At 70.5% G+C, this 57,671-nt stretch carries 45 protein-coding genes and 2 tRNA genes (1 of these 47 running past the window's edge); 18 read left to right on the top strand and 29 right to left on the bottom strand.

All coding sequences use genetic code 11. The annotated features are described in order from the left end of the window. The 3 genes from SMA5143A_RS18750 to SMA5143A_RS18740 all read right to left on the bottom strand — a co-directional run. A protein-coding gene (locus tag SMA5143A_RS18750) for a TIGR03936 family radical SAM-associated protein (RefSeq protein WP_107464062.1) crosses the window boundary here: on the bottom strand, nucleotides 1–695 show its 5' portion. 103 nt of this gene lie to the left of the window's left edge; only the first 695 of its 798 coding nucleotides appear in the window; the start codon lies at nucleotides 693–695; the stop codon falls past the left edge of the window. Nucleotides 696–743: 48 nt separating this feature from the next. Beyond that, nucleotides 744–1,970: a hypothetical protein gene (locus SMA5143A_RS18745; protein WP_107464061.1), complete on the bottom strand. Its 1,227-nt coding sequence runs from the start codon at nucleotides 1,968–1,970 to the stop codon at nucleotides 744–746. A gap of 98 nt (nucleotides 1,971–2,068) precedes the next feature. After that, nucleotides 2,069–3,274: a glycosyltransferase gene (locus SMA5143A_RS18740; protein ID WP_375136509.1), complete on the bottom strand. Its 1,206-nt coding sequence runs from the start codon at nucleotides 3,272–3,274 to the stop codon at nucleotides 2,069–2,071. A gap of 195 nt (nucleotides 3,275–3,469) precedes the next feature. Between SMA5143A_RS18740 and SMA5143A_RS18735 the strand changes: the two genes are divergently transcribed. Next, nucleotides 3,470–4,246 carry a hypothetical protein gene (locus SMA5143A_RS18735; RefSeq protein ID WP_107464060.1) on the top strand — a complete coding sequence of 259 codons (777 nt, stop codon included), beginning with the start codon at nucleotides 3,470–3,472 and terminating at the stop codon, nucleotides 4,244–4,246. A gap of 271 nt (nucleotides 4,247–4,517) precedes the next feature. On the opposite strand, the gene SMA5143A_RS18730 is transcribed toward SMA5143A_RS18735, so the two are convergent. The 11 genes from SMA5143A_RS18730 to SMA5143A_RS18680 all read right to left on the bottom strand — a co-directional run bounded on the left by SMA5143A_RS18730 (nucleotide 4,518) and on the right by SMA5143A_RS18680 (nucleotide 20,380). Next, complete coding sequence (locus SMA5143A_RS18730) at nucleotides 4,518–6,473, bottom strand: TIGR03960 family B12-binding radical SAM protein (RefSeq protein ID WP_099964517.1); 1,956 nt, start codon at nucleotides 6,471–6,473, stop codon at nucleotides 4,518–4,520. Nucleotides 6,474–6,569: 96 nt separating this feature from the next. Next, nucleotides 6,570–8,150: a CYTH and CHAD domain-containing protein gene (locus SMA5143A_RS18725; protein WP_107464059.1), complete on the bottom strand. Its 1,581-nt coding sequence runs from the start codon at nucleotides 8,148–8,150 to the stop codon at nucleotides 6,570–6,572. A 99-nt stretch (nucleotides 8,151–8,249) separates the two neighbouring features. Further along, entirely contained in the window at nucleotides 8,250–9,446 is a 1,197-nt protein-coding gene (gene rodA / locus SMA5143A_RS18720) for a rod shape-determining protein RodA (RefSeq protein WP_055712848.1), read from the bottom strand. Further along, nucleotides 9,443–11,848, bottom strand: a complete 2,406-nt coding sequence (gene mrdA / locus SMA5143A_RS18715) for a penicillin-binding protein 2 (protein WP_107464058.1) — start codon at nucleotides 11,846–11,848, stop codon at nucleotides 9,443–9,445. Before mrdA ends, rodA begins: the two co-directional genes overlap by 4 nt. A gap of 137 nt (nucleotides 11,849–11,985) precedes the next feature. Next, nucleotides 11,986–12,657, bottom strand: a complete 672-nt coding sequence (gene mreD, locus SMA5143A_RS18710; protein ID WP_107464057.1) for a rod shape-determining protein MreD — start codon at nucleotides 12,655–12,657, stop codon at nucleotides 11,986–11,988. A gap of 28 nt (nucleotides 12,658–12,685) precedes the next feature. Beyond that, entirely contained in the window at nucleotides 12,686–13,636 is a 951-nt protein-coding gene (mreC, locus tag SMA5143A_RS18705) for a rod shape-determining protein MreC (protein WP_055712845.1), read from the bottom strand. 174 nt (nucleotides 13,637–13,810) lie between these two features. Continuing rightward, complete coding sequence (locus tag SMA5143A_RS18700) at nucleotides 13,811–14,830, bottom strand: rod shape-determining protein (protein ID WP_004931372.1); 1,020 nt, start codon at nucleotides 14,828–14,830, stop codon at nucleotides 13,811–13,813. A gap of 372 nt (nucleotides 14,831–15,202) precedes the next feature. Next, nucleotides 15,203–15,616, bottom strand: coding sequence for a nucleoside-diphosphate kinase (gene ndk, locus SMA5143A_RS18695; protein ID WP_107464056.1), 414 nt, complete (start codon nucleotides 15,614–15,616; stop codon nucleotides 15,203–15,205). Nucleotides 15,617–15,692: 76 nt separating this feature from the next. After that, on the bottom strand, nucleotides 15,693–16,055 hold the full coding sequence (locus SMA5143A_RS18690) for a DUF4233 domain-containing protein (protein ID WP_107464055.1): 363 nt from the start codon (nucleotides 16,053–16,055) through the stop codon (nucleotides 15,693–15,695). Between the two features lie 8 nt (nucleotides 16,056–16,063). Next, nucleotides 16,064–17,572 carry a bifunctional tetrahydrofolate synthase/dihydrofolate synthase gene (gene folC, locus SMA5143A_RS18685; protein WP_107464054.1) on the bottom strand — a complete coding sequence of 503 codons (1,509 nt, stop codon included), beginning with the start codon at nucleotides 17,570–17,572 and terminating at the stop codon, nucleotides 16,064–16,066. Nucleotides 17,573–17,755: 183 nt separating this feature from the next. Then, nucleotides 17,756–20,380, bottom strand: coding sequence for a valine--tRNA ligase (locus tag SMA5143A_RS18680; RefSeq protein ID WP_107464053.1), 2,625 nt, complete (start codon nucleotides 20,378–20,380; stop codon nucleotides 17,756–17,758). Nucleotides 20,381–20,517: 137 nt separating this feature from the next. Between SMA5143A_RS18680 and SMA5143A_RS18675 the strand changes: the two genes are divergently transcribed. Continuing rightward, the gene (locus SMA5143A_RS18675; protein WP_107464052.1) at nucleotides 20,518–21,465 is read left to right on the top strand and encodes a hypothetical protein; all 948 of its coding nucleotides are present in this window, start codon (nucleotides 20,518–20,520) and stop codon (nucleotides 21,463–21,465) included. A gap of 157 nt (nucleotides 21,466–21,622) precedes the next feature. Here SMA5143A_RS18675 and clpX read toward each other — a convergent pair whose 3' ends face one another. The 5 genes from clpX to SMA5143A_RS18650 all read right to left on the bottom strand — a co-directional run bounded on the left by clpX (nucleotide 21,623) and on the right by SMA5143A_RS18650 (nucleotide 26,824). After that, the gene (clpX, locus tag SMA5143A_RS18670) at nucleotides 21,623–22,909 is read right to left on the bottom strand and encodes an ATP-dependent Clp protease ATP-binding subunit ClpX (RefSeq protein ID WP_107464051.1); all 1,287 of its coding nucleotides are present in this window, start codon (nucleotides 22,907–22,909) and stop codon (nucleotides 21,623–21,625) included. A 203-nt stretch (nucleotides 22,910–23,112) separates the two neighbouring features. Continuing rightward, nucleotides 23,113–23,793, bottom strand: a complete 681-nt coding sequence (locus tag SMA5143A_RS18665) for an ATP-dependent Clp protease proteolytic subunit (RefSeq protein WP_107464050.1) — start codon at nucleotides 23,791–23,793, stop codon at nucleotides 23,113–23,115. Nucleotides 23,794–24,032: 239 nt separating this feature from the next. Beyond that, a complete protein-coding gene (locus SMA5143A_RS18660; protein WP_055519442.1) occupies nucleotides 24,033–24,647 on the bottom strand; it encodes an ATP-dependent Clp protease proteolytic subunit in 615 nt (204 codons plus the stop codon). Between the two features lie 463 nt (nucleotides 24,648–25,110). Then, a complete protein-coding gene (tig, locus tag SMA5143A_RS18655; RefSeq protein ID WP_107464049.1) occupies nucleotides 25,111–26,511 on the bottom strand; it encodes a trigger factor in 1,401 nt (466 codons plus the stop codon). Nucleotides 26,512–26,747: 236 nt separating this feature from the next. Then, nucleotides 26,748–26,824, bottom strand: a tRNA-Pro gene (locus SMA5143A_RS18650). 165 nt (nucleotides 26,825–26,989) lie between these two features. Between SMA5143A_RS18650 and SMA5143A_RS18645 the strand changes: the two genes are divergently transcribed. After that, nucleotides 26,990–27,063 (top strand) — tRNA-Gly (locus SMA5143A_RS18645). Nucleotides 27,064–27,506: 443 nt separating this feature from the next. On the opposite strand, the gene SMA5143A_RS18640 is transcribed toward SMA5143A_RS18645, so the two are convergent. Continuing rightward, nucleotides 27,507–27,701, bottom strand: a complete 195-nt coding sequence (locus SMA5143A_RS18640) for a hypothetical protein (RefSeq protein WP_055517972.1) — start codon at nucleotides 27,699–27,701, stop codon at nucleotides 27,507–27,509. Nucleotides 27,702–28,280: 579 nt separating this feature from the next. On the opposite strand from SMA5143A_RS18640, the gene SMA5143A_RS18635 reads away from it, so the two are divergent. Beyond that, a complete protein-coding gene (locus tag SMA5143A_RS18635) occupies nucleotides 28,281–29,474 on the top strand; it encodes an acyltransferase family protein (protein ID WP_107464048.1) in 1,194 nt (397 codons plus the stop codon). Between the two features lie 3 nt (nucleotides 29,475–29,477). Here the strand turns inward: SMA5143A_RS18635 and SMA5143A_RS18630 are convergent, their stop codons facing one another. Both SMA5143A_RS18630 and SMA5143A_RS18625 read right to left on the bottom strand, forming a co-directional pair. Beyond that, nucleotides 29,478–29,960 carry an HD domain-containing protein gene (locus tag SMA5143A_RS18630; RefSeq protein ID WP_107464047.1) on the bottom strand — a complete coding sequence of 161 codons (483 nt, stop codon included), beginning with the start codon at nucleotides 29,958–29,960 and terminating at the stop codon, nucleotides 29,478–29,480. A gap of 247 nt (nucleotides 29,961–30,207) precedes the next feature. Then, complete coding sequence (locus SMA5143A_RS18625) at nucleotides 30,208–31,380, bottom strand: PP2C family protein-serine/threonine phosphatase (protein ID WP_107464046.1); 1,173 nt, start codon at nucleotides 31,378–31,380, stop codon at nucleotides 30,208–30,210. A gap of 213 nt (nucleotides 31,381–31,593) precedes the next feature. Here SMA5143A_RS18625 and SMA5143A_RS18620 point away from each other — a divergent pair, with 213 nt between their 5' ends. Then, nucleotides 31,594–32,832, top strand: coding sequence for a GNAT family N-acetyltransferase (locus tag SMA5143A_RS18620; RefSeq protein WP_107464045.1), 1,239 nt, complete (start codon nucleotides 31,594–31,596; stop codon nucleotides 32,830–32,832). Between the two features lie 22 nt (nucleotides 32,833–32,854). On the opposite strand, the gene SMA5143A_RS18615 is transcribed toward SMA5143A_RS18620, so the two are convergent. Continuing rightward, nucleotides 32,855–33,676 carry an Fpg/Nei family DNA glycosylase gene (locus tag SMA5143A_RS18615; RefSeq protein WP_107464044.1) on the bottom strand — a complete coding sequence of 274 codons (822 nt, stop codon included), beginning with the start codon at nucleotides 33,674–33,676 and terminating at the stop codon, nucleotides 32,855–32,857. 250 nt (nucleotides 33,677–33,926) lie between these two features. After that, entirely contained in the window at nucleotides 33,927–34,412 is a 486-nt protein-coding gene (locus tag SMA5143A_RS18610) for a ribose-5-phosphate isomerase (RefSeq protein WP_107464043.1), read from the bottom strand. 273 nt (nucleotides 34,413–34,685) lie between these two features. Here SMA5143A_RS18610 and SMA5143A_RS18605 point away from each other — a divergent pair, with 273 nt between their 5' ends. Beyond that, nucleotides 34,686–36,146, top strand: a complete 1,461-nt coding sequence (locus tag SMA5143A_RS18605; RefSeq protein ID WP_107464042.1) for an amino acid permease — start codon at nucleotides 34,686–34,688, stop codon at nucleotides 36,144–36,146. 62 nt (nucleotides 36,147–36,208) lie between these two features. Here the strand turns inward: SMA5143A_RS18605 and SMA5143A_RS18600 are convergent, their stop codons facing one another. Next, the gene (locus SMA5143A_RS18600; protein ID WP_375136508.1) at nucleotides 36,209–38,290 is read right to left on the bottom strand and encodes a serine/threonine-protein kinase; all 2,082 of its coding nucleotides are present in this window, start codon (nucleotides 38,288–38,290) and stop codon (nucleotides 36,209–36,211) included. A 226-nt stretch (nucleotides 38,291–38,516) separates the two neighbouring features. On the opposite strand from SMA5143A_RS18600, the gene SMA5143A_RS18595 reads away from it, so the two are divergent. Beyond that, nucleotides 38,517–39,293, top strand: a complete 777-nt coding sequence (locus tag SMA5143A_RS18595) for a cell wall protein (protein WP_107464040.1) — start codon at nucleotides 38,517–38,519, stop codon at nucleotides 39,291–39,293. A 49-nt stretch (nucleotides 39,294–39,342) separates the two neighbouring features. On the opposite strand, the gene SMA5143A_RS18590 is transcribed toward SMA5143A_RS18595, so the two are convergent. Beyond that, nucleotides 39,343–39,918, bottom strand: a complete 576-nt coding sequence (locus SMA5143A_RS18590) for a biotin transporter BioY (RefSeq protein ID WP_055715689.1) — start codon at nucleotides 39,916–39,918, stop codon at nucleotides 39,343–39,345. A 471-nt stretch (nucleotides 39,919–40,389) separates the two neighbouring features. Here SMA5143A_RS18590 and SMA5143A_RS18585 point away from each other — a divergent pair, with 471 nt between their 5' ends. The 9 genes from SMA5143A_RS18585 (at nucleotide 40,390) to SMA5143A_RS18545 (ending at nucleotide 49,450) form a co-directional block, all read left to right on the top strand. After that, nucleotides 40,390–41,628 (top strand): ROK family transcriptional regulator, encoded by a 1,239-nt coding sequence (locus tag SMA5143A_RS18585; protein WP_107464096.1) that lies wholly within the window; start codon nucleotides 40,390–40,392, stop codon nucleotides 41,626–41,628. A 263-nt stretch (nucleotides 41,629–41,891) separates the two neighbouring features. Further along, nucleotides 41,892–42,956 (top strand): ABC transporter substrate-binding protein, encoded by a 1,065-nt coding sequence (locus tag SMA5143A_RS18580; RefSeq protein ID WP_107464039.1) that lies wholly within the window; start codon nucleotides 41,892–41,894, stop codon nucleotides 42,954–42,956. Nucleotides 42,957–42,961: 5 nt separating this feature from the next. Then, nucleotides 42,962–43,903 carry an ABC transporter permease gene (locus SMA5143A_RS18575; RefSeq protein ID WP_375136507.1) on the top strand — a complete coding sequence of 314 codons (942 nt, stop codon included), beginning with the start codon at nucleotides 42,962–42,964 and terminating at the stop codon, nucleotides 43,901–43,903. After that, nucleotides 43,879–44,742 (top strand): ABC transporter ATP-binding protein, encoded by an 864-nt coding sequence (locus SMA5143A_RS18570; protein WP_258193602.1) that lies wholly within the window; start codon nucleotides 43,879–43,881, stop codon nucleotides 44,740–44,742. Before SMA5143A_RS18575 ends, SMA5143A_RS18570 begins: the two co-directional genes overlap by 25 nt. Beyond that, entirely contained in the window at nucleotides 44,739–46,088 is a 1,350-nt protein-coding gene (locus SMA5143A_RS18565) for an LLM class flavin-dependent oxidoreductase (RefSeq protein ID WP_107464038.1), read from the top strand. Before SMA5143A_RS18570 ends, SMA5143A_RS18565 begins: the two co-directional genes overlap by 4 nt. A 12-nt stretch (nucleotides 46,089–46,100) precedes the next feature. Further along, the gene (locus tag SMA5143A_RS18560; RefSeq protein ID WP_107464037.1) at nucleotides 46,101–47,009 is read left to right on the top strand and encodes a TauD/TfdA dioxygenase family protein; all 909 of its coding nucleotides are present in this window, start codon (nucleotides 46,101–46,103) and stop codon (nucleotides 47,007–47,009) included. A gap of 112 nt (nucleotides 47,010–47,121) precedes the next feature. After that, nucleotides 47,122–48,507: an amino acid permease gene (locus SMA5143A_RS18555; protein WP_107464036.1), complete on the top strand. Its 1,386-nt coding sequence runs from the start codon at nucleotides 47,122–47,124 to the stop codon at nucleotides 48,505–48,507. A gap of 103 nt (nucleotides 48,508–48,610) precedes the next feature. Beyond that, entirely contained in the window at nucleotides 48,611–48,844 is a 234-nt protein-coding gene (locus SMA5143A_RS18550; RefSeq protein WP_099964542.1) for a hypothetical protein, read from the top strand. 48 nt (nucleotides 48,845–48,892) lie between these two features. After that, nucleotides 48,893–49,450 carry a DUF4240 domain-containing protein gene (locus SMA5143A_RS18545; RefSeq protein ID WP_107464035.1) on the top strand — a complete coding sequence of 186 codons (558 nt, stop codon included), beginning with the start codon at nucleotides 48,893–48,895 and terminating at the stop codon, nucleotides 49,448–49,450. 46 nt (nucleotides 49,451–49,496) lie between these two features. Here SMA5143A_RS18545 and SMA5143A_RS18540 read toward each other — a convergent pair whose 3' ends face one another. Further along, nucleotides 49,497–50,150, bottom strand: coding sequence for a mycothiol-dependent nitroreductase Rv2466c family protein (locus SMA5143A_RS18540; protein ID WP_055519542.1), 654 nt, complete (start codon nucleotides 50,148–50,150; stop codon nucleotides 49,497–49,499). Nucleotides 50,151–50,312: 162 nt separating this feature from the next. Between SMA5143A_RS18540 and pepN the strand changes: the two genes are divergently transcribed. Together pepN and SMA5143A_RS18530 are read left to right on the top strand one after the other, a co-directional pair. Then, nucleotides 50,313–52,889: an aminopeptidase N gene (gene pepN, locus SMA5143A_RS18535; protein ID WP_107464034.1), complete on the top strand. Its 2,577-nt coding sequence runs from the start codon at nucleotides 50,313–50,315 to the stop codon at nucleotides 52,887–52,889. A gap of 314 nt (nucleotides 52,890–53,203) precedes the next feature. Beyond that, nucleotides 53,204–54,253, top strand: coding sequence for a hypothetical protein (locus SMA5143A_RS18530; protein WP_107464033.1), 1,050 nt, complete (start codon nucleotides 53,204–53,206; stop codon nucleotides 54,251–54,253). Nucleotides 54,254–54,349: 96 nt separating this feature from the next. Here the strand turns inward: SMA5143A_RS18530 and SMA5143A_RS18525 are convergent, their stop codons facing one another. Together SMA5143A_RS18525 and SMA5143A_RS18520 are read right to left on the bottom strand one after the other, a co-directional pair. Continuing rightward, nucleotides 54,350–55,489, bottom strand: coding sequence for a serine hydrolase domain-containing protein (locus SMA5143A_RS18525; RefSeq protein ID WP_181361919.1), 1,140 nt, complete (start codon nucleotides 55,487–55,489; stop codon nucleotides 54,350–54,352). Nucleotides 55,490–55,582: 93 nt separating this feature from the next. Continuing rightward, a complete protein-coding gene (locus SMA5143A_RS18520) occupies nucleotides 55,583–57,352 on the bottom strand; it encodes a TIGR03767 family metallophosphoesterase (protein WP_107464031.1) in 1,770 nt (589 codons plus the stop codon). Nucleotides 57,353–57,671 lie beyond the last annotated feature (319 nt).

Below are 57,671 nucleotides of genomic sequence, written 5' to 3'. Positions count from 1 at the left end.
GTGCCGGTCTCTTCATCGAACAGCCCCTGCGCCAGCCTGGTCACCGCTGCGGGGACCGGCGGCGCCAGGTCGGCCACGGCGCGGAGACCGGACAGGACGTCGTCGGGTCGTACGGCAGGCGTCACGTGCCGAACAACCAGCCGCAGTATCGCACAGGCCTGGTCGGTCGGCCTATCAGCCTCGGGACTCGGCGCCTCGGCGCCGTCGACCCGGTCGAGTTCGACCACGGCGGCACGGGCGTCGAACGTCCGTACGCCGTTCTTGGTCATGCGCTGGACCTCGACGGCGTCGGCCGCGTTGAAGGCCGCTACCGCGCGGGCGGCGTCCGCCGGGTCCACGCCGTCCAGCCGCAGCTCCCAGACGGAGGCCGTGAGCCGGTCGGCGAGGCCGGAGGTGCGGGCCTCGACCGCGTCGACGATGTCGAGCCCGGTGGGCAGCGACTCGTCGAGGAGGATCCGGAGCTTCTCCGGGTCGCGCGCGTCGGTGAGCGCGATCTCGAGGTACTCCGCCTCGCTGCCCGTGCCGGTGGGTGCGGCATTGGCGTACGACACCTTCGGATGCGGCGTGAACCCCGCCGAGTACGCCATGGGCACCTCGGCGCGGCGCAGCGCACGCTCGAAGGCGCGCTGGAAGTCACGGTGGCTGGTGAACCGGAGGCGGCCGCGCTTGGTGTAGCGCAGTCGGATGCGCTGCACCGCGGGTGCGGGCGGCGGGCCTTCGGGCTGTCGCTTGCCCAGTGTCGTTCATTCCTTCGTGAGAGCGGTCGTACTGCTACCAAGAGTACGTGCCTCGGCGGCTCGCGGTTCCCGCCGGGCGACCGGCATCGGTTCCGCCGGACGCCCGAGGAGTGCCTGGCGCACCGTGGCGCGGGCCTGCCGGAGGGAGGCGCGGGCGGTGTCCAGGGTCTGGCGGGCGGTGCGGCCGACGGCGCGGGCGACCGCGGCGGCGGGCTTCCAGATCATGTCCCGTACGACATGGCCGACGGGGGTAAGGACGGTCCGGTACACCCAGCGCGCCGGCTCGACGACGAGCCGGCGGAACAGCGTGGCCAGGGCCCGTCCGACAGCGAGGGAGAGGCGTCCGGCGATCCGCCAGGCATGGCCGAGCGCGCCCAGGACCTCGCGTCCGACGACGGCGAGGGCGCGCCCGACCGGGGCGAGCACCCACCGCCACAGCGCGAGCGCGGGCAGCACGAGCAGGACGCGCAGCGTCCAGTAGAGGCCGAGCCCGAGCCCGGTGAAGATCATCCGTATGAGCCACAGGGCTCCCCCGGCCGTCCGGGCGAGGGCGTGGCCCATGGGCGTCAGCACCCACCGATACAGCCACCCGGCCGGTACGACGACGAGGTACCGCACCAGCCAGGCCACGACCGCGGACACCCCGAGCCCGAGGGCGGCGATCCCGCGCCAGAGCCCTCCGGCCAGCCAGGCGAGGCCCCGCCCCAGCGGCGCCAGCGTCCACCCGTACAGCCACACGAGCCCGGCCCAGAGGCCGGTGGCGACCCACACCACCCCGGCCCACGTGCCGTTGGCGGCCCACACCACCCCGGTCCAGACACCGAACGCCGCCCACGCGACAGCGCGGCCGCTCGGAGACAGGACGTACCGATAGAGCCAGACCAGGGGAAGGACGAGCAGCCAGTAACCGAGCCGGCCGAGCCCCTTGGCGGCCGGTACGACGACATGGCGCCACAGCGCCACCCACGGCCACACCAGCACGGCCTTGGCGAGCCACAGCAGGGCCCGCCCCGTCGGCCGGAGCACGGTGTCGTTGAGGAACCGGCCCGCGACGACGAGCGCGTCCCACGCCATCCGCACCGGAAGGACCAGCACGAGCACCACGATCCGGACGGGAATCCGGATCGCCGCGGTGAGGCATCCCTCGGGCGCCTGCGGTGCGGGCGCCTGCCGCGGGGGTGTCCGGCGCGCCGGCTCGGCGGGTTGCGGTGCGGGCCGTTTCTCCAGGTCCATGACGACGTAGACGCATCGGCGACCTGTCCGGATGCGGCCCCGCCCCCTCGACTTCCCCACCGGCCTGGACGGTCGGCCGCCCACGCCGGTGGGGGCGCTCAGCGTCTGCGCGCCGAGGACCTCGCGGCCTTGCCGGCCTTGGACTTCGGGCGGCGTGTCGAGGCGGCCGGCCGGGGCGCCGCGACGGCGTGTCGAGCGGAGAACCGCCGGTTCAACTCGACCTGTTGACGGATGGGTTCGGGCAGGTCGCGCATCGCCAGCAGTCGGTCGCACGCGCGCAGGGCGGCGGCGTACTCCCCGACCCAGTGGGCGGTGATCGAGAACTCGAAGAGCAGCCCCCACCGGTACACCCACGGCCTGGTGAACAGCAGGTCGTCCGGCGCGGGTCTGCCGACCACGTCGGCCAGGAGGGCGTGGGCGGTGTGGTGGCGGCCCCGGGCCCGCAGGCGCGAGGCCAGTTCGTAGCACGCTTCGAGCCGTGCGGGACGGGCCTCCCAGGCGCGGGAGAAGGCGTCCATCGCCCCCGGCCAGTCGTCCGTCTGCTCGGCGCGCAGGATGCCGGCCTCCAGGAGGGAGCAGTAGACCTCCTCGGGCCAGCCGCCCAGCGCGGCGCGCCGCTCGTACAGGTCGATGGCTTCCTGGGCGTGTCCCAGGTCGCGTTCGGTGTTGGCCAGGTAGAAGACGGTGCGCGGGTTGGCGGGGTCGCGGGCGAGTTCGCTGCGGAGCAGCCGGGCGTCGCGCTCGAACTTGTCGGCCCGGCAGCCGCCGTCGGCGTGGTCCTCGATGACGAGCGCGTCGAGGTTCTCCTGGACGTCGTCCTCGTCGGTGCACGGGTACTCATGGGTGACGCCCTCGTAGCGCCAGAGCCAGTCCCCGCGCATCAGATGCTTGAAGCGGTGCTGGGTGGCGGTGTCGTAGCGCAGCATGTACGACCCCGCCGTCAGCCGGGGCAGGGGGGCGTCCTGGCGCATCACGTGGTCGGCGTCGAGGGTGAGCAGGTAGTCGGCTCTGCCCCGGGCCTGCTGGATGTTGCGGGTGCGGTTGTGGCCGAAGTCGACCCAGGTGTCCTCGACGAGTTCGCCGGGGACACCGGCGAGCGCGGCGCGGATCAGGTCCTGGGTGCCGTCCGTCGAGCCGGTGTCGGAGATGACCCAGGTGTCGATGAGGTGGCGCACGGAGCCCAGGCACCGCTCGATCACCTGCGCCTCGTTCTTGACGATCATGCAGAGGCAGAGGGTCTGTCGGCGCTCCGGTCCCGTCCCCGGTGACTTCATCGCCTTCGTGGGCTTGGTCGTCCTCGTCACGGCGTCAACGTGGCAGACGGCGGCCGGGCCGTCGGGCACCCACGCGAGACAACCCATCAGACGCACGAATTAATCACATTTGTTGATAAACGGAAGCGTTCGGCCTCGCTGCGCCCGCGGATCCGCCGCACTCCCATGAGGCTCAGCACCGAGTTCGGGACGACTCCCGGACCGATGCCTAGGAGGAGCACGCAGATGCGTCATGACGACAGGTCGCTCGGGCCGTTGGCCCGCGACCGTTTCAAGAAGGCCGGGATCATGGCCTCGCTCGCCCTGGTCATGGCGGCGGGCGTCGTGAGCCCCGCGACCGCGGCAGCCCGCGCCGTGGCCGAGCGTCCGCGGGTGACCGCCGCCCCCGACAAGGGCGACGAGTGCAAGCCGAGCCAGCACAAGCCGAAGCCGCACCACCGCCTGTCGCCGACGGGCGACAAGGACCTCTGCAAGGGCCCCACCGGGCCGACCGGGCCGAAGGGAGCCACCGGCGCGACGGGTGCCACGGGCCCCGCCGGGCCGACCGGCGCCACGGGCCCCGCCGGGCCGACCGGCGCCACGGGCTCGCCGGGTGCCACCGGCCCCTGCATCGACATCGACGCCTACCACCCCCAGGGCAACGTCGAGTACCGGGCCGCACTGAGCGCCGACGGGCACTACTACGCGGGCATCCGCGACCTCACCGGCAGCGAGGCCAACCCCATGCTGTGGACCGACCTCAGCACCCACGAGGGCTATCCCACAGGGGGAGCGCCAGGCGTCCCGTGCGCCGCCGCCGTCGGTGAACATCCGACATCCGGCGGCATCCAGTTCGACCTCATCACCACGACCGGGCGGGTCTACGAGATCACCTGCACGTTCGACCCCAACGGCCCGGACCCCGCAATCCTGCAATGCGGCACCCCGACGGGCAACGACTGGGTGGAGATGAACAGACGCCCGGCTCCCAACGTCGTCAACGGCGGAATCGTCGTCACCTGACGAGCCCTCCGCCCCCGCATCACGCGCGAGACCCCCGACCGGTCAGGGCGGGGGTCTCGCGCACGACGTGCACCGGGTCGGCCCAGCCGGCCGGGACGGACCCACGTCGCGCGGCGACGCCTTTCGTCACACCCGGCCGACCAGCGCCCTCGCACCGGCTCGCACGGCCCGGCCGGCCCGAACGGCCAACTTCCCGTCCGCGCACTCCTGACGGATCTGCGAGCCGTCCCCCGCCAAGGCCGCCATCACCCGATCGAGTGTCTCGCGCACCTCAGTGAGAGTGACCGCTCGGCGCCGGCGCAGCGTTCTTGACCGCCAGGGGCAGCAGCTTCTTGCCGGTGGGGCCGATCTGGATGTGGGTGTCCATCTGCGGACACACACCGCAGTCGAAGCACGGTGTCCATCGGCAGTCCTCGACCTCGGTCTCGTCGAGGGCGTCCTGCCAGTCCTCCCACAGCCAGTCCTTGTCGAGGCCGGAGTCGAGGTGGTCCCAGGGCAGGACCTCCTCGTAGGTGCGCTCGCGGGTGGTGTACCAGTCGACGTCCACGCCGAAGTCGGCGAGGGCCTTGTCGGCGCAGCTCATCCAGCGGTCGTAGGAGAAGTGCTCACGCCAGCCGTCGAAGCGGCCGCCGTCCTCGTAGACCGCGCGGATGACGGCGCCGATACGGCGGTCGCCGCGCGAGAGCAGGCCCTCGACGATGCCCGGCTTGCCGTCGTGGTAGCGGAAGCCGATGGAGCGGCCGTACTTCTTGTCGCCGCGGATCTTGTCGCGGAGCTTCTCCAGACGCGCGTCCGTCTCCTCGGCGGAGAGCTGCGGCGCCCACTGGAAGGGGGTGTGGGGCTTCGGCACGAAGCCGCCGATCGAGACCGTGCAGCGGATGTCGTTCGACCGCGAGACCTCACGGCCCTTCGCGATCACGTTCATCGCCATGTCGGCGATCTGGAGGACGTCGTCGTCGGTCTCCGTCGGCAGGCCGCACATGAAGTACAGCTTCACCTGGCGCCAGCCGTTGCCGTAGGCCGTGGCGACGGTCCTGATCAGGTCCTCTTCCGAGACCATCTTGTTGATGACCTTGCGCATGCGCTCGGAGCCGCCCTCGGGGGCGAACGTCAGACCGGACCGGCGGCCGTTGCGCGTCAGCTCGTTCGCCAGGTCGACGTTGAAGGCGTCGACACGGGTCGAGGGGAGCGACAGACCGATCTTGTCCTCCTCGTACCGGTCCGCCAGGCCCTTGGCGATGTCGCCGATCTCGCTGTGGTCCGCCGAGGACAGGGACAGCAGACCGACCTCTTCGAAGCCCGTCGCCTTGAGGCCCTTCTCGACCATCTCGCCGATGCCCGTGATGGACCGCTCACGCACCGGGCGGGTGATCATGCCGGCCTGGCAGAAGCGGCAGCCGCGGGTGCAGCCACGGAAGATCTCCACCGACATGCGCTCATGGACCGTCTCGGCCAGCGGCACGAGCGGCTGCTTGGGGTACGGCCACTCGTCGAGGTCCATGACCGTGTGCTTGGACACACGCCACGGCACACCCGACCGGTTCGGCACCACACGGGCGATACGGCCGTCGGCGAGGTACTCGACGTCGTAGAACGCCGGGATGTACACCGAGCCCGTCCTCGCGAGGCGGAACAGGACCTCCTCGCGGCCACCGGGGCGACCCTCGGCCTTCCAGGCGCGGATGATCTCGGTCATGTCGAGGACGGCCTGCTCGCCGTCGCCGATGATCGCCGCGTCGATGAAGTCCGCGATGGGCTCCGGGTTGAAGGCCGCGTGGCCGCCGGCCAGGACGATCGGGTCGTCCAGCGTGCGGTCCTTGGACTCCAGCGGGATGCCGGCGAGGTCGAGGGCGGTCAGCATGTTCGTGTAGCCCAGCTCCGTGGAGAAGGACAGGCCGAACACGTCGAACGCCTTCACCGGGCGGTGGCTGTCCACCGTGAACTGCGGCACCCCGTGGTCACGCATCAACTGCTCGAGGTCCGGCCACACGCTGTAGGTGCGCTCGGCCAGGACGCCCTCGCGCTCGTTGAGGACCTCGTAGAGGATCATGACGCCCTGGTTGGGCAGACCGACCTCGTACGCGTCCGGGTACATGAGCGCCCAGCGCACGTCGCAGGCGTCCCACTCCTTGACGGTGGAATTGAGCTCACCGCCCACGTACTGGATCGGCTTCTGCACATGCGGGAGCAGGGCCTCTAGCTGTGGGAAGACCGACTCGACAGACATCGCGGGGATTACCTTCGTGAGCTGACAGGGGTGACCATCTAGCGTAACGCCCCGGGAGCCACCCCTCGCACGCCGGCGTTCACCGCACCGGCCCCCTCAGAAGGCGCTGTCGGCCCTGATCGTGCGCCACGCCTCCGGCAACGCCGCCTCCGCCAGCTCCGCCCTGCGCTCCTCCCTGCCGTACAGCACCCCGTACGTGAAGGAGCTCTCGCCCGCCTGGCCGGCCTGGAACGCCAGGTCCCGCAGGGCCTCGCGGGCCATCACGCTGTCCTGGTGGTCGCCGAGGAGGGACTGCAGGGACTTCATGTCTTTCACGAGCCGCTTGGCGGGGGCGCCGAGCAGCCCGGTCGCCGCCTCGGCCGCGTACCGGGCGCGCTTGCCCTTCTTTCGGGCCTCGTGCATGGCGAGGTCGCGTTCGGCGCCGGACGGCTGGGCCAGGGCCTCCTCCACCAGGTCCGAGACCTTGCCGAAGGCCCGCGAGACCGCCTTGCCGATCACCTTCTCCGGGTCGCCCCCGGCCCCCTTCAACAGCGGCGGCTCGGCGATCACGGCGTCCAGGGTCCGCAGGAGCGCCAGATACCGCTCGCCGTCCAGCGCGGCGATCAGGGCGCGCCGGGACCCGCTGCTCCCCGCCTCCACCCATGTCCGCACCCGGGTGCGGACCGAGCCGACGACCAGGCTCTCGGGCATCTGGGCGAGCGCCTCGGTCACCCGCTCGGCCAGCACCTCGTGGTCCCGGCCGAGGCCCAGCTCTCCCGCCAGCCACTTCAGTTCGTCACCGATGGGGTCGGTGACGGTCCGGTCCAGCACCTTCCCGTACGACTTGAAGGTGCTCCGCAGTCGGCGGGTGGCCACCCGCATGCTGTGCACGGAGTCGAAGAGGTCCCGGCGGACGGCCGGGTCGAGCTCGACGATCGCGTCCCGCTGGACCCGGATGTACGCGAGGACGTGCTCGGCGGCACCACCGGGCTTGCCCGCACCGCCTCCGCCCTTCCTGCCCTTCTTGCCCTTCTTCCCTTGCCCGCCCTTCGCGACCGCGTCCTTCTCGGCCTTGCCCTTCGCGGCCTTGCCCTTCTTGGGGGCCTCCGTCTCCCGCAGGGCCCTCGCCAGCTTCGACGGTGACGCGGACGGTCGTACGCCCGCCTTGCGCAGCTTCTTCTCGACCTTGTCGAGGAACGCCGGGTCGCCGTCGTCGGCGAGCTCCACCTCGATCTCGGACCACTGCGCGGTACGGCCGCCGCCGGTGAGCCGCTCGGCGTGCACCGCGTCCACGCTGACCTCGGCGAGGAGGGCGCCGTCCGCGTCGAGCAGGTCCCTGACGTCACGGCTGGACCGGAGACGGACCAGCGGCACCAGCTCCGCCTCCCGGACCCGGGAACGCACGAGCCCCGCCAGATCGCGGGGCAGGGTCTCGGACAGGGGGGCCTGGATCTCGTCCCGCACCCCCGAGGAGACGGGGAACTTCAGATGCCAGCCGGCGTCGTCTCCCCCGGTACGGCGGCGCAGGGTGATCGAGGCGGCGGCGAGACGTTCGTCGGGGGTGTCGTAGTAGACGGCGTCCAACTCCGCCACGCCCTTGTCGATGACCGACACGACCCCGGCCACACCGGTGAGATCGGGCAGGCCGCTCTCGTCGGACTCGTACTTCCGCTCGATCTCGCGCTTCGTGTCCGCCATGAATTGAATCTAGTCGGACCCACGGCAAAAGGGCAGCCCACGCGCACCCTGAAGGAGCACGTGGGCCGTCGTCCACAAGGGCCTTCGCGGGCTACGCGGCTACGCCGACATGGGCCGCTCCACTCTGATCGACTGAAGCAACCCCACCGCCACCCACACCGCGAACATCGACGAGCCGCCGTAGGACACGAACGGCAGGGGCAGACCGGCGACCGGCATGATGCCGAGGGTCATCCCGATGTTCTCGAAGGCCTGGAACGCGAACCACGCGATGATGCCGCCGGCGACGATCGTGCCGTACAGCTCGGTGGTCTCCCGGGCGATCCGGCAGGCGCGCCACAGGACGACCCCCAGCAGCAGGATGATCAGCCCGGCTCCGACGAAGCCCAGCTCCTCCCCCGCCACCGTGAAGACGAAGTCGGTCTGCTGCTCCGGCACGAACTGCCCGGTGGTCTGCGACCCCTTGAACAGCCCGGTGCCGAGCAGTCCGCCGGAGCCGATGGCGATCCGGGCCTGGTTGGTGTTGTAGCCGACACCCGCCGGGTCCAGCTCGGGGTTGGCGAACGCCGCGAACCGGTTGATCTGGTACTCGTCGAGCACCCCGAGCTGCCAGACGGCGATCGCGCCGATCGCGCCGGTGCCGATGAGACCGAAGATCCATCGGTTGGAGGCGCCGGAGGTGAGCAGCACCCCGAGCACGATGACCACCATGACCATGACCGAGCCGAGGTCGGGCATGAGCAGCACGATCAGTATCGGGACGGCGGCGAGCCCGAGGGCCTGGACGACGGTGCGATGGTCCGGGTGCGGTTTGTCGCCCGCGTCGACCCGCGCCGCCAGCAGCATCGCCATCCCCAGGATGATCGTGATCTTCACGAACTCGGAGGGCTGGAGCGAGAAGCCGCCGCCGATGACGATCCACGCGTGGGCGCCGTTGATGGTCGCGCCGAGCGGGGTCAGCACCAGCAGGATCAGCACGACCGAGATGCCGTAGAGGATCGGTACGGCCGTGCGCAGGGTGCGGTGGCCGAGCCAGACCGTGCCGATCATCAGGGCGAAGCCGATGCCGGTGTTGAGCAGGTGCCGGAGGAGGAAGTAGTAGGGGTCGCCCTGGTTGAGCTCGGTGCGGTTGCGGGTCGCCGAGTAGACGAGGGCCGCGCCGATCAGGGAGAGCGCGATGGCCGAGAACAGTATCGGCCAGTCGAGCCGGCGGGCGAGCGAGTCACGGGCGAACAGCCGGGTCCAGCCGGAGCGTTCGGGCCCGTACCCGGAGACGGAGAAGCTGTTGCCGGTCATCGGGACCTCCTCCGTGTGGGTGCTCCGCCGGGTGCGCCGGGGCCCGTTCGCCGTCGCGCCGCACGGTTGCCGCCACCGCCTCGGGTGCTGACGATCGCCGCCGGTTCGTCGGGCGCCACCGGCCGGGCGTCCGGCTCGGTGACGACGGCGGCCGTGAACGCCGCGGTGCCGACGGGCCCGGTCACCGGTGCGGTGACCGCGCCGTCCGTCCCGGGCACGTAGGACACCGGCAGGGCGCCGGGGCCCGCGGCCAGGGTCTGGGCGTCCTCGGCGGCCTGCTCCTCCTTGGTCTTCTTCGGCGGGTACGTGTCCAGCTTCGGGGCGTCGATCGAACCGTCGGACTCGATCTTCGGCAGCTTCTTCTGTGGGGTCGGCAGCAGCGCCTTCCGCTTGTCGATCTTGCCGTCCTCGGAGACGCCGTAGAGCGCGTTGTAGAGCTTGCGCACGGCGGGCGCCGAGGCGCCGGAGCCCGTACCACCCTGGGAGATCGTCATGACGATCGCGTAGTCCTTGGTGTACGTCGTGAACCACGAGGTCGTCTGCTTGCCGTAGACCTCGGCGGTACCGGTCTTGGCGTGCATGGGGATCTCGTCCTGCGGCCAGCCCTGGAAACGCCAGGCTGCCGTACCGCGGGTGGCGACCCCCTCAAGGGCTTGGTCTATCTCGTCGCGGGTCTGCTTCGTCATGGGGAGCTTGCCGTGCGACTTCGGCGCGATCTCCCGCACATGCTTGCCGTCGGCGCTGATGACGGCCTTGCCGACGGTGGGGTCGTACAGGGTGCCGCCGTTGGAGATGGCGGCGTAGATGGTGGCCATCTGGATGGGGGTGACGAGGGTGTCGCCCTGGCCGATGGAGTAGTTGACGGAGTCACCGGCGCGCATGCGGTTGCCTTCGAGGCAGTTCTCGTACGCGATCTGCTCGGCGTACGTGCCGCCCTTCTTGCCGTACTTGCACCAGGCGTCCTTGTTGGCCTTCCAGTAGTCCTGCTTCCACTTGCGGTCCGGGATACGGCCGGTGACCTCGTTGGGCAGGTCGATGCCGGTCTCGGCGCCGAGGCCGAACTGGTGGGCCGTCTTGTAGAACCAGTCATTGGGGTGCTTCTTCGGCTTGGTGCCGCCGTCGCGCTTCCACTCCTCGTGGGAGAGGCGGTAGAAGACGGTGTCGCAGGAGACCTCCAGGGCACGACCGAGGCTGATCGCGCCGTATCCCTTGGACTCGAAGTTCTTGAAGACCTGGCCGCCGATGGAGTACGCGCTGGAGCACTCGTAGGGGCCGTCGAAGGAGTAGCCCGCGTTGACCGCGGCGGCGGTCGGGACGACCTTGAAGACGGATCCGGGGGCGGACTGGCCCTGGATCGCGCGGTTCAGCAGCGGGTAGTTGGACTTCTTGCCGGTGAGCTTGGCGTAGTCCTTGGCGGAGATGCCGCCGACCCAGGCGTTCGGGTCGTAGTCCGGGTTGGAGGCCATGGCGACGACGCGGCCGGTCTTGGCCTCCATGACGACGACGGCTCCGGAGTCGGCCTTGTAGTGGGTGCCGGTGTTCCGGTCCATCTGCTTACGGGCTTCCTTCATCGCCTCGTTGAGTTCGTACTCGGCGATGCGCTGGACCCGGGCGTCGATGCTGGTGACCAGGTTGGCGCCGGGCCGCGCGGGGTCGGCCTCGGCCTCGCCGATGACGCGGCCGAGGTTGTCCACCTCGTAGCGGGTGACGCCGGCCTTGCCGCGCAGCTCCTTGTCGTACTGCCGCTCCAGGCCGGAGCGGCCGACCTGGTCGGAGCGCAGAAACGGCGAGTCGGTGTCCTGCGCCTTGGTGATCTCCTCGTCGGTGACCGGCGAGAGATAGCCGAGGACCTGCGCGGTGTTGGCGCCACCTGGGCTGGCGTACCGCCGGACGGCCTGGGGTTCGGCGGTGATGCCGGGGAAGTCCTCGGAGCGCTCGCGGATCTGGAGGGCCTGCTTGGCGGTGGCCTCGTCGGTGATGGGGATCGGCTGGTAGGGCGAGCCGTTCCAGCAGGGCTGGGGGGTCTTGGAGTCGCACAGCCGGACCTTGTCCATGACCTCCTGGGGCTTCATGCCGAGGACCCCGGCGAGCTTGGCGAGGACGCCCTTGCCGTCGTCGTCCATCTTCAGCAGCTCGGTGCGGGAGGCGGAGACGACGAGCCGTGTCTCGTTGTCCGCGATGGGCACTCCGCGCGCGTCCAGGATCGAGCCGCGCACGGCGGGCTGGACGACCTGTTGGACGTGGTTGCCGGAGGCCTCCTTGGCGTAGGCGTCGCCCTCGCGGATCTGGAGGTACCAGAGGCGGCCGCCGAGGGTGCCGAGGAGGGAGAAGACGAGGATCTGGATGATGACGAGCCGGATCTGGACCCGTGGCGTCCGCCCGGTCTCCGGGATGTTGGTCACTGTCTCCCCCTCTCAGTGCGTGGACCGGTGATGCCGGTACATGGAGTACACCGCTCGCCGGTGATCGGTTCCCGACGGGTGCGCGTGGCGGTGGCCAGCCGCCACGGCGGCGGTTTCGCGGGCTTGCTGACGTTCCCTCACAGTCGCTTGACCCCCTTGATGCGGCCCGCGCGGGCCGCCCGGGAGCGTGCCGCCTTCATGCGCAGGCCGCCGCGCTGGCTGCCGATGCGCAGGCCGGTGCCGGAGGAGAGCCAGCCGGCGGAGACGTCGGCGGCCTTGGCCGCGTTGTTGGTCTCGGCGAGCGGGTCGTTCTCTGCGCGCCGGGCGAGGGCCATGATGCCGGGGACGACGAACGGCGCGAGCAGCAGGTCGTAGAGCGCGGCCGTGAACAGCAGGCTGGGCAGGCCGACGTGGCGGGCGGCGTCGTCACCGACGAGGGCGCCGACCCCGGCGTACAGCAGGGTGGCGCCGAGCGCGGCGACGACGACCACGACCATCGGCCCGGTGGCGGACTTCAGGCGGCCCGTCTCGGGCTTGGCGAGGCCCGCGAGGTAGCCGATGACGCAGAGGACGAGGGCGTACCGTCCGGCGGCGTGGTCGGCGGGCGGGGCGAGGTCGGACAGCAGTCCGGCGCCGAACCCGATGAGGGCGCCGCCGACGTGGCCGTACACCAGGGCGAGGCCGAGGACGGTGAGGAGCACCAGGTCGGGTACGGCGCCCGGCAGATGGAGTCTGGCGAGGACGCTCACCTGGATCACCAGGGCGACGATCACCAGGGTGGTGGAGAGCAGCATCCGGTTGAAACGCATGAAGGGGTCAGCTCCTACTGTCCTACGTCTACTGCTCTTGCTGCCCGTCGGCACCGTCGCCGGGTTCGTTCGCGCCCGGGGTGACGGTGACCGTCACGGTCGGTCGCGGGGTGGGCTTCGGCTTGTCGGGGAGCACCGTGTCGCGGGGGTCCTTGCGGGGCGGCTGGACGACGACGCCGACGATGTCGAGCTGGGTGAAGGCGACGTACGGCTTGACGTAGATGGTGCGGGTGAGGTCGCCGCCGGAGGGGTCGACGCGGGAGACGACGCCCACGGGGACGCCGGGCACGAACGGTTTGTCGGCCTGGGAGCCGAAGGTGACGAGGCGGTCGCCCGCCTTCACCTTGGCCTTGCCGTTGAGGAGTTCGACGCGCAACGGGCGGTCGCCCTGGCCGGAGGCGAAGCCGAGTTCGTCGGTGGCCTCCATCCGGGTGCCGACGGTGAAGTCGGGGTCGTTGGCGAGGAGGACCGTCGCCGTGTTCGGGCCGACGGTGGTGACGCGGCCGACGAGTCCGTCGCCGTTGAGGACGGTCATGTCGCGGGTGATGCCGTCGTTGGTGCCGATGTCGATGGTGACGGTCCATGAGAAACCCTGGGCCGCTCCTATGGCGATGACCTCGGCGCCCTTGATGCCGTACTGGCCGCCCGCGGCGCTTTTGAGCATCTTGTCGAGCTGGCGCACCCTGCTGCGGTTGCGGTCGCCGCTGCCGAGCGACGCCTTCAGCTCCGCGTTCTCCTTCTCCAGGGCGGCGAGGCGGTCGTGGCGGGACCCGGATGCGCGGACCGCGCTTATGGCGTTGCCGATCGGGTCGACGGCGGTCGACACCCCGTCCTCGATCGGGCCGAAGACGGTGGCCGCGGCACGTCGGGCACCGTCGACCGGTGAGTCCTCCCCGCCGCGGATGTCCACCGTGATCAGCGCGAACGCTACGGCGATCAGCAGCACCAGGAGCAGCCGGCTCTCTCGTGTGTCCCTCACGTGCGGCGGCCGTGCCTTCCTCATAGGAATTCGACAGGAATTGGGGAATTCGGGTAGCCCCTGGGATTCCCTGGGACGGGAACCGGAGGGGCGCCTTTGCGAGCTTATGCCTCAATATCAACGATCCGCCGTACGAGAGGAGGTCGTCTCGTACGGCGGAATCGAAGTGTTACGTCATCTGCGGGGCTGGGCATCGAGCACCTGCTGCAACGCCTCGAACTCCTCGACGCACTTGCCGGAACCGAGCGCCACGCTGTCCAGCGGGTCCTCGGCGATATGGATCGGCATACCGGTCTCACGGCGCAGCCGCTCGTCCAGTCCGCGGAGCAGGGCACCTCCGCCGGTGAGGACGATGCCGCGGTCCATGATGTCGCCGGAGAGTTCCGGCGGGCATTTGTCGAGGGTCGTCTTCACGGCGTCCACGATGGCGTTGACGGGTTCTTCGATCGCCTTCCGCACTTCCGCGGCGGAGATGACGACCGTCTTGGGCAGCCCGGACACCAGGTCCCGGCCGCGGATTTCGGTGTGCTCGTCAGCGTCGAGGTCGTACGCCGAACCGATCGTGATCTTGATCTGTTCGGCTGTCCGCTCACCGAGGAGGAGGCTGTACTCCTTCTTGATGTGCTGGATGATCGCGTTGTCCAGCTCGTCGCCCGCGACGCGGATGGACTGGGCGGTGACGATGCCGCCGAGGGAGATGACCGCGACCTCCGTGGTGCCGCCGCCGATGTCCACCACCATGTTGCCCGTGGCCTCGTGGACCGGCAGGCCGGAACCGATGGCCGCGGCCATGGGCTCCTCGATGATGTGCACCTGACGCGCGCCGGCCTGGGAGGACGCCTCGATGACGGCGCGCCGCTCGACACCTGTGATGCCGGACGGCACACAGACGACGACCCGGGGCCGGGCGAGATAGCGCCGCTTGTGGATCTTCAGGATGAAGTAGCGGAGCATCCGCTCGGTGATCTCGAAGTCGGCGATCACACCGTCCTTCAGCGGGCGTACGGCAACGATGTTGCCGGGCGTCCGGCCGATCATCTTCTTCGCTTCCGCGCCGACCGCGAGGATGCCACCGGTGTTGGTGTTGATCGCGACGACGGACGGCTCGTTCAGTACGATCCCGCGACCCCTGACGTACACCAGCGTGTTGGCGGTCCCGAGGTCGACAGCCATGTCACGGCCGATGAACGACATTGAGTTCCCCATCAGGATTCGTCTGGCCTCCCTGGTAGAGCGCTGAGGGCTTTTGAGGGCGTTTCAGGGCTTTTCCGGGTCGGCGAAGTGGGTGCTGTGACGTGAAGGCTTACATCGTAGTCTCGCCCGCACGAACACTGCGCGAGGGTCTTCGCCATTGTGGGCATGCGATGCGCCGCCTCGCCTCTGGAGACGAGCCATCGGGGGTGCGCGTTCCCCCGATCGCCACGCATATGCCGTTGAACTGCCGTGTTTTCGGCGGTTCGGCAGGTCGGGCGGGAGGTGGGCCGTGTGGGTGGTGGCCGGATACCGCGGTGGGACAAGGACGGTGGGGGCGAGCGGACGTCACCGCCCCCGCCGCCGCGAAGAGTACTACGCCCGACCGGGGAAGAAGATCTTGACCTCGCGCTCGGCCGACTCCTCGGAGTCGGAGGCGTGGATGAGGTTCTCGCGGACGATGGCGCCGTAGTCGCCACGGATGGACCCGGGCGCCGCGGCGATCGGGTCGGTCGGACCGGCCAGCGCCCGCACGCCCTCGATGACGCGCTCGCCCTCGACGATCAGCGCCACGACCGGACCGGAGGACATGAACTCCACCAGCGGCTCGTAGAACGGCTTGCCCTTGTGCTCGCCGTAGTGCTGCTCCAGGGTCTCCTGGTCCAGTGTCCGCAGTTCCAGCGCGGTGATGCGCCAGCCGGCCTTCCGCTCGATTCGGCTGATGATCTCGCCGGTCAGGCCACGCCGGACGGCGTCGGGCTTGAGGAGGACGAGGGTGCGCTGGCTCACGGTGGTGACTCCTTCATTTCACAGGCGTGCGGAGCTCAGAGGCTACAGGGCGGCCCCGACCGGGCGTCACGCAGCGTCAGGACGCCCCTGCCCCGGCCCCGGTGGAGGACGCCTGGGCCGCGAACCGCGCCTTCGCCTCGTCGACCTTGCGGCCGAAGTGGACGGACGCCCACCACAGGGCCGCGAACACCGCGCCCATGAAGAACATGGTCGGCACGAAGAAGCCGGACAGGATCAGCGCGATCTGGAGCGCCCAGCCCAGCTGGACTCCGCCGGGCCGGGTGACCAGCCCGCACAGCACGACGCACAGGAACATGGCGACGCCGCTGACCGTCCAGACCGTCGACATGGCCAGGTCCGGGTCCTTCATGGCGACCAGCCCGGCGAAGCCGATCACGAAGAACTCGCCGATCAGGGTGGAGGCACACAGGGTACGCATGGGTGAGATCAGCCCTTCCCCAGCAGCAGCCGGGCCTCGCCGACGGTGATGACGGAACCGGTGACGAGGACACCGGCGCCCGCGAACTCGCCCTCCTCCTCGGCGAGCGTGATCGCCGCCTCCAGGGCGTCCGGCAGCCGGGGCTCGACCTGCACGCGCTCGTCGCCGAAGACCTCCACCGCGATCGCCGCCAGCTCGTCGGCGTCCATCGCGCGGTGACTGGAGTTCTGGGTGATGACGACCTCGGCGAAGATCGGCTCGAAGGCCTCCAGGACACCCCGTACGTTCTTGTCGCCGCTCGCGCCCACGACCCCGATGAGCCGGCTGAAGTCGAACGCCTCACCGACCGCCTCGGCCGTGGCCAGCGCGCCCGCCGGGTTGTGCGCCGCGTCCAGCACGACCGTCGGGGACCGCCGTACGACCTCCAGCCGGCCGGGCGACGACACCGACGCGAATGCCTTGCGGACCGTCTCTCCGTCCAGCGGTTCCGGCCGCTGCGACCCGACGCCGAAGAACGCCTCGACGGCGGCCAGGGCGACGGCCGCGTTGTGCGCCTGGTAGGGGCCGTGCAGCGGGAGGTACACCTCGGGGTACTCGCCGCCGAGGCCGCGCAGGGTGAGCATCTGTCCGCCGACGGCGACCTGCCGCGAGACGACCCCGAACTCCAGGCCCTCACGGGCCACGGTCGCGTCGACCTCCACGGCCTTCTTCAGCATCACCTGCGCCGCGTCGACCGGCTGCTGCGCGAGGATCACGGTCGCGTCCTGCTTGATGATCCCGGACTTCTCCACGGCGATCTCGGCGGGCGTCGAGCCCAGCCGGTCCGTGTGGTCCAGGTCGATGGGGGTGATGACGGCGACATCCCCGTCGATGACGTTGGTGGCGTCCCAGGAACCGCCCATCCCGACCTCGACGACGGCCACGTCGACCGGCGCGTCGGCGAAGGCGGCGTACGCCATGCCGGTGAGCACCTCGAAGAAGGAGAGCCGGTACTCCTGGGAGCCGTCCACCATCTCGACGTACGGCTTGATGTCCTGGTACGTCTCGACGAACCGCTCGGCGGAGATCGGGGCGCCGTCCAGGCTGATGCGCTCGGTGATCGACTGGACGTGCGGGGAGGTGTAGCGGCCGGTGCGCAGTTCGAAGGCGCCGAGCAGGGCCTCGACCATGCGGGCGGTGGACGTCTTGCCGTTGGTGCCGGTGATGTGGATCGAGGGGTACGACCGCTGCGGCTCGCCGAGGACGTCCATCAGCGCGGCGATCCGCTGGACCGACGGCTCCAGCTTGGTCTCGCCCCAGCGGGTCGCGAGGTCGGCCTCGACCTCGCGCAGCGCCTTGTCGACCTCCGGGTCGGTGGGCCGCGACGGGACCTCGGACTGGGGGGCGCCGCCCTGCGCGCGCAGGGTGCGGCTGCCGGCCTCGATCACCGCGAGGTCCGGGTCACGGTCCGTCTCGGCGGCGATGATCTCCTCGAAGGGGTCGATCGGGTCGGGCTGCTGCTCACTGCGTTCGCTCACGGGGCCCAGTCTACGGACCGGGCGCCTATGAGCTCGGGGGTACCCGCCGCTGGGCGGCCGCGGGTCGTGGACGGCCGGTCGCGCAGTTCCCCGCACCCCTGAAAGGGCTGCGCCCTTCCCCGCCGGGGCAGCAGAAGGCCCCGGCGCCTGGAAGCACCGGGGCCTTCATGGGCCTTCGAGTGGTTACGCCTGCGGGAGGCGGTCCAGCTGGGCGGTGATGCGGGCGATGTCTTCCTCGGCCTTGGCGAGTCGGCCGCGGATCTTGTCGACCACCTGGTCCGGGGCCTTCGCGAGGAACGCCTCGTTGCCCAGCTTGGCCGTGGCCTGGGCCTTCTCCTTCTCGGCGGCGGCGAGGTCCTTCGCGAGCCGCTTGCGCTCGGCGGCGACATCGATCACACCGGAGAGGTCCAGCGCGACCTCGGCCCCGGCCACCGGCAGGGTCGCCGTCGCCGAGAAGCCCTCGCCCTCGGGCTGGAGGCGGAGCAGCTGGCGGATCGCCGCCTCGTGCGGGGCGAGCGCCGTGCCGTCGAGGGTGAGGCGGGCCGGGACGCGCTGGCCGGGCTGGAGACCCTGGTCGGCGCGGAAGCGGCGGACCTCGGTGACGACCTGCTGGACGAGCTCGATCTCGCGCTCGGCGGCGTCGTCACGGAAGCCACTGTCGTGGGGCCAGTCGGCGATGACCAGGGACTCACCGCCGGTCAGCGTCGTCCACAGGGTGTCCGTGACGAACGGGACGACCGGGTGGAGCAGGCGCAGGGTGACGTCGAGGACCTCACCCAGGACCCGCTTGCTGACCTCGGCCGGCTCGCCGCCCGCCTGGAACGTGGTCTTGGACAGCTCCACGTACCAGTCGAAGACCTCGTCCCACGCGAAGTGGAACAGGGCGTCGCTGAGCTTGGCGAACTGGAAGTCCTCGTAGTACGCGTCGACCTGCTCGACCGTCTCGTTCAGACGGGCGAGAATCCAGCGGTCGGTCGCCGACAGCTTCGACGCGTCCGGCAGCGGGCCCTCGACCGTCGCGCCGTTCATCAGCGCGAAGCGCGTGGCGTTCCAGATCTTGTTGGCGAAGTTGCGGGACGCCTGGACCCAGTCCTCGCCGATCGGGACGTCGGTGCCCGGGTTGGCGCCGCGCGCCAGGGTGAAGCGGAGCGCGTCGGAGCCGTACTTGTCCATCCAGTCGAGCGGGTCGACGACGTTGCCGAAGGACTTCGACATCTTCTTGCCGCGCTCGTCGCGGACCAGACCGGTCAGGGCGATGGTCTTGAAGGGGACCTCGCCGTCCATCGCGTAGAGGCCGAACATCATCATCCGGGCGACCCAGAAGAAGATGATGTCGTGGCCGGTGAGCAGGACGTCGGTGGAGTAGAACTTCCGCAGGTCCTCGGTCTGTTCTGGCCAGCCGAGCGTGGAGAACGGCCACAGGCCGGAGGAGAACCACGTGTCGAGGACGTCGGTGTCCTGGGTCCAGCCCTCGCCGGTGGGCGGCTCCTCGTCGGGGCCGACGCAGACCGTCTCGCCGTTCGGGCCGTACCAGACCGGGATGCGGTGGCCCCACCAGAGCTGGCGGGAGATGCACCAGTCGAACATGTTGTCCACCCAGTCGAAGTAGCGCTTCGACATGTCCTCGGGGTGGATCTTGACCCGGCCGTCGCGGACCGCGTCGCCGGCGGCCTTGGCCAGGGGGGCGACCTTGACCCACCACTGCATCGACAGCCGCGGCTCGACGGTCGTCTTGCAGCGGGAGCAGTGGCCGACGGAGTGGACGTAGGGGCGCTTCTCGGCGACGATCCGGCCCTGCGAGCGCAGCGCGCCGACGACGGCGGAGCGGGCCTCGAAGCGGTCCTGGCCGAGGAACGGGCCGTGGACGGTGATGACGCCGTGCTCGTCCATGATCGTCATGGAGGGCAGGTCGTGGCGCTGGCCGATCGCGAAGTCGTTCGGGTCGTGGGCCGGGGTGACCTTGACGGCGCCGGTGCCGAACTCCGGGTCGACGTGGGTGTCGGCGACGACGGGGATGGAGCGGTCGGTCAGCGGCAGCTTGATCAGCTTGCCGATGAGGTGCTGGTAGCGCTCGTCGTCCGGGTGGACGGCGACGGCGGTGTCACCGAGCATCGTCTCCGCGCGCGTGGTGGCGACGACGAGGCTGTCCTCGCCCTCGCCGTAGCGGATGGAGACCAGCTCGCCGGCGTCCTCCTGGTGCTCGACCTCGATGTCGGAGATGGCCGTCAGACAGCGCGGGCACCAGTTGATGATGCGCTCGGCGCGGTAGATCAGCTCGTCGTCGTAGAGCCGCTTGAAGATGGTCTGGACGGCCTTGGACAGGCCCTCGTCCATCGTGAAGCGCTCACGGTCCCAGTCGACCCCGTCCCCGAGCCGACGCATCTGGCCGAGGATCTTACCGCCGTACTCCTCCTTCCACTGCCAGACCCGCTCGACGAACTCCTCGCGGCCCAGGTCGTGGCGGGACTTGCCCTCTTCGGCGAGCTGCTGCTCGACCTTGTTCTGCGTGGCGATACCGGCGTGGTCCATGCCGGGGAGCCAGAGGGACTCGTACCCCTGCATGCGCTTACGGCGCGTCAGGGCGTCCATGAGGGTGTGCTGGAAGGCGTGCCCGAGGTGCAGGCTGCCGGTGACGTTCGGCGGGGGGATGACGATGGTGTACGCGGGCTTGTCGCTCTTGGCGTCGGCCGCGAAGTAACCCTTCTCTACCCAGCGCTCGTACAGCGTCCCCTCTACATCGGCCGGCGCGTACTGGGTCGGCAGATCGGTGGCGGGCGCTGGAGGCTGCTGCTGAGCGTTCTCGGTCACCCGGTCAGTTTAGGGGTGTCACGGGGTCGTCCCGAAACCGGATTCTTCCGTAACGGTGTGACCCCCGGTGCGTGGGACCCATCGTGTTTGCGCCAGGATGTCAGGAACACATAAGCATCTGGAGGGGAACCCAGAACATGAGTCACAACCAGCCGGGCCCGTACGGCGGGCAGCCCCAGCAGCCCGGACCGTACGGCCAGCCGGGCCCCTACGGCCAGCAGCAGCCGCAGGCCGCCCCCCAGCCCGGCTACGGCTACCCGCAGCAGGCGCCCCCGCAGCAGCCGGGCTACGGGTACCCGCAGGCCCACCAGGGTGTCCCGCCCCAGACCCCGCCCTACGGCCAGCCGCAGGCCCCGTACGGCGGCCAGCCCGGCTATCCGACCGTGCCCCAGCCCCCGGTGGCCCCCGGCGGTGGCGGCAAGAAGGTCGGCATCATCCTGGGCGCGGTCGCCGTGGTCGCGGCGGTCGCGGTCGGCGCGTACTTCGTCTTCGGCGGAGGCGCCAGCGCGGACATCGCGGACGACGGCCCGCACAAGCTGACGACGCCGGCGACGGTGCTCAGTGAGTACAAGAAGAAGGACAGCGGCGGCGGCGCGCTGTCCGACAGCGACGTCAAGGACGCCGAGAAGTGGGGTGTGAAGAACCCCAAGGACGTCAGCGCCTCGTACGTGGCCGGCAACGAGAACAACCCGATGGCGCAGAAGCAGCTGCACTTCACCGGCGTGTACGGGGAGATCGAGGACCCCGAGGCGGTCGTCGACGCCATGCTGGACCACATGCAGTCCGAGTCCGGGAAGGACGACGACGACGTGAAGGTCACCATGGTCGGTGACCCCAAGTCGTACGACTCCGCCGAGGGCGCCGTCCTCAAGTGCCAGGACGCCAAGATGGAGCCCACCGACGGCAACACGAGCGGCGGACCGAGCGAGATGAACCTGTCGTTCTGTGTGTGGGGCGACTACAGCACGGTCGGCATCGTGATGCCGATGGACCTCGCCAGCATCATGGCCGAGAAGGCGACGGACCAGTCCACCGCCGCGGACACCACCGCGAAGCTCCGCGACGAGGTGCGCGTCAAGGCCTGACCTCGTAGGCCGCACACAGGTTGAGGGCGCTCGGCGAAGCACACCGGGCGCCCTCGATCTTGCTGTCAACGATCGGCGGGTTCAGGGCTGGGAGAGCAACGCTAGAGGGCACCCAAGGCGATGCCTCGGGTGCCCTCTTGTCGCACGTGCTCGGCGGTTACGCCGTCTTCTGCTCGCCCGATCCGCGGCCCCGCGCGTCCCTCGGGATGAGGGTCGGGTTGACGTTGGAGTGGACCACGTCCGCGGTGATGACCACGCGGGCCACGTCCTTGCGGGACGGGACCTCGTACATGACCGACATCAGGACCTCCTCCATGATGGCGCGCAGACCGCGCGCGCCGGTCTGGCGGAGGATGGCCTGGTCGGCGATGGCCTCCAGGGCCTCGCGCTCGAAGTCCAGCTCCACGCCGTCGAGTTCGAAGAGGCGCTGGTACTGCTTCACCAGGGCGTTGCGAGGCTCCACCAGGATCTGGAGGAGGGCTTCCCGGTCCAGGTTGTGGACCGAGGTGATGACCGGGAGGCGGCCGATGAACTCGGGGATCATGCCGAACTTGACCAGGTCCTCGGGCATGACGTCCTCGAACTGGTCCTTGGACTCCAGCTCCCGCTTCGAGCGGATCGTCGCGCCGAAGCCGATGCCCTTGGCACCCGCCCGCGACTCGATGATCTTCTCCAGGCCGGCGAACGCACCGCCCACGATGAACAGGACGTTCGTCGTGTCGATCTGGATGAACTCCTGGTGCGGGTGCTTGCGGCCGCCCTGGGGCGGGACCGAGGCCGTGGTGCCTTCGAGGATCTTGAGCAGGGCCTGCTGCACACCCTCGCCGCTCACGTCCCGTGTGATCGACGGGTTTTCACTCTTCCGCGCGACCTTGTCGATCTCATCGATGTAGATGATCCCGGTCTCGGCCTTCTTGACGTCGTAGTCGGCCGCCTGGATGAGCTTCAGGAGGATGTTCTCGACGTCCTCGCCCACATAGCCGGCCTCTGTCAGCGCCGTCGCGTCCGCGATGGCGAACGGGACGTTCAGCATGCGGGCCAGCGTCTGGGCGAGCAGGGTCTTGCCGGAGCCGGTGGGGCCGAGCAGCAGGATGTTGGACTTCGCCAACTCGATCGCGTCGTCGCGGCCTTGGCCGCCGCCGTTCTCCCCGGCCTGGACGCGCTTGTAGTGGTTGTACACCGCGACCGACAGGGCCTTCTTGGCGGCCTCCTGACCGACCACGTACCCCTCGAGGAACTCGTAGATCTCGCGGGGCTTCGGGAGTTCCTCCCAGCGGACCTCACTGGTCTCCGCGAGTTCTTCCTCGATGATCTCGTTGCAGAGGTCGATGCACTCGTCGCAGATGTACACACCGGGCCCTGCGATGAGCTTCTTGACCTGCTTCTGGCTCTTGCCGCAGAACGAGCACTTGAGCAGATCGCCGCCGTCACCGATGCGTGCCACGGTGTGCTTCCCCTTCGCCTGGGAGACGCCTGGACGATTGGAATCCAGCGGCTCCTGGTGCTGCCTTATGTCGACGGTACCTTGCCGGGCCCCCCGTTCGGGCCCCCCTTGGCACGGTTCGCTTTGACGTGCACCTTGTCGTGCACTGGGTCAAACGGTGCCAACCATGCCAAGGGGCGGCGAACAATACAGGCTTTCCGCCGTCAGCGGACGCTGTTGTTGTTCATCTTCCGCGTGGAGATGATCTGGTCGATCAGGCCGTACGAGAGCGCGTCCTCGGCCGTGAGGATCTTGTCGCGCTCGATGTCCTCGCGGATCTTCTCGATCGGCGTGGTGGAGTGCTTGGCCAGCATCTCCTCCAGCTGCGCACGCATCCGGAGGATCTCGTTGGCCGCGATCTCCAGGTCGGAGACCTGACCGCGGCCCGTCTCGCTGTACGGCTGGTGGATCAGCACGCGCGCGTTCGGCAGCGCCATGCGCTTGCCGGGCGTACCGGCGGCCAGCAGGATCGCCGCGGCGGAGGCCGCCTGGCCCATGCAGACCGTCTGGATGTCCGGCTTCACGAACTGCATCGTGTCGTAGATCGCGGTGAGCGCCGTGAACGAGCCGCCGGGGCTGTTGATGTAGACCGAGATGTCACGGTCGGGGTCCATCGACTCCAGGCACAGCAGCTGCGCCATGACGTCGTTGGCGGAGGCGTCGTCGATCTGGACGCCGAGGAAGATCACCCGCTCCTCGAAGAGCTTCGCGTACGGGTCGTACTCGCGGATGCCCTGCGAGGTGCGCTCGACGAAGCGCGGGATCACATAGCGGGACTCGGCCGTCGGGCCGGTGTACTGGGAGCTCGCACGGTCGTAGAGGCCGCGGCCGGGGAAGTCGTTCACTGTGGGTCTCCTGGGAGCCTGAGAGGGGCTGAGGCGGTCGGCTGGGGCTTTCGGGGGGTGCGGGTCGGCTGCCGCCGGGCTGCGCGCCGTCGTACGTCCGTGACGGCCGTCGTACGGCCGCGGGGCGCCCCGTACGGTGCCCGGAGCCGGTCCTTCCGCCGCGGGCCCTCCTACGGGCTCCTGCGGCGTCCGGACGCGGCCGGGCTCGCGTACGGCGACGCGCGGCGCGGCGGGTGCCGTTACGCCTGCCCGGCCCCGGTGCCGCCGCCGCCCGGCATACCGGCGGCCGTGGCGATGACGTCGTCGATGAGGCCGTACTCCTTGGCCTCGAAGGCGTCGAACCAGCGGTCGCGGTCCGAGTCGCGGGTGATCTGCTCGACCGACTGGCCGGTGTGCTGCGACGTGAGCTCGGCCATGCGCTTCTTGGTGTGCAGCAGCCGCTCGGCGTGGATCTTGATGTCCGAGGCCGAGCCGGCGAGGCCGGCGGAGGGCTGGTGGATCAGGATCTCGGCGTTCGGCAGCGCGAAGCGCTTGCCGGGGGTGCCCGCGCTGAGGAGGAACTGACCCATCGAGGCCGCGAGGCCCATGGCGATGGTCACCACGTCGTTCTTGATGTACTGCATGGTGTCGTAGATCGCCATGCCGGCCGTGATCGAACCGCCCGGGCTGTTGATGTACAGGTAAATGTCCTTGTCCGGGTCGGCGGCAAGGAGCAGCAGCTGTGCGGTGATCTTGTTCGCGATGTCGTCGTCGACCGGCTGGCCGAGGAAGATGATCCGCTCGTTGAGCAGCCGGTTGTAGACATGGTCGCCGAGGCCACCGCCGATGGAAGGTTCGCCGGCGGCGGAGGGCATCAGATTCGTCACGTATCCACCTGCTCGTCTTACGACGGCGCCGGGCCGTCTCACGTTTCCCTGCGGGGGCCTCCGGCGGTTTCGCCGAGTGCTCCGGCCCCGTATTCATGGACCCTAACGCGGAGGCTCCGCCGGGGAATCCCGCAAAGGGAACTGTTCGCTGTCAGCGCATGCGCTCCGCTGCGGGAACAGGGCGCCGTGTCACCCCCCCCCGGCCCGCCCAGGGCACCGCGACGCCCTGCCCCGCCCAGGGCACCGTGTCACGCCCGGCCCGGCCCAGGGGCGCGGGGAACTGCGCGACCGGCCCATGGCAAAGCCGCACCCGCCGATTCGCCTGGCGTGGCAGACGCGAGTGCGGCTCGGACGGGGCCGGTCGCGCAGTTCCCCGCGCCCCTGGGCAGGCCGACGGGCCCCCGGGTCACAAGTGATCCGGGGGCCCGTCATGGTGCTGTGAGCGGAGCGATCAGGCCTCGGGGGCCTTCTCCTCGGCCTCGGCGGCGGCCGGGGTCTCCTCCGTGGTCTCGGCGGAGCCCTCCGTGGTCTCGTCCTCGTCCTCGTCGTCGAGGTCGACGAGCTCGCCGTTGGTGTCCTTGACCGTGGACGCCTCGACGACCAGGGCCAGGGCCTTGCCGCGGGCGACCTCGCCGACCAGGAGCTGGACCTGGTTGTTCTGGACGACGGCCTGGGCGAACTGGTCGGGGGACATGCCGGAGGAGGCCGCACGCCGCATGAGGTGCTCGGTGAGCTCCTCCTGGTTGACGTTCAGCTTCTCCTTGGCGACCAGCTCGTCGAGGACGAACTGGGTCTTGATGCCCTTGACGGCCGCTTCCTTGGTCTCGGCGTCGAACTCCTCGACCGTCTTGCCCTGGATCTCGAGGTACTTCTCGAGGTCGAGGCCCATCTGGCCGAGCTGGTGGTGCTCCAGGTTGTGCTTGCGGGTGTTGATCTCGTCCTCGAGCAGCTTCTCGGGGACGGGCACCTCGACGAGCTCCAGCAGCTTCTCCAGGACGCGCTCCTGGGCCTGCGTGGCCTGGTCGTACTGCTTCATGTTCTCCAGGCGCTTGCGGCTGTCCGCGCGCAGCTCCTCGAGGGTGTCGAACTCGGAGGCGAGCTGAGCGAACTCGTCGTCCAGCTCCGGCAGCTCGCGGGCGGCGACCTGGGTGACCTTGACGGTGACCTCGGCCTCCTTGCCCGCCGCCGAGCCGCCCTTCAGCTCGGAGGTGAAGGTGGCCTCGGCGCCGGCCTCCAGGCCCTTCACGGCGTCGTCGATGCCGTCGAGCAGCTCGCCCGAGCCGATCGTGTAGGAGACGCCCTCGGCGACACCGTCCTCCAGGACCTCGCCGTCGACCTTGGCCTGCAGGTCGATCGTGACGACGTCGCCGTCCTCGGCGGCCCGCTCGACCGGGGAGGTCGAGGCGAAGCGCTCACGGAGCTGCTCGACCGCCTTGTCGATGTCCTCGTCGGTGACCTCGACGGCGTCGACCTCGACCTCGATGCCGGAGAAGTCCGGGATCTCGATGGTCGGGCGGACGTCGACCTCGGCGGTGAAGTTCAGCGTCTCGCCGTCCTTCAGCTCCGTGATGTCGACCTCGGGCTGGCCGAGGACGTTGAGCTCGGCCTCGTTGACCGCCTCGGTGTAGAGCTTCGGAAGCGCGTCGTTGACAGCCTCCTCCAGCACGGCGCCGCGACCGAACCGCTGGTCGATGACCCGGGCCGGGATCTTGCCCTTACGGAAGCCCTTCACCGTGACCTGCTGGTTGATCTTCTTGTACGCCGCGTCGAGGCTGTCCTTGAGCTCCTCGAAGGGCACCTCGACAGTGAGCCGAACCCGAGTCGGGTTCAGGGTCTCCACGGCGCTCTTCACGGTTCGGTCTCCTTGTGGCTGACTTCTTGGGGTTCTGCTGGGTCCCCTGCCGGATCCGGCAGAGCCTCAGCGGATTCGCGGCCCTTGAGAGACGTGAGAGTGCAGACACACGGGCGCGCAGCTTGCATAGTAACCGCAGGCGGTACACGCCCCAAAAGGTGATCTTGAGACACCGGGTGCCCCGCGGGTCGTGCCCCGGCAGGCCCCGGCCGGTCGGCCCGGCGGGTTCCGGCTGGTGGTCGGGGTGGCGGGATTTGAACCCACGGCCTTCCGCTCCCAAAGCGGACGCGCTACCAAGCTGCGCCACACCCCGTCTGGTGCGACACGTAGGGTACATGTCCCGGGCCAGGGGAGCCGCCGTATTTGCCGAGTGCGCGGGCGGACGCGCGGGGCCGGCCGGAAGGGGTGTGCGGCGAGGGCGCCCGACCCGCTACGATGCCTTCTGTGCCGCGGTCTCCCGACCTGCGGCGCGACCTGTGCGGGCGTAGCTCAATGGTAGAGCCCTAGTCTTCCAAACTAGCTACGCGGGTTCGATTCCCGTCGCCCGCTCCAGACGACTCAGGGCCAGGCCAGAGGATCTCTCCTCCGACCTGGCCCTGATCATTTCCGGTGCTCCGACCAGCCCGCCGTGCCCCTCTCGCGCCCCTCTCGTGCCCCTTGGGCTTTCGCGGTGATGCGTGCTGCCGCGGAGCGTGCCGCAGGGCTGACTTGTGGGGGTAGCCGGCTCGCTTCCCTATGGCTGAGCAGCGTGGGCCGAGGAGTCGCCGCACCGTCTGGTGGTCCCTCCGCCCGCACTGCGACGCGGCTTGGTACGACTCTTCGGCGGCATGGCGCGACAGAGCGCGGCCAGGCAGACGACCGCGCGGAACGCCGACCCGGATTGACGACCGCAGCGCGGTTCGCGTCGACGCTTGGCGCTCGGCGCTTGGCGGAGCTTCCGCCCCCCTTCGCCTCACCTCCACCGAGTGTGACGGCGGCGTCGTCGCGGCGACTCGCTAGAACTGGATCGAGTTGATCGTTTCCGCTATCGAGTTCAGGAAGCGTTGGATGTCGTCGGCCATGCCGGTGGAGGCGAGGAAGAAACCGAACAGGATGGCGACGACGGCTGGGCCGGCTTTGATCGTCCCGCCCCTCATCAGGACGATGAGAATGATCCCCAGCAACAGAACCACTGACAGCGAAATGGCCACAACAGATCACACCCTCGGTCGGTCCGCACTCCCGGCCCGGGGCGCCGACCCCACGCGCACCCCGCCAGAACCATCGTGCCACCAACCTCGCCGTCCTATGCGGCAGGTGAGGCAACGTCGGCCACGGTGACGCGGATCCGCGGGCGGTCCCGCGACCGGCGACAAGGCGCCGGGAGGGAATTCACGGTGATCGTTTCCGTGCACACACATCCCGTTCGCAGGTAATTCGAAATGTCGCCACGAACACATCAAGGGCCGTGCAGAGAACGGTAATTAACCGGACATTCCGCCGGAGTCGCCCGAGCATGTTATGCACCGTTTAGTCCGGATGTATCCGGACAGAAGGGTCGTGTGTCATGCCACTTCGGTGCACGGACAGTGACGCTCTGACTGATGCTCACTTCACCGAATCCCGGGTACCCGGAGAGGACACGCACTCACCAATACGGGATTAACGTCGATGGTTTTACTGACTCGCACAGACAACGCTAGGGTGCCTCAGATGTTCACCGCTGCCTCGTCCCCCCTTTGCGCAGCGAGTGCTCGGACCGGCCCGCGTCGTTCACGGCGGGAGGGTCTGTGACGAACTCGCTGCGACCGCATGGCCACACCAGCGCGCCGCTCCCCCCGGCCCAGTCGCCGGCGGACGGAGTGCCGAGTCCACGCTCGCTGAAGTCCTCGTCCCCCCACCCGGCCACGAGCGCCGCGTCCCCGGACACCAGACCGGCCAGACAACGCGACGCGTTCTTCGACAACGCCAAGTACCTGGCCATCGTGCTCGTCGCGATGGGCCACGCCTGGGAGCCGCTGACCGACCACAGCCGCGCCGCCGAGGCGCTGTACATGGTCGTCTACACCTTCCACATGCCGGCGTTCATCATCATCTCCGGCTACTTCTCCCGCAGTTTCGACATGCGTCCCGACCGGCTGCGGCGGCTGGTCACCGGCATAGCGGTGCCGTACGTGCTGTTCGAGATCGCGTACTCGTTCTTCAAGCGGTACGCCGACGACGACCCGTCGCACCCGATCAGCCTGCTGGACCCCTGGTATCTCACCTGGTTCCTGATCGCGCTGTTCGTCTGGCGGCTGACGACGCCGCTGTGGAAGGTCGTGCGCTGGCCGGTGCCGCTCGCGCTCGCCATCGCGGCGCTCGCCTCCGTGTCGCCGGACATCGGTGACGACCTCGACCTCCAGCGCGTCCTTCAGTTCCTGCCGTTCTTCGTGGTGGGTCTGTTCATGAAGCCGGCGCACTTCCAGTTCATGCGCCGACGTGAGGTGCGGATCCTGTCCGTGCCGGTGCTGGCGGGCGCGCTGGCGATGGCGTACTGGCTGGGCCCGGACATGAACTCGGCCTGGTTCTACCACCGGGACAGCGCCCAGGAGCTGGGTGCGCCGTGGTGGGCCGGTGTCGTGATGACGTTCGCGCTGTTCGGCTGCTCCATGGTGCTGACCACGTGCTTCTTCGCCTGGGTCCCCCGGCGGAAGATGTGGTTCACCGTGCTCGGCGCGGGCACCCTGTACGGCTATCTGCTGCACGGGTTCCTCGCGAAGGGCTCGCGCTTCTGGGACTGGTACGACCTCCAAGCGTGGATCTACCAGCCGCTCGGCGAGCTGTTCGTGACCTTCTTCGCGGCCGCCGTCATCACCGTGCTGTGCACGCCGCCGGTGCAGCGGATGTTCCGGTTCGCGATGGAGCCGAAGATGGAGTGGGCCTTCAAGCGGGACGCGACCGAGCTGGCCCGCGAGCGCGGGAAGGCCGGCGCGAGGACCTGAGGCTCAGCCGTCCTGCTTGTCCCTGACCTCCTCGGTCGCCGGTTCGTCCGGCAGGCCGAGGAGGTTTCGCATGCGGGCGTACTTCTGGGTCAGCCGGGCCCGGGTGAACTCGTCGAGGACGGCCAGGCGGGCCGGGTTCGCGTTGTGGGCGAGGTCGGACTGTTTGACGAGCACGGCGCCGGGGGTGGCGAGGATGCGCGCCGCGTACGCCTCCGGGGCCTCTCCGGGGCGCTTGGTGAGGGCCAGCACGATGTTCTTCGTACGGACGGTCAGCGGGGCCTCCGCGAGCCAGTCCTCGGTGAGGGCCTCGTCCTCGACGGCGTCGTGCAGCCAGGCCGCGGCGATCTGGTCCTCGTCGCCGCCGCGGGCGGCCACACCATGGGCGACCGCCTGGAGGTGCTCGGTGTAGGGGCGGCCCGCCTTGTCGGTCTGGCCGGCGTGGGCGCCGCGGGCGACGGCTTCGATGTCCGCGAGGGAGAGGTTCATGGGGTGGGCTCCTGTGGTGTGTCAGGCGGGCGCGGTCCCCGGAGGCCGGTACGCCCGGTCCCCGCGGTCCCCGGTGGCCGGTACGCCCGGTCCCCGCGGTCCCCGGAGGCCGGTACGCCCGGTCCCCGCGGTCCCCGGAGGCCGGTACGCCCGGTCCCCGCGGTCCCCGGTGGCGGGTACGCCCGGCACCTGCGGCCCCTGGTGGCCCGTTCGCCCGGGTGCGCGCGCCTCTCGGGGGCGCGCGCTGTCACTTCGGGGCCGTGGGGCCCTCTCGGCAGATCAGGAGCAGGGCCCGGTCGTCGTTGACGTCCTTGGCCACCGCTTCGATGAGGTGCCAGGCGGCGCCGTGGAAGCCGCCGGGGACGTAGCGGTCGGCCTCGCCGGTGAGGCGGTCGATGCCCTCGACTATGTCGCGGTCGGAGGTCTCGACGAGGCCGTCGGTGAACAGCATGAGGACGTCGCCGGGGCGCAGCGAGCCCTTCACGGGGTCGAACTGGGCGCCGTCGTAGACACCGAGGAGCGGGCCCTCGGCGGCCTTCTCCTCCCAGCGGCCGGTTCCGGCGCTGAGCTGGAGGCCGGGCGGGTGGCCCGCGGAGAAGAGTTCGTAGTCGCCGGAGTCGAGGTCGAGGACGAGGTGGATGGAGGTCGCGAAGCCCTCGTCCCAGTCCTGGCGGAGGAGGTAGCCGTTCGCCGCCGGGAGGAAGGCGTGCGGTGGGAGCGATCCCAGCAGGCCGCCGAAGGCGCCGGAGAGGAGGAGGGCGCGGGAGCCGGCGTCCATGCCCTTGCCGGAGACGTCGGTGAGGACGACTTCGAGGGTGCGGCCGCCGTTCGTGCGGGCCGCGACGACGAAGTCACCGGAGAACGACTGGCCGCCGGCGGGGCGCAGCGCCATCTCGCGGTGCCAGCCGGAGGGCAGTTGTGGCAACTTGCTCTGGACCCGGATGCGTTCGCGGAGGTCGAAGAGCATGGTGCCGCCGCGTCGCCAGGGGACGCCGACGCGGCTGCGGAACTGGGCTATGAGCAGGCCGAAGAACCCGCAGGCGGCGACCACGAGCACGATGCCGGGTGTCACTCTCGCCGGGCCCTCGGTGTAGGGGCCGAGCTGCACGGACTCGATGATCAGCGCGGTCGCGGCGCCGGCGTAGAGGCCGAGGAGGCTGGCGGGGCGCAGCAGAAGGCCGCCCGCGACGATGGGCAGGACCAGCGCGGCGGGCGAGAACCACACCGGGTCGATCATGGTGAGCATCGCGATGAGCGGGATCATCAGCAGCAGACCGGCCAGGGCGACCCAGTCGGAGCCGTCGCCCCGGAAGTAGTCGACGGCGGATTTGCGCACGCCGGTGCGGACCCGGTGAACCAGCTTCTTCATCCGGGCCGTGAGCGTATCGGCCGCCGCGCGCCGCTCTCGTCCTGCTGCCATTGTTCGGGACCTTATCCATCGGACCAGCCCCTGTGCACAGGAGGTCCTACTTGTCCCCCTTCCGAGGGCCGGTTCACGACGAATCTCACACAGATCTCACACGGGAGCCGTCCTGCGGCCCTCGCGCGGCACCTGTGAAGGATCCCACGATGTCCCCGTGCGGCATGGGGAAATTAACTCGCTCGTAACGAAGGGCGCTGCTACGCATGGCACATGACGACTGAGCTGCGGGTGCTGGGCAAGGACGACTGGAATGTCTGGTACGCGAACCTCCTGAGGGCCTTCGGGGGGATGCGGGCTCCCGCCGAGGAACGCGACCTCGACGAGTCGCTCCTCGACCACGGCCGCGCGCTCGGCGCCTGGGACGGCGGCCAATGCGTGGGGACGGCCGGGGCGTTCGACTTCCGGATCACGGTTCCCGGTGGTGCGGCCGTCCCCGCGGCGGGCGTGACGATGGTGGGGGTCGCGGCCACGCACCGGCGGCGCGGGGTGCTGACGTCCATGATGCGGCGGCAGTTGGCGGACGTCCGCTCGTGGGGCGAGCCGCTGGCCGTGCTGGTCGCGTCGGAACCGGCGATCTACGGCCGGTTCGGGTACGGCGTCGCCACGCACCGGCTCGTGGTCGAGGTCGACACCACGCGGGTCCGGCTGTCCGTGCCGCCCGGCACCGACGACGTACGGCTGCGGTACGCCGACCCGGCCGAGGCCCTCGACGCCTGTGAGGCGGTGTACGCGCGCAGGGTGCCGGAGCGGGCGGGGATGCTGGTGCGGCGGCCGGGCTGGGAGCAGGTGGAGCTGCTCGACACGGACCGGCACCGGGCGGGCGGCTCACCGTTGCAGTGCGTGGTGGCGGAGCGGGGCGGGGACGAGGGGCTCGTCGGGTACGCGCGGTTCCGGGTCAAACCGGACTGGGGGCCGGGCGGGGCCGCGGGGGTCGTCCGGCTGAGCGCGCTGGAGGCGGTGGATCCGGCCGCGCACGCCGCGTTGTGGCGGTTCCTCCTCGACATCGATCTGACGTCGTCGGTCGTCGCGTACCGGCGGCCGGTGGACGAGCCGTGGCTGCACATGGTGTCGGACGTCCGGCGGTGCGGGCTGCGGGTGCAGGACGATGCGCACGTACGGCTCGTGGACGTCGGGGCGGCGTTGGAGGCGCGGACCTATCAGGCGCCGGTGGACCTGGTGTTGGAGGTCGAGGACGCCTTCTGCCCCTGGAACGAGGGGCGTTGGCGGCTGGTCGGCGACGCGCGGGGGGCGAGCTGTGAGCGGACCGGGCGGGCCGCCGATCTCGCCCTGTCCGTACGGGAGTTGGCGTCGGCCTATCTGGGCGGGGTGAGCCTCGCGTCGCTGGGTGCGGCAGGGCGGGTGCGGGAACTGCGGCCGGGGGCGCTCACCGAGGCGTCCGTCGGGTTCTGCTCTTCGACCGCCGCGCCCTGGTTGCCGCACTCGTTCTGAGGCCGGGCGCCCTCCCGGGGCGTCAGCGCCGCTGGCAGGCGGGGCACCAGAACAGGTTGCGGGCGGCCAGATCGGCGGTGCGGATCTCGCCCCCGCAGATGTGGCAGGGCAGGTGGGCCCTGCGGTACACGTACACCTCGCCGCCGTGGTCGTCGACGCGGGGCGGGCGGCCCATGGCCTCCGGGGTGTGTTCCGGGCGGACGGTGTCGATGCGGTTGTTGCGGACGCCCTCGCGCATGAGGGCGACGAGGTCGGCCCAGATGGCGTCCCACTCCGCCGCGGTGATGTCCCGGCCGGCGCGGTACGGGTCGATGGCGTGCCGGAACAGGACCTCCGCGCGGTAGACGTTGCCGACGCCCGCGATGATCTTCTGGTCCATGAGGAGCGCGGCGATCGTCGTACGGCTGCGGGAGATCCGGGCGTACGCGAGGGCCGGGTCGGCGTCCGGGCGCAGCGGGTCCGGGCCGAGGCGGGCGTGGACGGCCTGCTTCTCGGCGTCCGTGATCAGCGCGCAGGTCGTGGGGCCGCGGAGGTCCATGTACGACGTGTCGTTGCGCAGGCGGAGGCGGACGGTGTCGGTGGGCGGGGGCGCCGGGGTGGGGCCGAGGTCGACCTTGCCGAAGAGGCCGAGGTGGATGTGGACCCAGTCCTCCGCGTCGGGGGCGCCGAAGTGGAGGAAGAGGTGCTTGCCGTGGGCCTCGGCGGCGGTGAGAGGAGCGCCGTCGAGGAGGGCGGCGGCGTCGGCGAACTTGCCCTGGGGGCTGGTGACGTGGATGGCCGTGCCGTTGCCGAAGTGGGAGAGGTGGTCCTCGGCCAGGCGATGAATCGTGTGGCCTTCCGGCACGGGGCCCTCCGGGGGTTGGGCGGGGCGCCTCATGGGTGGGGGGCGCGGGGGCGTATGGCGGGTGCGGGTGAGTGGGGGCTTGTCGCGCAGTTCCCCGCGCCCCTGAAGGCATGGGCCTTCGGCCCGGCCTTCATCCTGAAAAGCACGGGGCGCAGCCCCGGGCGCTTTTCAGGGGCGCGGGGAACTGCGCGAGGAGCCACGACGGGCCCGCACTCGCCGACGAACCCGCACCCCCGAGTCGTCAGGCGTCCTACCGCTGGGGGTGGTGTGCCGGGATCGGGGGGAGGTCGCCCGTCGTCTCGTACGCCGCGAGCATGTCGATGCGGCGGATGTGACGCTCGTCGCCGGAGAACGGCGTGTTGAGGAACGTCTCGACGAACTTGGTCGCGTCGTCCTGCGAGTGCATCCGCGCGCCGACGGCCACGACGTTCGCGTTGTTGTGCTCGCGGCCCAGCGCGGCCGTCTCGGCGCTCCACGCGAGCGCGGCCCGCACGCCGGCCACCTTGTTCGCGGCGATCTGCTCCCCGTTGCCGGATCCGCCGATGACGACGCCCAGGGAACCCGGGTCGGCGGCCGTGCGCTCCGCCGCGCGGAGGCAGAACGGCGGGTAGTCGTCCTGGGCGTCGTAGATGTGGGGACCGCAGTCGACGGCCTCGTGACCGGCGGCCTTCAGCCACTCGACGAGGTGGTTCTTGAGTTCGTATCCGGCGTGATCGGAGCCGAGGTAGACGCGCATGGTCCGAGTGTGACACGCCTGTTTCGTCGGGGCGCGATGGGGGCCCGACGCCCGTAAAGCGTGAGCCACACCACGGAACCTCAAGTAAACCTCAAGTAACGATCTGGATTCAAAGGTTCAGGATTCCTTTCGCCTCCGATTCACTGGACCGATCTTTACGGAGGCTCACGCAGTACCCCCGCCGCCTCTCATGTCCCGCTCTGGCGAGAGTCACCGGGGAACGCGTGGGCAGACGCAGGGAAGTCCCCACAACGGCGCAAAGGAAACTCCCCCATGACCTCGCAGCCGACTCTGCCGACCGACACCGGCACACCAGGCTCCTCCTCTCCCCCCTCCCCCGGCCTCCACGCCGGTCTCAAGAACCGCCATCTGTCGATGATCGCGATCGGAGGTGTGATCGGGGCGGGCCTCTTCGTCGGGTCGAGTTCCGGTATCGCGACCGCCGGTCCCGGCATCCTGCTGTCCTACGCCCTGGTCGGCACGATGGTCGTGCTGGTCATGCGGATGCTCGGTGAGATGTCCGCGGCGAACCCCACCTCCGGGTCGTTCTCCGCGCACGCGGACCGTGCGCTGGGCCGCTGGGCCGGGTTCTCGATCGGCTGGCTGTACTGGTTCTTCTGGGTCGTCGTCCTCGCGGTGGAGGCGACCGCCGGCGCGGTGATCCTGGAGGGCTGGATCCCGGCCGTACCGCAGTGGGGCTGGGCCCTGATCGTGATGGTGGTCCTGACCGCCACCAACCTGGTCTCGGTGGCCTCGTACGGCGAGTTCGAGTTCTGGTTCGCCGGGATCAAGGTCGTCGCGATCGCCGCGTTCATCGTCGTGGGCGGGCTGGCCGTGTTCGGCGTGCTGCCGGGTGTGGAGGCCGAGAAGGCGGGGCTGGCGAACCTGACCGACCACGGCGGGTTCCTGCCGAACGGGCCCGGCGCCATCCTCATCGGCGTGCTGCTGGTGGTCTTCTCGTTCATGGGCAGTGAGATCGCCACGCTGGCCGCCGGGGAGACGGAGAACCCGCAGAAGGCCGTCACGAAGTCGACGAACAGCATCATCTGGCGTATCGGCGTCTTCTACCTGGGTTCGATCTTCGTCGTGGTCGCGCTGCTGCCGTGGAACGACCCCTCGATCAAGGAGAAGGGTTCCTACGTCGCCGCGCTGGACTCGCTGGGGATCGCCCACGCGGGTCAGATCATGAACTTCATCGTGTTGACGTCGGTGCTGTCCTGCCTCAACTCCGGCCTGTACACGGCCTCCCGGATGGCGTTCTCCCTGGGTGAGCGCGGGGACGCGCCGCGGTCGTTCGGGCGGACCACGTCGCGGGGTGTGCCGATGACGGCGATCCTGGCGTCGGTGGTCTTCGGGTTCGTCGCGGTGATCTTCAACTACTTCTTCCCCGAGGGCGTGTTCCTGTTCCTCGTGAACTCCTCCGGCGCGGTCGCCCTGTTCGTGTGGCTGGTGATCTGTTTCTCCCAGCTGCGGATGCGCAGGATCATCGAGCGGGAGACCCCGGAGAAGCTCGTCGTGAAGATGTGGCTGTACCCGTATCTGACGTGGGCCACGATCGGGCTGATCCTCTTCGTCCTCGCCTACATGCTCACCGACACGGAGCACGGCAACCGGGAGATCCTGCTGCTCTCGCTGCTGGTCGCGGCCGTCGTCGTCGGGATCTCCCTGGTCAAGGAGAAGATCAAGGGGCAGAAGGCGGGCGCGACGGCGGAGGTCACCGACAAGGTGGGCTGAGCGGTTCGCGGTCCGCGGTCCTGCGTTCACGGTTCGTGATTCGTGGTTCGTCGGGAAGGGCTTCACAACGGGGTGAAGCTCTTCTCGACTTTTTTGTAGACGGGCAGGGCCCGGTCCTCGATGTCGGGGTGGTACCAGGTGGTGAGCTGGTACGACTTGCCGCCTGTGTTGAAGCCCAGGGAGCGGACGTGCCAGGGGAGTTCCTGGGCGGTGACGGTGTACTCCCAGACCACGGCCGGCCTGCCGCGGAACTCGGTCTCCTCCAGACGGATCCGCCGGTAGCCGGGGCCCTCACTGGTGCTCTCCTCCTTCTTCTCCCACTGGGCCAGCAGGTCGCCGCGGGCCAGGGACGCCTTGCCGACGATCTCCTGCCGGGCGTCCGGCGAGGTGTAGTGGACCTCCGCGCCGGCGTGCACCTCGCGGGAGAAGCCGTCGGGCGGGACCCAGGCGAAGACCCCGGCCTCGGTGCGGGCGCCGGGCGGCAGCGTCGGGGGGCGGGAGGTGCCGGCGACGGTGGGGGACGGACTCGACGGTGTCGAGGGGGACGCCTTCCTCCTGTCGTCGGACGACGCGCCCAGTGTCGGGACGAGTGCCGCCGCGAGGACTCCGGCCACGGCCACCCCGGCGGCCGCGATGAGCACCGTACGGCGCCTGTTCCGGCCGGGTGCGGCGGGCCTCGCCGGGAGCGGGGGGCCTGGGTCGTGTCCGCAAGTCGGGACTGTGCGGACACGACCCAGCAGGTCGCCCGGCGGTGTGGGGGTGGGCCGGGGGCGGGTGGGGAGTTCGGGTGTGTCCAGGGGTGGTGCCGCGGCGGAGGCTTCGGGCTCGGGGTCCGTGGCCGGGGGCGTCTCGGGGGCGTTCAGCACGGTGGGCGTCGGGGTCGGCCGCACGGGGGCGTTCGGCGCCGTCGGAGTCGGCTGCGCGGGTGTGGGCGGCACGGGGGTCGGCTGCACGACGAGGGTGGGCTCGCGCGAGGGCTCCGGGGTTGTCGCCGGGGGCTCGGTGCCAGTCCCTGCCACCGCCGCCCCGGCGTCCTGCGCTGCCCCTCCCGGGGGCTCCGGGGCGACCGCGCGCACGGCCGACGGCTCCGTACCGACCGCCCGCATGACGGCGCGCCGGTCGGGGGCATCCGTCTCGGCGACCTTCGGATCAGGGCCGTCCGTACGGGCAACCCGCGGATCAGGAGTGTCCCTCCCGGCGACCCTCGGATCGGCACCGTTCGGCCCGACGGCCCTCGGATCGGCGCCCTCTTGCCCCAGGCGCCGTGGGTCGGCGGCGTCCGCTGCGGCACTCCCTGGTTCCGGAGCGGCCCCCGGCGGGGGCGGTGGTTCCTGGGTGACCGTGGCGGTGGGTGGGGCCGGTGGGGGTGTCGCGATGGTGTGGAGGGCCGCTGTGAGTTCGGGGAGCCCGGGGCGTACGTCCGGGTCCTTCTCCAGGAGGGCGGCGAGGACGTCGTGCAGGTCGCCTGCCGTGGCGGGCAGTTCGGGCTCCTCGTAGAGGACCGCGTGCAGGGTGGCGAGCGTGGTGGTGCGGGAGAAGGGGGAGCGGCCGCCGAGGGCGGCGCAGAGGGTCGCGCCCAGGGACCACAGGTCGGACGGCGGGCCCTGGGGGCGGCCGGAGACCCGCTCGGGCGCCATGTAGTCGGGGGAACCGACGAGCATGCCGGCCATCGTGAGCGCCTCCGCGTCCTGGATGGCCGCGATGCCGAAGTCGGTGAGGACGACGCGGCGTCCGCCGGTCCGGCGGACGAGGACGTTCGCCGGTTTGATGTCACGGTGCAGTACGCCCTGCGCGTGCACCTGGCCCAGCGCGTCGGCGAGTTCGAGGCCGATCCGGGCCGTCTCCCGTACGTCGAGGGGGCCGTCCTCGAAGAGGAGCCGTTCCAGGGAGCGGCCGTCGACCAGTTCCATCACGATCCAGAGCCGCTCGCCCTCGTCGACGACGTCGTAGATGCGGACGACATGGGGGTGGTCGATACGGGCCGTGGCCCTGGCCTCCCGCAGGGTGCGCTCACGTCGGGTGCGGGTGTCCTCCGGATCGAGGCCGTCGATCCGCATTTCCTTGACCGCGACCTGCCGGTCGAGTATTTCGTCGGCGGCCCGCCACACCCGCCCCATTCCGCCCTGGCCGATGCTTTCGACCAACGTATAACGGCCGGCCACCACAAGCCCCGGCACTCCGCCCCTCGTTGTTCCCGGCACCCCCGTGCCCCCCTTCGACCGACACGTGCCCGCTTCTGCAACAGCCGAACCAAAAAGTCGCGCATTGGTCACACTTCTCGCCGCTCCAGCATAGTGGCGAGAAATCTTGTGGTACCTCTTCAATGGCCGTGAATTCAGGCACGGCCAGGGGGAGCAAGGGGGATGGAACATGAGTTCTCGTCAGGGGAAGACCAGGACGGCCGTCGCGGGATCGCTGCTCACCGCGTCGTTCTCGTCGGTGATGATCCTGGGCTTCACGGCCTCGGCGGATGACGAGGGGGGATTGAGCGATCACGGCGGAAAGGTCATGGACGCGGCACCGGCAGGGGTGAAGCTGTCGACGCTGTTGTCCAAGGAGATCAAAGTCGACAACACGTCGCAGAAAACGGAGATCTCAGGGGTCGTAAAGAACGAGGGAAGCAAGACGAGCGGGAAAATCCGTCTGCTCGTGGTCGGTTTCGACGGCCTGACGGTCAAGAATGTCGAAGGCTGCACGGAAATCGCGAAGGGCGATCTTCCCGATGGGGCCAACAGCGGTTTCGCGTGCGCGATCGACGATCTGGCGGCCGGAAAGTCGAAGACTTATGCGATCGACGCGACCTTCAACCTGAAGAAGAAGGGCGACATCTGCCTGCCGGTGCAGAACGCGGACGGCTCGAAGACGTTCTGGCAGCAGGGTCCGGTGCCGTTCGGCACGACGAACCAGTCGCCCAACGAGCCGGCCACACCGCTGCTCCTCGGCACCGACAACAGCCCGGTCACACCGGGCGGCGGTGACGGAGGCGGCGGAAACGGAGGCGGCGGCAAGGACGACCAGCCCGACGAGCTGCCGCAGACCGGTCCCGCCGACCGGGTCCTGCCGCTCGGCATGGTGGGCGCCGCACTGATCTCCGCCGGCGCGGCGGGCCTGTGGTGGAACAACCGGCGCGCCCGACAGGGGACATGACGGGTGGGGGCGTCGCACGCAGCGACGCCCCCACCCAGCGACTACGGCGTCACTTGTCGAGCAGCTTCCACGCCGTCGGCAGCGCGCCCATCGCCAGCGCGGCCTTGAGCGCGTCGCCGATCAGGAACGGGGTGAGGCCGACCGCGACGGCGGAGGCGAGGGTGATGTCGGCGGTGGCCGCGAGGTAGGGGACACCGACGGCGTAGATGATGGCCTCGCCCACGAGCATCGTGCCGGCCATGCGCAGCACGGAGCGGTCGGCGCCCCGGCGGGCGAGGGCGCCCACGGCGGCGGAGGCCAGGATCATGCCGAGGATGTAGCCGAAGGAGACGCCGACACCGGACGTGCCGTTCGCGAACCACGGCACACCGAGGAGACCGGCGAGCGCGTACAGGGCGAGGGACGCGACACCGCGGCCGGCGCCGAGCGCGGTGCCCACGAGCAGCGCGGCGAAGGTCTGCCCGGTCACCGGAACCGGCGAGCCCGGCACGGGCACGGCGATCTGCGCGGCGAGCCCGGTGAGGGCGGCGCCACCGACCACCAGCGCGATGTCCCGCACACGGGAGGCGGGGAGCAGGTCGGCGAGGACCTGACCGGTGCGGGCGGGGGCGACGGCCGTACTCATGAGGACTCCGCGAGGGTAGAGGGGAAAGAAGGGTGTACGTGGCATCGAACACGGTGACGCTATCCCAGCGGTCATGGACAGGACACCGTCAGCCGTCCACAAAGGCGGGAACGACCGCATGGTGGGCTTTCGACAATGACCTTGGGTTACACCGGGCAGGCGTGACGCCGGTCACTGAGGTGGAGTGGCTTGTGCCACGTCGGCGTGGTCGGTGGGGTCTGTAGGGATTCACCAATCGGGTGGTGGGGATGGACAGGTGCCGTCTCGCCCGTCGGTCGCCGTCTGGGCAGAGGTGAGCCGCTTTGCTAGCTTCGGGCGCATGGTTGCCCAGGCCCGGTACTTCTCGTCGCGTCGCTACGTCGACCTGCGACGCGTGGGCACGGCCACCTGTCGCCGCCCCGGGTGAGGCGGCTCCGGCGCGCCTCGCCTCACGACGGCGCAGTGTCGGACCCGTACCCGAGGATGATCGCGATGCCCCGTACCGCGGCAGCACCCACTCTTTCCCCTTCCGTTCCCCGTCGCTCCCCTCTTCCGTCCCGTTCCTCTCCCGTGCCACGTGCCGCCGACAGCGACCGGCGGCGCACCAGTGCCAGCGTCGTGCTGCGGTCCGTGCTGGAGCACGGGCCGGTGGCGCGCAGCACCATCGCGCGGGTGACGGGCCTGTCGCCGGCGTCGGTGACCGACCACTGCGCCGGGCTGGCGCGGCTGGGGCTCATCCGGGAGGCCGAACCGCCCCGGCAGTCCAAGGGGTCGGGGCGCCCGCACGTACCGCTCGACCTGGACGACTCGCGGTTCGCGGTGGCCGGGGTGCATGTGGCGGTGCCCTACACCACGGTCGCGCTACTGGATCTGCGCGGACGGGTCCTGGTGCGACGGGAGACGAAGCACGACGGCACCACCGATCCGGCCGTGGTGCTGACACGCGCCGCCGACGGGATCGCCGCGCTGTCGGCGGCGCTGCCGGCGCGCCGGCTCCTCGGGGTCGGGTTCGCGGCCGGCGGCTGGGTGGACCGGGAGACCGGGACGGTGGTGGAGCATCCGCTGCTCGGCTGGCGCGAGGTGCCGGTGCGGGAGGTGCTCGGCGCCCGCACCGGGCTGCCGGTCCATGTCGACGGGCACGCGCGGGCGTTGGTCGGCGCGGAGCGGCTCTTCGGGCGGGCCCGGGGCAGTCGGAGCGTGCTGCATCTGTTCGCCGGCAACGTGGTGGACGCGGCCTTCGCGACCAACGACGAGGTGCACCACGGACCGCGCTCCCAGTCCGGGGCGATCGCCCATCTGCCGCTGCCCGGCGGGACGGAGCCCTGCGACTGCGGGCGGACCGGCTGCCTCCAGGCCGAGTTGAGCGAGCGGACGCTGTGCCGACGGGCACGGGAGGCAGGGGTCATCGCCGGGACGAACCCGACGCATGTGGTGGACGCGGCGACGGGCGGCGACCCGGTGGCCGTACGACTGCTGGTGGAGCGGGCGCGGACCGTGGGGCGGGCCGTGGGGCTGCTGCTCGACGTGCTGAATCCGGAGACCGTCGTCGTCACCGAGATCGGGGTCATCGCCCGCGAGGACTGCCTCGCCGCACTGCGGGGCGCCGTGGCGCACGACCGGGCGGCGGACGTCCGTCCGACGAGCTTCCCGGACGCCGTGCTGGCCACAGCGGGCGGCGCGGTCGCCCTGGACGTGCTCTATCGCGATCCGCTGGCCGCCGCGCCCCGGTGAATTAATTCAGAATCTCCGAATGTTGACAGCCCCGACGCGAGACCGGGAACATCATGTTCATGCTTCTCACGACCTGTCGCACCCTCTGTTGCTGACACGTTGACGCGCCCCCGGCGCGTTCTCCCTCCTGCGTGGACGCCCACTTCTCCGGCCTTCTCCCGCAGTGATTTCTCCTTTTCCGGCGTCCGTTCGCCGTGATTTCCGTGCGCGTTCCCGCCTCACGCCTGTTCGCGCTTTTCCTGTGAACCCCAGGGGGTCCTCCCATGCCTTCGTCCGCCTCGCCCGGTCTCGACCGACGTCTCTTCCTCACCTCCCTCCTCGGCGTCGGCGCCGCCGCCGTCGGGCTGAGCGGCTGCGCCGACAGCAGTGCGGCGACCGCCGAGACGGCCGCGGACGCGCCGCTGGCGACCAAGGTCCCCCGGGGCACCAGCCTGAAGATCGCCTCGTTCCAGAACCAGCAGCAATTGCAGCTGAAACTTGCCGGGTTGGGCGATCTGCCTTTCAGGGTGAGCAGCTGGGCGAACATCGGGGCGGGCCCCGATGTCATCAACGCCTTCCGCTCCGGTTCCCTGGATGTCGCCAACAACGCGGGAATCCCGCCGATCCAGGCGCATTACCAGGGTTATGACGCGAAGATCGTCGCGATCAACATCACCCGCAAGCCGAACTATCTGTTCGCCACCAAGCCCGGCAGCGACATCACCTCGGTCAAGGAATTCAAGGGCAGGAAACTCGCCTTCTCGCAGGGGCAGGCGCAGGGTGTCGTCCTGCTGCGGGCGCTGAAGCAGGCGGGCATCGCCTACGACGACGTGGAGCTCGTCCCGCTGACCAGCAACCAGTTCCTGACGGCCCTCCAGTCCGGCCAGGTGGACATCGCGCCGCTCGGCAACCAGCAGGCGCCCGCCTACCTCCAGCAGTACGGCACGAAGGGTGCCCGCACCATCACCACCGACGTGGTGGACCTGCTCAACCTGCTGTGGGCGCCGACGTCCGTACTGGCCGACTCGGCGAAGGCCGCGGCGGTGGCCGCGTACATCCCGTACTGGGCGAAGGGCGCGGTCTGGCAGTACGAGCACCCGGACATCTGGAACGAGGAGTTCTACGTCAAGACGCAGAACCTGACCGCCGCCCAGGCGAAGTCGATCAGTGATCTCGCCAACAAGCCTTTGTTCCAGGCCAGTTGGGACGAGGCGATCAAGTGGGAGCAGGAGACGGCGGATCTGCTCGCCGAGGGCGGCTTCGTGAAGAAGTTCGATGTCGGCACGCTCTTCGACCGCCGCTTCGAAGCCATCGCGGCGAAGGCCGTGCCCGCGGAGTACCGGAGGTGACGGCCATGACCACGAGTACGGTGAGTACCGCGAGTACGGCGGGTACGGCGGGTACGGCCACTACGGCGGAGACCACGAAGGCCCGGTCCGACCAGACGCCGCCCGGCACGTCCCCGTCCGGCGCGGCCGGTGCGCCGGTGACCGTCGGGGCGGCGGGCCAGGTGCGCAGGCGGCGCCGACTCTCCCCCGGGCGGCGGCTGCCCGCCTCCCGGCTCGTCGGCCCGCTGCTCTTCCTCGCCCTGTGGGCCGCCGCCTCCGCCGCGGGGCAGTTGGACCCCGCGGCGGTGCCGGCCCCGTGGACCGTGGGGGAGACCGGTGTCCGTCTGTGGACGGACGGGACCCTGCCGACCGACATCCTGACGTCGCTGCGCCGGGCCGGGGCCGGTTTCGCGATCGGGCTGACCGCCGGGATCGCGCTCGCCCTGGCCTCGGGGCTCAGCCGGGCCGGTGAGGCACTGATCGACGGGACGGTGCAGCTGAACCGGGCGATCCCGACCCTCGGTCTGATCCCGCTGTTCATCCTCTGGCTGGGCATCGGCGAGACCTTCAAGATCGCGATCATCGCCATCGTCGTCTACATACCGATCTACCTGAACACGCATGCCGCGCTGGCCGGCATCGACACCCGCTTCGTCGAACTCGCCGAGGTGCAGGGCCTGTCACGGTTCCGGTTCATCCGCGAGATCGTCATCCCCGGCGCGCTGCCCGGCTTCTTCGTCGGACTGCGGCTCGGGGTGACCGGCTCCTGGCTGGGCCTGGTCGTGCTGGAGCAGATCAACGCCACCAACGGGCTCGGCTATCTGATGTTCCAGGCCCAGAACTACGGCCAGAGCGACGTCATCCTCGTCGGGCTGGTCGTCTACGGGATCTTCGGCCTGGTCTCCGACAGCGCGGTCCGGCTCATCGAACGGAGGGTGCTGTCATGGCGACGCACACTGAGCAGCTGACCGTCGCGGAAGCGGCGACAGCCACGGGCGCCGGCGCGGCGGCGACCGCCACGGCAGAGCGGACCGCCGTACGGTTGCGGGGACTGACCCGGTCGTTCGAGGGGCGCGCGGTCCTCGACGGCGTCGACCTCGACATCCCCGCCGGGCAGTTCGTGGCCCTGCTCGGGCACAGCGGCTCCGGCAAGAGCACCCTGCTGCGGGCGGTCGCGGGCCTCGACCACGAGGTCGCGGGCAGCGGCGGGCTGACCGCGCCGCAGCGGGTCTCGGTGGTGTTCCAGGACTCCCGGCTGCTGCCCTGGCGGCGGGTGCTGGACAACGTGCTGCTGGGCACCGAGGGCGAGGAGAAGGGGCGGGCCGCCCTCGCCGAGGTGGGCCTGAAGGGGCGGGAGCGCGCCTGGCCCAACGAGCTGTCCGGCGGTGAGGCCCAGCGTGCCGCGCTCGCCCGGTCCCTCGTCCGGGAGCCGGAACTGCTGCTGGCCGACGAGCCGTTCGGCGCACTGGACGCGCTGACCCGGATCAGGATGCACGCGCTGCTGCGGGAGCTGTGGGAGCGCCACCGCCCCTCCGTCCTGCTCGTCACCCACGACGTCGACGAGGCGATCGTGCTCGCCGACCGGGTGCTGGTGCTGGAGCACGGTCGGATCGGCCTCGACCTGACCATCGACCGCCCGCATCCCCGGTCGTACCGCGATCCGCTGCTCGGCGAGTACCGGGAGCGGCTGCTGGCCGCGCTCGGGGTGACCGAGGACCCGGAAGGCGCCGTGGAGGCCGAACCGGGCGGACGCCGGCCCAGCAGTGACCCCAGCGGACCACCAGTGACCTCGAAGGACCACCGATGACCACCAGACAGCTTCACCTGAACGCGTTCCTGATGAACACCGGCCACCACGAGGCGTCGTGGCGGCTGCCCGAGAGCGACCCGTACGCGCATGTCGAGCTGGACCACTACGTCGGGCTCGCGCGGACCGCCGAGCGCGGCACCTTCGACTCGCTGTTCCTCGCCGACGGCCCCCAGCTGTGGGGGAACCTCGCGCAGCGTCCCGCCGGGGCGCTGGAACCGCTCACCCTGCTGACGGCCCTCGCGACGGCGACCGAGCACATCGGTCTGATCGCCACCGCGTCGACCTCCTACAACTCCCCCTACAACCTGGCCCGCAAGTTCGCCTCCCTCGACATCATCAGCCGGGGCCGGGCGGGCTGGAACATCGTCACCACCGCCGGCGCCGAGGCGGCCCGCAACTTCGGTCTGGACGCCGAGCCCGCGCACGCCGAGCGGTACGCGCGGGCCGGCGAGTTCCTCGATGTGGCGCTGAAGCTGTGGGACAGCTGGGAGGACGACGCGATCGTCGCCGACAAGGCGTCCGGTGTCTGGGGCGACGACGCGAAGATCCATCCGCCCCGGCACCGGGGGACGTACTTCAGCGTCGAGGGCGCCCTCAACGTGCCGCGCACACCGCAGGGCTACCCGCTGCTCGTGCAGGCCGGGTCCAGCGAGGACGGCAAGGCGTTCGCGGCGCGGTACGCGGAGGCGGTGTTCACCGCCCAGCAGACCATCGAGGACGCGCGGGCCTTCTACGCCGACCTCAAGGCGCGTACCGTCGCCGCCGGCCGCGACCCCGACCACATCAAGGTGCTGCCCGGCATCGTCCCCGTGCTCGGCTCCACCGAGGCGGAGGCGCTGGCGAACGAGCAGGTGCTGGAGGACCACATCGTGTACACGCACGGGGTGGGCCGCCTGGAGGCGCTGCTCCAGCTGGAGCCCGGCACCCTGGAGTTGGACGCGCTCCTGCCGGACGACCTGCCGCCGGAGAGCGCCATCGAGGGCGCCAAGAGCCGCTACACGCTCGTCGTCGAACTGGCCCGGCGCGAGCGGCTCACCGTACGGCAGCTGATCGGGCGGCTCGGCGGCGGTCGCGGCCATCTGACCTTCGCCGGGACGCCCGAGCAGGTCGCCGACGAGATCGAGACCTGGTTCACGGGGGGCGCCGCCGACGGCTTCAACATCATGCCCGCGGTCCTGCCGTCCGGCCTGGACGCCTTCGTCGACCACGTCGTCCCGATCCTGCGCGCCCGCGGTCTGCTGCGCGGCGCGTACGGGCCGCGCCAGACCCTGCGGGAGCGCTACGGCCTCCCCCGCCCCGTCAACCAGTACGCCGGCCCCGCACGGGAGACCGCGCTCGTCTGAAAGGACCCGCACATGTCCGACGTCCAGATCCGCAAGATCACCGGGAACATCGGCGCCGAGGTCGCCGGCGTGGACATCGCCCGCCCCCTCGACGAGGGGACCGTCGCCGAACTCCGGGAGGCCCTCAACGTCCACAAGGCCCTGGTGTTCGACGTGGTGAACCTCGACGACGCGAGCCAGCAGGCCTTCGTCCGGCACTTCGGCGACATCACCACCGCCCACCCGACCGTGCCGTCCGTCGACGGCACCCCGAACGTGCTGCCCGTCGACAGCGAGCGGGGCCGCGCCGCCAACCACTGGCACACCGACGTCACCTTCGTCCTCAACCCGCCGCAGGCGACCTCCCTGCGCAGCATCACGATCCCGCCGTACGGCGGCGAGACGCTGATCGCCAACGCGGCGGCCGCCTACCGCGACCTGCCCGAGCCGCTGCGCGCCCTCGCCGACACCCTGTGGGCGGAGCACACCAACGACTACGACTACGCGGTGCCCGAGGAGGCCCTCGACGAGCAGCAGGCGGCCGCCCGCGCCCAGTTCACGTCCATCACGTACCGCACGGTCCACCCGGTGGTGCGCGTCCACCCGCTGACCGGGGAACGCGGGCTGTTCATCGGCGGGTTCGCGCAGCGCATCGTCGGTCTGTCGACGGGCGAGTCCCGCAAGGTCCTCGACCTGTTCCAGTCGTACGTCACCCGGCCGGAGAACGTGCTGCGCCACCGCTGGTCGGAGAACCAGCTCGTCATCTTCGACAACCGCATCACCCAGCACTACGCCATCGACAACTACGACGGTCTGCCGCGCCGGCTGCACCGGGTGACCGTCGCCGGTGACGTGCCGGTGGGGGTCGAGGGGAAGGAGAGCTACTCCGTCGAGGGCGACGCGGCGCACTACACCCCGGTGGCGGTCCCCGTGGCCGCCTAGTCACCCTGCGTGCCGGACACGTCCGGATAGCGGACAGCCCCTTCGTGCGCGCGAAGGGGCTGTCCAGACTGTGGACGTTTTTGCCCTCTCACGCATTGGACGAGCCGCGCCCATGCCCCACAGCACCGTCAAGGCTCCACCGGAGCAGGACGCCTCCCTCTCCCACGGCCTCAAGCAGCGCCATCTGTCGATGATCGCCCTCGGCGGGGTGATCGGCGCGGGACTCTTCGTCGGCTCCGGGGCGGGGATCGCCGCCGCCGGCCCGTCGATCGTCCTCGCGTACGCGCTCTCCGGGCTCCTCGTGATGCTGGTGATGCGGATGCTCGGCGAGATGTCCGCCGCGTATCCCTCGTCGGGCTCCTTCTCGGCGCACGCGGAACGCGCGGTCGGCCCGTGGGCGGGCTTCACCGCCGGCTGGTCGTTCTGGGTGCTGCTGTGCACCGCCGTGGGCCTGGAGGGCATCGGCGCCGCGAAGATCGTGACCGGGTGGGTGCCCGGGACGCCCGAGTGGGCGTGGGTCGCGCTGTTCATGCTGGTGTTCCTCGGCACCAACCTGGCGGCCGTGAAGAACTTCGGCGAGTTCGAGTTCTGGTTCGCCGCGCTGAAGGTCGGCGCGATCACCCTGTTCCTGGTGCTCGGCGTCCTGGCCGTCGCGGGCGTCCTGCCCGGCGGCGACTCGCCCGGCCTCAGCAACCTCACCGGCGAGGGCGGTCTGCTGCCCCACGGCACGGACGGCCTCGTCGTCGGCCTGCTCGCCTCGATCTTCGCGTACGGCGGTCTGGAGACCGTGACGATCGCGGCGGCCGAGTCGGAGAACCCCGTGAAGGGCGTCGCGACCGCCGTGCGGACGGCGATGTGGCGCATCGCCGTCTTCTACATCGGCTCCATGGCCGTCATCGTGACGCTGGTCCCGTGGGACTCGAAGGCGGTCGTCGAGAAGGGCCCGTACGTCGCCGCCCTCGACCACATCGGCATCCCCGGCGCCGGTCAGCTGATGAACGTGGTGGTGTTCGTGGCGCTGTTGAGCGCGATGAACGCCAACATCTACGGCTCCTCACGCATCGCGTACTCCCTGGTGGAGCGCGGTCAGGGCCCGAGGTTCCTCGGCCGGGTCTCGGGCGGGGTCCCCCGGATCGCGGTGCTGGCCTCCAGCGTCTTCGGCTTCCTCTGCGTCGTGCTCAGCTACTGGCGGCCGGACGACGTCTTCGCGTGGCTGCTGAACATGATCGGGGCGGTGATCCTCGTCGTGTGGATCCTCATCGCCGTCTCGCAGCTGCTGCTGCGCCGCCGCATCGAACGCGAGGCCCCCGAGCGGCTCGTCGTCCGCATGTGGGCGTTCCCCTGGCTGACCTGGGTGGCGCTGGCCGGGATGGCGGCGGTGTTCGTCCTCATGGCACGGGAGCCGGCGACCCGGACGCAGCTGTACTGGTCGGGCGGGATGACGGCGGTCCTGGCGGCCGTGGGGTACGGGTGGCAGCGGGCGCGGGAGAGGCGCTGAGGTCGCCCCGTCGGCGCTCGCCCGCGCCTCGGTCCTCCTGTTTCCGACGGTCTTTCGGCGCCGCCTCTTCTGTTACGGGCGGTTTTGGCGGGATTCTTGGGGGATGCCGACGTCGCGACGACTGACCTGCCAGACCTGCCGCTCGGAGGAGCCGCACGAGCCACTGAACGCCAAGGAGCGTGACTGGCTGCAAAGACAGCTGGGCAACCCGGTCTCGGACAACTACTACAAGTGCGTCAACGACCGCCCCGACGGCAAGGTCTGCCTCAACCTCCGCACCCATGGTCACGAGAAGCACTTCAGGCTCACCAAGCGCCTGCCCGACGAACTGGAGTGAGCCGCAGGTCGGAGCGCCTTGTCAGACCCTGCTGCCACGCTTCGCCCCATGGACGTGAACGAGTTCTGGAGCATCGTCGACGAGGCGCGCCGCACGGCCGCGGCCCCCGAGGAGCCGGACGGCGCCCGAGTCGTCGCCGAGCGGGCCGCCGCGCTGCTCGCGGCCCGGCCGGCCGCCGAGATCGTGGCCGCCCAGCAGATCCTGTGGGACCTGCTGGGCATGTCGTACCGCGCTCCCCTGTGGGCCGCGGCGTACACGATCAACGGGGGCTGCTCGGACGACGGCTTCGACTACTTCCGGGGCTGGCTCGTGCTCCAGGGCCGCGAGGTCTTCGAGCGGGCCGTCGCCGACCCCGACTCCCTCGCCTTGTCGCCCGTGATCCGGCGGGCGTCCGAGGACTGGGCCGAGGTCGAGTGCGAGAGCACCCTCGGCATCGCCTGGGACGCCCATCGCGCGGCCACCGGGGAGGACCTGCCCCCGGACTGCTTCCGCATCCGCTACCCGGCGCTGGACCCGTCGTGGAACTTCGACTTCGACGACTGGGCGGAGACGGAGCGCCGACTGCCCCGCCTGGCCGCCCTGTACGCGAGACACCGGTCGGCGTGAACACCGTCCGGCGCCGGGCGCGGTGGACGCCCGGTGCCGGGGCGCGTCAGACCAGGTTGCTGAAGTCGGGGCCCTTGGTGCGGGTGCGCTTGATCTCGTAGAAGCCGGGGACCGAGGCGACGAGGAGGGTGCCGTCCCACAGCTTGGCGGCCTCCTCGCCCTGCGGGGCGGGGGTGACGACCGGGCCGAAGAACGCGATCTGCTCGCCGTCGGCGCCGGGGACCGCGATGACGGGCGTACCGACGTCCTGGCCGACCTTGTCGATGCCCTCCTTGTGGGAGGCGCGCAGCTGCGGCTCGTACGGGGTGGAGTCCCAGTGGTCCATCAGGGAGTCGGGCAGCCCGACCTCCTTCAGGGCCGCGGCGACGACCTCCTTGCCGGCGCCCTCGCCCTGGTTGTGGGCGCGCGTGCCGATCGCCGTGTAGAGGTCGCCGAGCACCTCGGCGCCGTGCTCCTCCTGGGCGGCTATGACCACGCGGACCGGGCCCCAGGCCTTCGTCTCCAGCAGCTCGCGGTACTCCTCGGGGAGTTCGTCCAGCTTGTTCTCGTTGAGGACGGCGAGGCTCATCAGATGCCAGCGGACCTCGATGTCACGGACCTTCTCCACCTCCAGGACCCACCGCGAGGTCATCCACGCCCAGGGGCACAGCGGGTCGAACCAGAAGTCGACGGGGGTCTTGCCTGAGGTCTGCTCGGACATGGTTCTCCTCGAGAAGAGCAAGAGTGCGGTGGTCGGTTTACAGCGCAACAACCCGCAACACCGGCGACCGCTCGCCTCATTCCCGACTGCCCGGCGTCAGGAGCGCATGGCAGGATCGGCCCTGTCCGCATACTGAACACCACCCCCGAGGGAGTGCCGCCCGTGCCCGGTGAGAATCTGTCCCGCGACGAGGCCCAGGAGCGGGCCGCGCTGCTGTCCGTCGACGGCTACGAGGTCTCCCTCGACCTGCGGTCCGCCGTCGGCGACCGGGGTGACGAGCCGCGGACCTTCCGCTCGGTGACGACCATTCGTTTCCGGTGCTCCGACCCGGGCGCCACCAGCTTCGCCGATCTGATCGCGCCGAGTGTGACGTCGGTCTCCCTCAACGGCAAGGATCTCGACCCGCGCGCGGTCTTCGACGGCACCCGGATCGTCCTGGAGGACCTGGCCGCCGAGAACGAGCTGGTGGTCGACGCCCAGTGCGCCTACTCCCGCACCGGCGAGGGCATGCACCGCTTCGTCGACCCGGAGGACGGCGAGGTCTACCTCTACACGCAGTACGAGCCCGCCGACGCCCGCCGCGTCTTCGCGAACTTCGAGCAGCCGGACCTCAAGGCCCCGTTCCGCTTCGAGGTGCGCGCGCCCGAGGACTGGGTGGTGTGGAGCAACGGCGCCGGCGAGCGGACCGACGGGGTGTGGCGGTTCGCGGAGACCAAGCCGATCTCGACGTACATCACCGCCGTGGTCGCCGGTCCGTACCACTACGTCACCGACTCCTACGAGCGGGTCCTCGGCGACGGTACGCGGCTGGAGATCCCCCTCGGCGCGATGTGCCGCAAGGGGCTCGCCCCCTACTTCGACTCCGACGACGTCTTCGAGATCACCAAGCAGGGTCTGGACTTCTTCCACGACCACTTCGACTACCCGTACCCGTTCGGTAAGTACGACCAGGCGTTCGTCCCCGAGTACAACCTCGGCGCGATGGAGAACCCGGGGCTCGTCACCTTCCGCGAGGAGTTCATCTTCCGCGGCAAGGTCACCCGGGCGTCGTACGAGCGGCGGGCCAACGTCATCCTGCACGAGATGGCGCACATGTGGTTCGGCGACCTCGTGACCATGGTGTGGTGGGACGACCTGTGGCTGAAGGAGTCCTTCGCCGACTTCATGGGCTCCTTCTCCATGGTCGAGGCCACCCGCTTCACCAACGGCTGGGTCACCTTCGCCAACAACCGCAAGTCCTGGGCGTACCGCGCCGACCAGCTGCCCTCCACCCACCCCGTCACGGCCGACATCCGTGACCTGGAGGACGCCAAACTCAACTTCGACGGCATCACCTACGCCAAGGGCGCGTCCGTCCTGAAGCAACTGGTGGCGTACGTGGGGCGCGAGGCGTTCCTGGAGGGCGCCCGCCGCTACTTCAAGCGCAACGCCTACGGCAACACGCGCCTCGGCGACCTGCTGTCGGTCCTGGAGGAGACCAGCGGCCGTGACATGCCGGCCTGGTCGCGGGCCTGGCTGGAGACGGCCGGGGTGAACTCCCTCACCCCGCAGGTGCTGCTCGACGCCGAGGGCCGGATCGACGAGCTGGCGGTGGTGCAGGAGGCCGCCGAGTCCCATCCCGAGCTGCGGCCGCACCGGGTGGCGATCGGTCTGTACCGGCGCGGCGGCGACGGCGCGCTGGAGCGGTACGCGCGGGCCGAGGCGGACGTCGTCGGGGCGCGGACGGTCGTGGCCGAGCTGGCCGGGGCCGAGGCACCGGAGCTGGTGCTGGTCAACGACGACGACCTCACGTACTGCAAGATCCGTTTCGACGCCGGGTCGCTGGACACGCTGCGGGCCGCGCTCGGCGACATCTCCGACCCGCTGGCGCGCGCCCTGTGCTGGTCGGCGCTGTGGAACCTCACCCGGGACGCGCTGCTCCCGGCGCGGGACTTCGTCGACCTGGTGCTGCGGTTCGCGGGCCGGGAGTCCGACATCGGCGTGCTGCAGATGCTGCACGCCTGGGCGAACTCGGCGCTCACCTTCTACGCGGCGCCCGAGTGGCGGGAGACCGGCGGCCGACTGCTGGCGGAGGGCGCCCTGCGGGAGCTGCGGGCCGCCGAGCCGGGGAGCCAGCACCAGCTGACGTGGGCGCGGTTCTTCGCGGCGGTGGCGGCGAGCGAGGCCGACCTCGGGGTGCTCCAGGGGATGCTCGCCGGGACCGAGAAGGTCGACGGACTGGAGGTCGACCAGGAGCTGCGGTGGGCGTTCCTGGAGCCGCTGGCGACGTACGGGGTGGCCGGTGAGGGCATCCTCGCGGCGGAGCTGGCCCGCGACGACACGGCGTCCGGGAAGCGGCACCAGGTGCGGTGCCTGGCGGCCCGGCCGTCGGCCGCGGTGAAGGCGCAGGCGTGGGCGTCCGTGGTGGAGTCGGACGTGCTGTCGAACGCGCTGGTGGAGGCGACCATCGCCGGGTTCGCGCGGCCGTCCCAGCGGGAGTTGGCGGCGCCGTACGCCGAGCGGTACTTCGAGGTGATCGAGCGGGTGTGGGCCGAGCGGTCCATCCAGATCGGGATGGACGTGGTGCGGGGGCTGTTCCCGTCGTTGCAGGACTCCCCGGCGACCCTGGAGGCGACGGACGCGTGGCTCGCCGCCCACGAGGGGGCCGCGCCCGCGCTGCGCCGCCTGGTGGTGGAGGCCCGAGACGACCTGGCCCGGGCGCTGCGGGCGCAGGCGTGTGACGCGGGGGGCCAGGGGTAACCCTCCCTGTCCTCAACGGTGTCGCGCACCCGGCCCCTGCCACCGGCCGGTTCGGGTGCGCGACCGCCCCGCGACCGCCCCGCGACCGCCCGCGGTCGACGAGCGGCGGCGTCCAGCTGGGCCGCGTCAATTCCCCTTGTCCGGTTGCGCGTTACGAAGTTCGGGTAGCCGAGGCCGTAACCTTTTCCGATCACGGGGTCGACCAGCGGCTATCGGCAGTCGAACGCACGTACTTTAGTGCGGTCTTGTCCTGATTTGTCGACGGACTTGTAACAGGGGTTCGGAGCCACTCCCGGCGCGGAAACCTCCGGGGCATGAACCACAACACCCCGCTCTCCTCCCGCCCCCTGAGCCGGCTCACGAACGTGCACCGCCGCGTACTGACGGCCGCGCAGCTGCGCGCGCAGGGTGTCACCCCCGCCGAGACGAACGAGCAGTGCCGGCAGGGTGGTCCCTGGCAGCAGCTCCTCCCCGGCGTCTACCTGCTGCACCCCGGCCCGCCCACCTCCGAGGAGCGGCTGCACGCCGTCCTGTCGTACGCGGCCCGCACCCCGTTCCGTGAGCCGGTCGCCGGGGTCCCCGCGCAGCCGAACGCCGACGAGCCCCGCGCGACCCCCTACGCGGACGCCGTGATCACGGGCCTCGCCGCCCTGACGCTGCACGGTTTCTCGGCCGCTCCCCCCTTGCTGTCCCTGGACACCATCGACGTCCTGGTGCCGCGCCTGCGCCGGCTGCGCACCGTCGGCTGCGCCCGCGTCGTCCGTACCGCATCCCTGCCGACCCCGTCGTACGTGACCGGGCTGCCCGTCGCGCCCGTGCCGCGCGCCCTGGCCGACGCGGTCGCGGAACTGGTCGACGTGGACTCCGTACGCCGGCTTCTGACCGAGGCCGTGCGCGGCGGGCACACCGAGCCGACGGCGGTGGTGCGGGAGTTGGCCAAGGCGCGGCTGCTGAACCGTCCTCAGGTCGCGGAAGCGGTGGACGCGCTGCTCGCCGAGGGGCGGGCGATCGCGGAGGACCAGCTGTACCGCATGGTCCGGGAGTTCGCCCTGCCCGACCCGGTCTGGAACGTGGACCTTCGGCTCCCCGGCGGCCCGCACCTCGGCGGCCTCGACGCGTACTGGCCGGAGCAGGCCGTCGCGGTGGAGCTGGACACCCGGACCCCCGGGCAGGAGGACGACGCGCTCTGGTCCGAGTACGCCCGCAAGCGGGACACCCTGGAACGGCTCGGCGTCACCGTCGTCCACCTCACTCCCAGGAAGCTGCGTGAGGCCCTGGAGCAGCAGGCGGCGGTCGTCCGCACCGCGCTGATGGCGTCGTCCGACCGCGATCCGGCCGCGTATGTGGTGGTGCTTCCCCGGTAATTCCGGGAACCCGCCCTCACCCGGGCGGGACGCAGGAGGGGAGAGGAAGGGCCGCCGCACCTCACGGCGGCCCTTCCTCATACCGTGGTCAGGCGTCTACTCGCCGCAGAACTCCGCCTCCACGATCGCCCCGGTGTCCCCCGTCCAGTCGCTGTTGAAGTTGAAGGTGAGGGAGTGGCGTCCGTCCTCGGTGGTGACGGACTCGGAGACCGAGCCGTGGATGCCGCCGCCGTGGCCCCACACCCGCACACCGCAGGAGAGCTTCTGCTCGGTGAGGCCGAGGCCGTAGCCGCCGAGGTTCTCCACGGGGATCGTCGTCTTCATCGCGTCGAGCTGCTTCCTCGGCAGGAGCCGGCCCCGCAGCAGCGCGGCGTAGAAGCGGTTGAGGTCCTCTGCGCTGGAGACGATTTCGCCCGCGGCGCCCGCCACGGACGGGTTCATCCTGGTGACGTCGTACGTCTTTCCGTCCGCGGTCTCGGCCAGCTTGGAGTAGGCGCGGCTGTGCGGTCCCGGCATGCCGGGGGACGTGCCGGGGAGTTTCGTGCCGCGCAGGCCGAGGGGTTCGATGATGCGGGCGCGGACCTCGTCGCCGTACGGGTTGCCCGTGACCTTCTCGATCACCAGACCGGCGAGCAGGTAGTTGGTGTTGGAGTAGTTCCAGCGGGCGCCGGGGGCGAAGTCCGGCTTGTGCTTCATCGCGATGCCGACCAGTTGTTCCGGCGTGTGGGTGCGGTACCGGTTCTTCAGGAACCCGTCGGCGAGGAAGACGTCCCGCTGGAGCTGCTCGTCGGCGGTGTAGTTGAAGATCCCGCTGGTGTGGTTGAGGAGCTGGCGGACCGTCACCCGGCGGCCGTCGTGGCCGTTGCCGCGCACCAGGCCGGGCAGCCACCGGTCGACCTTGTCGTCCAGCGACAGCCTGCCCTCGGCCTCCAGCTGGAGCAGGACCGTCGCCACGAAGGTCTTCGTGATGCTGCCGGCCCGGAAGCGGTCGTGGGCGGTGCGGGGCGCGCCGGTCCTCAGGTCGCCCTTGCCCGCCGTCGCCTTCCACACGCCGTGGGCGTCCTTCGCCTGGAGGGCGATGCCCACGACGCCGTCCTTCACGTTGGCGTCCATCGCCTCGCGGGTCGCGCCGTGGCCGTCTCTCGGGGCGGCGGGAGCGGCCGCCGCCACCGGGGCGGCGAGCGCCACCGCCGCGACCACCGCGGTCGCCGCCACCAGACCCGTACGTACTGACATCGTTCCCCCTGTTTCCGTGATGATCGTCCGGTCACGGAGGGGGACCCCGGCGGTGTGGCCGGGGTTGACAGAGGTACGGGCGTTGAGCGGTTTTCAGCCCTTTCGGAGCACCAGCTCCACGTTGCGGTCACCGGGGGTGCCGGTGAGGGTGTCACGGCGGCCCGGCGCGTTGAACGACAGCTCGCGGTACAGGGCCGCCAGACCGGTCTGGCTGAGGTCGGTGAAACGCGTGGCGTGCGGGGCGGCCGACTCGATGAGGGTGGTGAACACGGAGATCGTGCCGTCCTTGTTGTCCACCAGCTCGATCACCCGCGCCAGCTGCGGGAAGTCGATGTGGGACGCGGTCGAGATCTCCCAGAACGAGCCGCCGCCCGCGTACTTGTGCGGGGTGACGCGATTGCGGTGGCTGTGGCCGTTCACCCAGGCGAGGACGTTGCGGTGGCGACCCAGCAGGGCCAGCACCTCGTCGCCGCCGTGCCGGGCCTCGCCCGGACGGGACGGGTCCTTGCGGAGGTTGCGCATGGTGGTGCTGGTGTGGTGGCTGAAGACCACGGCGTACGTGCCGTTCTTGGCGGCGTCCTTCAACGTCCGCTCCAGCCACTTCAGCTGCGCCGTGCCCAGCGAGCCCTCGTAGTGGCCGCCTGGGTCGGTGGAGTCGAGGCTGATGCCGATGACGTCGTCGGCGATCCGGAAGACGTAGTACTGGGTGCGGGCGTCGAGGTTGGCCTGCGAGTAGCCGTGGCCGACCGGGCCCGGGCCGGTGTGGGCCGGGTCGAGGTGCGCCTTCAGGTACTCCAGGGGCGTGAAGGGCGCCCGGCCCTCGTCCGGGGTGACCGAACGCATCTTCTTCGCCTGGGACTTGAGGACGGCCTTCCAGTCGGCCCCGCGCGGGTCGCCACCGCTCTTGACGTTGTCCCAGAGGGCCTTGCCGACCTGCTCGTCCAGGGTCATCAGCTTCTTGCCGCCGACCGCGAAGTCCGCGAAGAAGGAGTCGCCGGGGGCGTAGCAGCCGCCGGGCAGGGAGTCGTGGTTGCCGACGGTGGAGTACCAGGGGACGTTCAGGCCGGGGCTGTTGACCTGGCGGATCGCGGCCGCGAGGAAGCCCTCCAGGTGGGGGAAGCCGAGCTTCTTGTCGGCGTCGCGGAGCGTGGAGTCCGGCTGCCAGTAGAGCCCGAGGCCGCTGTTCTGGACGCCCTCGTAGCGGCGCGGGTCACCGGAGTTGGGGGTGACGCGGCCACCGCTCATCACCTTCAGGAACCAGTCCAGTTCCGTCTTGGAGTTGTTGTCGGTGTTGTCGCCGGTCGTCATCACGAAGTGCAGCGGCGAGCCGGTGACGGGGGCGCCGCGCAGCGAGTTGACCCGCTCGACTAGGGAGACCGCCCCGGCCACGGACAGGGCCTCCTGCGGCCGCCAGGCACTCGCGGTCTGGGCACGCAGGTACTCGTAGCGCAGCGGGTGCTGCACGTCGACGACATGCAGATCGGTGAACTGCACGAACGACGCGAGAGCCATACGGCGCTTCTCCCGGCCGGACTTGGGGGTCGCGAGGTCGGAGCGCACGACCCGCTTCCAGGCGGGACCGTCGCCGAGCCGGCGGTAGCCGGAGGCGTTGCGCGGTGCCGCGACCGAGGCGAGGGTGGTGCCTCTTGTGTACGGCGCGAGGGGAGCGGCCGGGGCCTCCCGGTTGGAGAGGTTCGCCAGGGGGACCTCGGTGGTGGTCCCGGTGGCGGCGGCGTGGGCGTCCGTCTCCGGCCGCAGGGCGAGCCCGATGCCCGCCGAGAGGCCGACCGCGCCGGTGGCGGCGAGGAAGGCACGGCGGTCAGGGTTGGTGGCGGCGGCAGCGACTGAGCGTATGCGCGACATGGCGCGGTCTCCCCGAGTGCGAACGCGTCGGCAGTGGTCGCGGGGCCGCTCCGCGTAGGGGGCCGGAGTGGGGTTCCCGCTCGTACTGAATGCTTGGCAGCCGGGATGACCTGGACGTTAACGAGGTGGCAACGGGTGGCGCCGATCACCGTACGTGGATCTTCGCGGACGCCGGGTGTTCGCCGGGGGTTGCCGAAGGTAAGGGCAACCGAGGGGAAGTGGTCACTCCTCGTTCATGTCACGGGGTAACGCACGTATGCGCCGCGCGGGCCCACGTGGAACAGCACTAGGGCGCGTTGCGAAAGTAGCGTCGTCTGCC

Source organism: Streptomyces sp. MA5143a (assembly GCF_900290235.1).
GTDB lineage: Bacteria > Actinomycetota > Actinomycetes > Streptomycetales > Streptomycetaceae > Streptomyces.
Note: the sequence above shows the minus strand (reverse complement) of the source record. Positions and strands in the feature narration are given on the sequence as shown.

Bases quoted from the DNA above. Each gene is read 5' to 3' on its own strand.
- rodA (WP_055712848.1), bottom strand. From the start codon at position 9,446: ATGACCGGCAACAGCTTCTCCGTCTCCGGGTACGGGCCCGAACGCTCC.
- SMA5143A_RS18630 (WP_107464047.1), bottom strand. From the start codon at position 29,960: ATGAACCTCTCCCTCGCGGACATCGAAGCCGTCGCCCGCGGCGCCCAC.
- SMA5143A_RS18575 (WP_375136507.1), top strand. From the start codon at position 42,962: ATGACCACGAGTACGGTGAGTACCGCGAGTACGGCGGGTACGGCGGGT.
- SMA5143A_RS18595 (WP_107464040.1), top strand. From the start codon at position 38,517: ATGAGTTCTCGTCAGGGGAAGACCAGGACGGCCGTCGCGGGATCGCTG.
- SMA5143A_RS18560 (WP_107464037.1), top strand. From the start codon at position 46,101: ATGTCCGACGTCCAGATCCGCAAGATCACCGGGAACATCGGCGCCGAG.
- SMA5143A_RS18525 (WP_181361919.1), bottom strand. From the start codon at position 55,489: ATGTCAGTACGTACGGGTCTGGTGGCGGCGACCGCGGTGGTCGCGGCG.
- SMA5143A_RS18610 (WP_107464043.1), bottom strand. From the start codon at position 34,412: ATGCGCGTCTACCTCGGCTCCGATCACGCCGGATACGAACTCAAGAAC.
- SMA5143A_RS18545 (WP_107464035.1), top strand. From the start codon at position 48,893: ATGGACGTGAACGAGTTCTGGAGCATCGTCGACGAGGCGCGCCGCACG.
- SMA5143A_RS18735 (WP_107464060.1), top strand. From the start codon at position 3,470: ATGCGTCATGACGACAGGTCGCTCGGGCCGTTGGCCCGCGACCGTTTC.
- SMA5143A_RS18625 (WP_107464046.1), bottom strand. From the start codon at position 31,380: ATGGCAGCAGGACGAGAGCGGCGCGCGGCGGCCGATACGCTCACGGCC.
- SMA5143A_RS18565 (WP_107464038.1), top strand. From the start codon at position 44,739: ATGACCACCAGACAGCTTCACCTGAACGCGTTCCTGATGAACACCGGC.
- SMA5143A_RS18725 (WP_107464059.1), bottom strand. From the start codon at position 8,150: ATGGCGGACACGAAGCGCGAGATCGAGCGGAAGTACGAGTCCGACGAG.
- SMA5143A_RS18605 (WP_107464042.1), top strand. From the start codon at position 34,686: ATGACCTCGCAGCCGACTCTGCCGACCGACACCGGCACACCAGGCTCC.
- SMA5143A_RS18620 (WP_107464045.1), top strand. From the start codon at position 31,594: ATGACGACTGAGCTGCGGGTGCTGGGCAAGGACGACTGGAATGTCTGG.
- SMA5143A_RS18660 (WP_055519442.1), bottom strand. From the start codon at position 24,647: ATGCCCTCCGCCGCCGGCGAACCTTCCATCGGCGGTGGCCTCGGCGAC.
- SMA5143A_RS18675 (WP_107464052.1), top strand. From the start codon at position 20,518: ATGAGTCACAACCAGCCGGGCCCGTACGGCGGGCAGCCCCAGCAGCCC.
- SMA5143A_RS18540 (WP_055519542.1), bottom strand. From the start codon at position 50,150: ATGTCCGAGCAGACCTCAGGCAAGACCCCCGTCGACTTCTGGTTCGAC.
- SMA5143A_RS18580 (WP_107464039.1), top strand. From the start codon at position 41,892: ATGCCTTCGTCCGCCTCGCCCGGTCTCGACCGACGTCTCTTCCTCACC.
- SMA5143A_RS18550 (WP_099964542.1), top strand. From the start codon at position 48,611: ATGCCGACGTCGCGACGACTGACCTGCCAGACCTGCCGCTCGGAGGAG.
- SMA5143A_RS18730 (WP_099964517.1), bottom strand. From the start codon at position 6,473: ATGTCTGTCGAGTCGGTCTTCCCACAGCTAGAGGCCCTGCTCCCGCAT.
- SMA5143A_RS18590 (WP_055715689.1), bottom strand. From the start codon at position 39,918: ATGAGTACGGCCGTCGCCCCCGCCCGCACCGGTCAGGTCCTCGCCGAC.
- SMA5143A_RS18520 (WP_107464031.1), bottom strand. From the start codon at position 57,352: ATGTCGCGCATACGCTCAGTCGCTGCCGCCGCCACCAACCCTGACCGC.
- mreD (WP_107464057.1), bottom strand. From the start codon at position 12,657: ATGCGTTTCAACCGGATGCTGCTCTCCACCACCCTGGTGATCGTCGCC.
- SMA5143A_RS18530 (WP_107464033.1), top strand. From the start codon at position 53,204: ATGAACCACAACACCCCGCTCTCCTCCCGCCCCCTGAGCCGGCTCACG.
- SMA5143A_RS18585 (WP_107464096.1), top strand. From the start codon at position 40,390: ATGCCCCGTACCGCGGCAGCACCCACTCTTTCCCCTTCCGTTCCCCGT.
- SMA5143A_RS18690 (WP_107464055.1), bottom strand. From the start codon at position 16,055: ATGCGTACCCTGTGTGCCTCCACCCTGATCGGCGAGTTCTTCGTGATC.
- SMA5143A_RS18555 (WP_107464036.1), top strand. From the start codon at position 47,122: ATGCCCCACAGCACCGTCAAGGCTCCACCGGAGCAGGACGCCTCCCTC.
- SMA5143A_RS18700 (WP_004931372.1), bottom strand. From the start codon at position 14,830: ATGTCGTTCATCGGCCGTGACATGGCTGTCGACCTCGGGACCGCCAAC.
- SMA5143A_RS18745 (WP_107464061.1), bottom strand. From the start codon at position 1,970: ATGGACCTGGAGAAACGGCCCGCACCGCAACCCGCCGAGCCGGCGCGC.
- SMA5143A_RS18570 (WP_258193602.1), top strand. From the start codon at position 43,879: ATGGCGACGCACACTGAGCAGCTGACCGTCGCGGAAGCGGCGACAGCC.